At 70.0% G+C, this 56,860-nt stretch carries 47 protein-coding genes (1 of these 47 cut by a window edge); 23 read left to right on the forward strand and 24 right to left on the reverse strand.

The window, feature by feature from the left end:
- On the reverse strand, positions 1-2,451 hold a 2,451-nt coding region (locus AC07N1_RS14540), incomplete at its 3' end, for a polar localization protein TipN (protein WP_494672460.1).
- 197 nt (positions 2,452-2,648) lie between these two features.
- Positions 2,649-2,855: a hypothetical protein gene (locus AC07N1_RS14545; protein ID WP_494672461.1), complete on the reverse strand. Its 207-nt coding sequence runs from the start codon at positions 2,853-2,855 to the stop codon at positions 2,649-2,651.
- 226 nt (positions 2,856-3,081) lie between these two features.
- Here AC07N1_RS14545 and cysD point away from each other — a divergent pair, with 226 nt between their 5' ends.
- Entirely contained in the window at positions 3,082-4,053 is a 972-nt protein-coding gene (gene cysD, locus AC07N1_RS14550) for a sulfate adenylyltransferase subunit CysD (RefSeq protein WP_494672462.1), read from the forward strand.
- The gene (gene cysN / locus AC07N1_RS14555) at positions 4,053-5,960 is read left to right on the forward strand and encodes a sulfate adenylyltransferase subunit CysN (protein WP_494672463.1); all 1,908 of its coding nucleotides are present in this window, start codon (positions 4,053-4,055) and stop codon (positions 5,958-5,960) included. Before cysD ends, cysN begins: the two co-directional genes overlap by 1 nt.
- Positions 5,961-6,133: 173 nt before the next feature.
- Here cysN and AC07N1_RS14560 read toward each other — a convergent pair whose 3' ends face one another.
- The gene (locus AC07N1_RS14560) at positions 6,134-7,300 is read right to left on the reverse strand and encodes an MFS transporter (protein WP_494672464.1); all 1,167 of its coding nucleotides are present in this window, start codon (positions 7,298-7,300) and stop codon (positions 6,134-6,136) included.
- Between the two features lie 228 nt (positions 7,301-7,528).
- Entirely contained in the window at positions 7,529-9,238 is a 1,710-nt protein-coding gene (metG, locus tag AC07N1_RS14565) for a methionine--tRNA ligase (protein WP_494672465.1), read from the reverse strand.
- 183 nt (positions 9,239-9,421) lie between these two features.
- On the opposite strand from metG, the gene AC07N1_RS14570 reads away from it, so the two are divergent.
- The gene (locus AC07N1_RS14570) at positions 9,422-11,218 is read left to right on the forward strand and encodes a polysaccharide deacetylase family protein (RefSeq protein WP_494672466.1); all 1,797 of its coding nucleotides are present in this window, start codon (positions 9,422-9,424) and stop codon (positions 11,216-11,218) included.
- Entirely contained in the window at positions 11,215-12,048 is an 834-nt protein-coding gene (locus AC07N1_RS14575) for a glycoside hydrolase family 16 protein (RefSeq protein WP_494672467.1), read from the forward strand. The genes AC07N1_RS14570 and AC07N1_RS14575 overlap by 4 nt, the downstream gene beginning before the upstream one ends.
- Here the strand turns inward: AC07N1_RS14575 and AC07N1_RS14580 are convergent.
- Positions 12,006-12,518, reverse strand: coding sequence for a hypothetical protein (locus AC07N1_RS14580; protein WP_494672468.1), 513 nt, complete (start codon positions 12,516-12,518; stop codon positions 12,006-12,008). The genes AC07N1_RS14575 and AC07N1_RS14580 overlap by 43 nt on opposite strands.
- 147 nt (positions 12,519-12,665) lie before the next feature.
- On the opposite strand from AC07N1_RS14580, the gene AC07N1_RS14585 reads away from it, so the two are divergent.
- The 3 genes from AC07N1_RS14585 to AC07N1_RS14595 are packed head-to-tail and all read left to right on the forward strand — an operon-like array spanning position 12,666 to position 14,394.
- On the forward strand, positions 12,666-13,262 hold the full coding sequence (locus tag AC07N1_RS14585) for a DUF2975 domain-containing protein (RefSeq protein WP_494672469.1): 597 nt from the start codon (positions 12,666-12,668) through the stop codon (positions 13,260-13,262).
- Positions 13,262-13,510 carry a helix-turn-helix domain-containing protein gene (locus AC07N1_RS14590; protein WP_494672470.1) on the forward strand — a complete coding sequence of 83 codons (249 nt, stop codon included), beginning with the start codon at positions 13,262-13,264 and terminating at the stop codon, positions 13,508-13,510. The genes AC07N1_RS14585 and AC07N1_RS14590 overlap by 1 nt, the downstream gene beginning before the upstream one ends.
- A gap of 32 nt (positions 13,511-13,542) precedes the next feature.
- On the forward strand, positions 13,543-14,394 hold the full coding sequence (locus AC07N1_RS14595; protein WP_494672471.1) for an alpha/beta fold hydrolase: 852 nt from the start codon (positions 13,543-13,545) through the stop codon (positions 14,392-14,394).
- A 183-nt stretch (positions 14,395-14,577) separates the two neighbouring features.
- On the opposite strand, the gene AC07N1_RS14600 is transcribed toward AC07N1_RS14595, so the two are convergent.
- Positions 14,578-15,039, reverse strand: a complete 462-nt coding sequence (locus AC07N1_RS14600; RefSeq protein ID WP_494672472.1) for an EF-hand domain-containing protein — start codon at positions 15,037-15,039, stop codon at positions 14,578-14,580.
- 8 nt (positions 15,040-15,047) lie between these two features.
- The gene (locus tag AC07N1_RS14605) at positions 15,048-15,830 is read right to left on the reverse strand and encodes a DUF4198 domain-containing protein (protein WP_494672473.1); all 783 of its coding nucleotides are present in this window, start codon (positions 15,828-15,830) and stop codon (positions 15,048-15,050) included.
- Positions 15,831-15,992: 162 nt separating this feature from the next.
- On the opposite strand from AC07N1_RS14605, the gene AC07N1_RS14610 reads away from it, so the two are divergent.
- The 6 genes from AC07N1_RS14610 (at position 15,993) to AC07N1_RS14635 (ending at position 22,810) form a co-directional block, all read left to right on the forward strand.
- Positions 15,993-18,218: a TonB-dependent hemoglobin/transferrin/lactoferrin family receptor gene (locus AC07N1_RS14610; protein ID WP_494672474.1), complete on the forward strand. Its 2,226-nt coding sequence runs from the start codon at positions 15,993-15,995 to the stop codon at positions 18,216-18,218.
- Positions 18,219-18,459: 241 nt separating this feature from the next.
- A complete protein-coding gene (locus AC07N1_RS14615) occupies positions 18,460-19,065 on the forward strand; it encodes a YqaA family protein (RefSeq protein WP_494672475.1) in 606 nt (201 codons plus the stop codon).
- Positions 19,062-19,622: a disulfide bond formation protein B gene (locus AC07N1_RS14620; RefSeq protein ID WP_494672476.1), complete on the forward strand. Its 561-nt coding sequence runs from the start codon at positions 19,062-19,064 to the stop codon at positions 19,620-19,622. Before AC07N1_RS14615 ends, AC07N1_RS14620 begins: the two co-directional genes overlap by 4 nt.
- A complete protein-coding gene (locus AC07N1_RS14625) occupies positions 19,619-20,191 on the forward strand; it encodes a demethoxyubiquinone hydroxylase family protein (RefSeq protein ID WP_494672477.1) in 573 nt (190 codons plus the stop codon). Before AC07N1_RS14620 ends, AC07N1_RS14625 begins: the two co-directional genes overlap by 4 nt.
- Before the next feature lie 246 nt (positions 20,192-20,437).
- Positions 20,438-22,210, forward strand: a complete 1,773-nt coding sequence (locus AC07N1_RS14630) for a M1 family metallopeptidase (protein WP_494672478.1) — start codon at positions 20,438-20,440, stop codon at positions 22,208-22,210.
- 81 nt (positions 22,211-22,291) lie between these two features.
- Positions 22,292-22,810, forward strand: a complete 519-nt coding sequence (locus AC07N1_RS14635) for a VanZ family protein (protein WP_494672479.1) — start codon at positions 22,292-22,294, stop codon at positions 22,808-22,810.
- A 135-nt stretch (positions 22,811-22,945) separates the two neighbouring features.
- On the opposite strand, the gene AC07N1_RS14640 is transcribed toward AC07N1_RS14635, so the two are convergent.
- Positions 22,946-23,230, reverse strand: a complete 285-nt coding sequence (locus AC07N1_RS14640) for a hypothetical protein (RefSeq protein ID WP_110119337.1) — start codon at positions 23,228-23,230, stop codon at positions 22,946-22,948.
- A gap of 139 nt (positions 23,231-23,369) precedes the next feature.
- Between AC07N1_RS14640 and AC07N1_RS14645 the strand changes: the two genes are divergently transcribed.
- Entirely contained in the window at positions 23,370-24,212 is an 843-nt protein-coding gene (locus AC07N1_RS14645) for a carboxylesterase family protein (RefSeq protein WP_494672480.1), read from the forward strand.
- A gap of 191 nt (positions 24,213-24,403) precedes the next feature.
- Here the strand turns inward: AC07N1_RS14645 and AC07N1_RS14650 are convergent, their stop codons facing one another.
- From AC07N1_RS14650 to AC07N1_RS14660, 3 genes are all read right to left on the reverse strand, one after another.
- Entirely contained in the window at positions 24,404-24,670 is a 267-nt protein-coding gene (locus AC07N1_RS14650; RefSeq protein WP_487290974.1) for a helix-turn-helix domain-containing protein, read from the reverse strand.
- Positions 24,671-24,787: 117 nt separating this feature from the next.
- Positions 24,788-25,255 carry a hypothetical protein gene (locus AC07N1_RS14655; protein WP_494672481.1) on the reverse strand — a complete coding sequence of 156 codons (468 nt, stop codon included), beginning with the start codon at positions 25,253-25,255 and terminating at the stop codon, positions 24,788-24,790.
- 42 nt (positions 25,256-25,297) lie between these two features.
- Positions 25,298-28,186, reverse strand: coding sequence for an ATP-dependent DNA helicase (locus AC07N1_RS14660; protein WP_494672482.1), 2,889 nt, complete (start codon positions 28,184-28,186; stop codon positions 25,298-25,300).
- An 82-nt stretch (positions 28,187-28,268) separates the two neighbouring features.
- Between AC07N1_RS14660 and AC07N1_RS14665 the strand changes: the two genes are divergently transcribed.
- Entirely contained in the window at positions 28,269-28,610 is a 342-nt protein-coding gene (locus tag AC07N1_RS14665) for a hypothetical protein (RefSeq protein WP_494672483.1), read from the forward strand.
- Here AC07N1_RS14665 and AC07N1_RS14670 read toward each other — a convergent pair.
- Together AC07N1_RS14670 and AC07N1_RS14675 are read right to left on the reverse strand one after the other, a co-directional pair.
- Positions 28,607-29,068: a DUF3429 domain-containing protein gene (locus tag AC07N1_RS14670; RefSeq protein ID WP_494672484.1), complete on the reverse strand. Its 462-nt coding sequence runs from the start codon at positions 29,066-29,068 to the stop codon at positions 28,607-28,609. The two genes, AC07N1_RS14665 and AC07N1_RS14670, sit on opposite strands and share 4 nt — an antisense overlap.
- Positions 29,069-29,323: 255 nt before the next feature.
- The gene (locus tag AC07N1_RS14675; protein WP_494672485.1) at positions 29,324-32,323 is read right to left on the reverse strand and encodes an SEL1-like repeat protein; all 3,000 of its coding nucleotides are present in this window, start codon (positions 32,321-32,323) and stop codon (positions 29,324-29,326) included.
- Positions 32,324-32,524: 201 nt separating this feature from the next.
- On the opposite strand from AC07N1_RS14675, the gene AC07N1_RS14680 reads away from it, so the two are divergent.
- Positions 32,525-32,737 (forward strand): hypothetical protein, encoded by a 213-nt coding sequence (locus tag AC07N1_RS14680; protein ID WP_110119342.1) that lies wholly within the window; start codon positions 32,525-32,527, stop codon positions 32,735-32,737.
- On the opposite strand, the gene AC07N1_RS14685 is transcribed toward AC07N1_RS14680, so the two are convergent.
- Entirely contained in the window at positions 32,712-34,370 is a 1,659-nt protein-coding gene (locus AC07N1_RS14685; protein WP_494672486.1) for a phosphatidylglycerol lysyltransferase domain-containing protein, read from the reverse strand. The genes AC07N1_RS14680 and AC07N1_RS14685 overlap by 26 nt on opposite strands.
- Before the next feature lie 190 nt (positions 34,371-34,560).
- On the opposite strand from AC07N1_RS14685, the gene AC07N1_RS14690 reads away from it, so the two are divergent.
- The 3 genes from AC07N1_RS14690 to AC07N1_RS14700 all read left to right on the forward strand — a co-directional run bounded on the left by AC07N1_RS14690 (position 34,561) and on the right by AC07N1_RS14700 (position 37,688).
- Positions 34,561-35,769, forward strand: a complete 1,209-nt coding sequence (locus AC07N1_RS14690) for an acyl-CoA dehydrogenase family protein (RefSeq protein ID WP_494672487.1) — start codon at positions 34,561-34,563, stop codon at positions 35,767-35,769.
- A gap of 175 nt (positions 35,770-35,944) precedes the next feature.
- On the forward strand, positions 35,945-36,556 hold the full coding sequence (locus tag AC07N1_RS14695) for a 2-hydroxychromene-2-carboxylate isomerase (RefSeq protein WP_494672488.1): 612 nt from the start codon (positions 35,945-35,947) through the stop codon (positions 36,554-36,556).
- Between the two features lies 1 nt (position 36,557).
- Positions 36,558-37,688: an acyl-CoA dehydrogenase family protein gene (locus tag AC07N1_RS14700; protein ID WP_494672489.1), complete on the forward strand. Its 1,131-nt coding sequence runs from the start codon at positions 36,558-36,560 to the stop codon at positions 37,686-37,688.
- Here the strand turns inward: AC07N1_RS14700 and AC07N1_RS14705 are convergent.
- Entirely contained in the window at positions 37,685-38,347 is a 663-nt protein-coding gene (locus AC07N1_RS14705) for an O-methyltransferase (RefSeq protein WP_494672490.1), read from the reverse strand. The two genes, AC07N1_RS14700 and AC07N1_RS14705, sit on opposite strands and share 4 nt — an antisense overlap.
- A 92-nt stretch (positions 38,348-38,439) precedes the next feature.
- On the opposite strand from AC07N1_RS14705, the gene AC07N1_RS14710 reads away from it, so the two are divergent.
- The 3 genes from AC07N1_RS14710 to AC07N1_RS14720 all read left to right on the forward strand — a co-directional run bounded on the left by AC07N1_RS14710 (position 38,440) and on the right by AC07N1_RS14720 (position 40,671).
- Complete coding sequence (locus tag AC07N1_RS14710) at positions 38,440-39,078, forward strand: TetR/AcrR family transcriptional regulator (RefSeq protein WP_494672491.1); 639 nt, start codon at positions 38,440-38,442, stop codon at positions 39,076-39,078.
- Between the two features lie 57 nt (positions 39,079-39,135).
- On the forward strand, positions 39,136-39,639 hold the full coding sequence (locus tag AC07N1_RS14715) for a pyridoxamine 5'-phosphate oxidase family protein (protein ID WP_494672492.1): 504 nt from the start codon (positions 39,136-39,138) through the stop codon (positions 39,637-39,639).
- Between the two features lie 333 nt (positions 39,640-39,972).
- Complete coding sequence (locus AC07N1_RS14720; RefSeq protein ID WP_494672493.1) at positions 39,973-40,671, forward strand: Crp/Fnr family transcriptional regulator; 699 nt, start codon at positions 39,973-39,975, stop codon at positions 40,669-40,671.
- Between the two features lie 172 nt (positions 40,672-40,843).
- Here the strand turns inward: AC07N1_RS14720 and pyk are convergent, their stop codons facing one another.
- From pyk to AC07N1_RS14740, 4 genes are all read right to left on the reverse strand, one after another.
- On the reverse strand, positions 40,844-42,274 hold the full coding sequence (gene pyk / locus AC07N1_RS14725) for a pyruvate kinase (protein WP_494672494.1): 1,431 nt from the start codon (positions 42,272-42,274) through the stop codon (positions 40,844-40,846).
- A 28-nt stretch (positions 42,275-42,302) separates the two neighbouring features.
- Entirely contained in the window at positions 42,303-44,780 is a 2,478-nt protein-coding gene (locus AC07N1_RS14730; RefSeq protein ID WP_494672495.1) for a glycoside hydrolase family 3 protein, read from the reverse strand.
- 394 nt (positions 44,781-45,174) lie between these two features.
- Positions 45,175-46,683, reverse strand: a complete 1,509-nt coding sequence (locus AC07N1_RS14735) for a tryptophan halogenase family protein (protein WP_494672496.1) — start codon at positions 46,681-46,683, stop codon at positions 45,175-45,177.
- An 80-nt stretch (positions 46,684-46,763) separates the two neighbouring features.
- Positions 46,764-49,730, reverse strand: coding sequence for a TonB-dependent receptor (locus tag AC07N1_RS14740; protein WP_494672497.1), 2,967 nt, complete (start codon positions 49,728-49,730; stop codon positions 46,764-46,766).
- Between the two features lie 338 nt (positions 49,731-50,068).
- Here AC07N1_RS14740 and AC07N1_RS14745 point away from each other — a divergent pair, with 338 nt between their 5' ends.
- A complete protein-coding gene (locus tag AC07N1_RS14745) occupies positions 50,069-51,271 on the forward strand; it encodes a TolB-like translocation protein (RefSeq protein WP_494672498.1) in 1,203 nt (400 codons plus the stop codon).
- Between the two features lie 3 nt (positions 51,272-51,274).
- Here the strand turns inward: AC07N1_RS14745 and AC07N1_RS14750 are convergent, their stop codons facing one another.
- The 5 genes from AC07N1_RS14750 to zwf form a co-directional block, all read right to left on the reverse strand.
- Positions 51,275-52,297: a LacI family DNA-binding transcriptional regulator gene (locus AC07N1_RS14750; RefSeq protein ID WP_494672499.1), complete on the reverse strand. Its 1,023-nt coding sequence runs from the start codon at positions 52,295-52,297 to the stop codon at positions 51,275-51,277.
- A gap of 490 nt (positions 52,298-52,787) precedes the next feature.
- Positions 52,788-53,777: a glucokinase gene (gene glk, locus AC07N1_RS14755; protein WP_494672500.1), complete on the reverse strand. Its 990-nt coding sequence runs from the start codon at positions 53,775-53,777 to the stop codon at positions 52,788-52,790.
- A 16-nt stretch (positions 53,778-53,793) separates the two neighbouring features.
- Positions 53,794-55,605 (reverse strand): phosphogluconate dehydratase, encoded by a 1,812-nt coding sequence (gene edd / locus AC07N1_RS14760; protein WP_494672501.1) that lies wholly within the window; start codon positions 55,603-55,605, stop codon positions 53,794-53,796.
- Positions 55,606-55,609: 4 nt separating this feature from the next.
- Positions 55,610-56,311: a 6-phosphogluconolactonase gene (gene pgl, locus AC07N1_RS14765; RefSeq protein ID WP_494672502.1), complete on the reverse strand. Its 702-nt coding sequence runs from the start codon at positions 56,309-56,311 to the stop codon at positions 55,610-55,612.
- Positions 56,311-56,860, reverse strand: partial view of a glucose-6-phosphate dehydrogenase gene (gene zwf / locus AC07N1_RS14770; protein ID WP_494672503.1) — the 3' portion only. Its footprint extends 917 nt past the window's final position; the window shows 550 of its 1,467 coding nt (coding positions 918-1,467); its start codon lies beyond the right edge, outside the window; the stop codon is at positions 56,311-56,313. Before zwf ends, pgl begins: the two co-directional genes overlap by 1 nt.

The raw sequence follows: 56,860 nt of genomic DNA on the forward strand, positions 1-56,860 counted from the left end.
CTGCGGGGCCGGTTGCGGGGCCTGGGGCGGACGCGCCAGGGCGGCCGCGCCGCGGCTCGACGGCGCGGCGAAGGTCGGCGTCGCGGCGGCGGCGGCGTTCATCGTGCTGACCGCCTCGCTCAGCATCTCGTAGTTGCGGCGCACGCGGTCCTGGAAGGCCTGGTCGATCGCCGCCGTCTCCTCGGCGGTCTTGCGGGCGGCGGCGCGCAGATCGTCGATGCCCTTCTCGATCTGGGCGCGGACCTCGGCGGCGCGGGCCAGCGCCTCGCCCGGCAGGGCGGCGCTGCGCTGGCCGGCCTCGGCCAGGATGCGCTCCATCTCGGCGATCGAGCCACGGGCGGTCTCGACGGTCTCGGCCAGCTTCTGGGCGGTGCGGGCGCCGGCCTGCTCGACCACCTGGGCCGAGCTCTCGATCAGGTCGCGGGCTTCCTGCATGCGCGATTCGAACACCGCGTCGGCCTTCTGGCCGGCCGAGAAGGCGATCTCGTTCAGCTGGTCGACGCGGCCGCGCGCGGTCTCGACGCGCAGCTCGACGCCCTCCCCGGCCCGCTGGGCGGCGTCGGTGATGGCGTTCATGGCGCGGGTCAGTTCGCCCTCGAGGTCGCCGCGGCGATCGGCGGCGGCGGCTTCCAGGCGGGCCAGTGCGGCTTGCGTCTCGGCGGCCAGGGCCTCGCGCTCGGCGCGGGCGGCCTCGGCCATCTCGCGCAGCTGGTCGCCGGACGAGACGATCAGGCCGCGCAGCACCTCGGCGCCCATGGCGGCGATGTCGCCCAGTTCCGACGCGCCGACGCGGGTGTAGGCCACGAACTCGGTGAGCTGGGCGGTGCGGGTCTCGGTCTCGGAGGAGAAGTCCTCCTGGTCGGCGCGCAGGGCCTGGGCGGCGGTCACCAGGGCGGCGCGCTGCGAGGCGAGGCTGCGTTCGACGCTGCCGATCTGGTCGCCGACGCCCTGGCCGGCGGTTTCCAGGCGGGCGATCTGGCGCGACAGGTCCTCGGCCCCGATGCGGGCGGCGTCGGACGCCTCGGCGGCGGCGGCGGCCAGATCGGCGGCGCGGGCGGCGAGCGCGGCTTCGGCCTCGCGCAGCTGGGTTTCGGCGAGGTCGGAGGCCTCGGCGACCATGCGGGCCTGGCTGCCGATGGCGTCGACCACCGAGGTCGACTGGGCGTCCAGCGTGGTCGACAGCGCCTGCATGGCGCTGCGCTCGTGGCCCAGGCCCTCGGCCAGTTGCTTGGCCATGCGGCTGGAGGTGTCGGCGGCCTCGACCAGGCGGGCGGTCTCTTCGGCTAGCGCCTGGCGCAGGGTGACGATGCGCTCGCGGGCGGCGTCGGCGGCGCTGGTGGCCGCGTCGATCTGGCCGCTGAGGGCGTCGACCACGCCGGTGGCGCCGGCGGCGGCCAGGGTGGCGGGGGTCAGCAGCTGGTCGGTCAGCTGGCGGGTGCGGCGCAGCTCGGCCGACACGCCCAGCGCCTGGCGCAGCATGTAGGCGGCCAGCAGGATGAAGGCGGCCGGACCGGCGGCCAGGGCCGAGAACACCGCCATGGTGATCGGCAGCGGCAGGCTGGGCCCGTAGCCGAGGGCGAACATCACCGGGGCCACGGCCCACAGGGCGGCGACGCAGACGGCCAGGCTCCAATAGACGCCGCCGGGCATCGGCTTGTGCTCGGTCGTCTCCGACAGGGCGTGCACTCGGCGTTCGGGCGTCTGGGCCGAAGACTGGGCGACCGACTGCTTGGCCGGCTCCGGCTTGGCGGGCGGTTCGGGCTCGACGCGCGGAGCCGGCGGCTGGGCGGCGGCGGGCGCGGTCAGGAAGGTGGGCAACGGCGACAGGTCGTCGGCCGGCGAGCGCTCTCGCTCGCGTTCGGCCTTCAGGCGCGCGCGCATCGAACCATACTGCGGGACGGGCTCGGGTCCGGGAGCCGGCGCGGCTTCAGGCTCCGGCGCGGGGGCCTCGGCGACCGGTTCCGGGGCGACCGGTTCCGGGGCGACCGGCTCTGGGGCGATGGGTTCCGGCTCGGGCTCGGGCGTCTTGTTCGAGCGGAAGAACGAGCGGCGGGCCGTGGTGCGGTCCTCGCGCAGCACCGGCTCGAACGGATCGGGCGTGGGGGCCTGGGGTTCCGGTTCAGGCGCGGGTTCGGGCGCGACCGACGAGGTCAGCGGCTCGGGGACCGGTTCGGCGGAAGGCTCGGACTGAGGCTCGGGGGCCAGGTACGACGGCGGACGCGCGCCGCGCGGCGGCGCGGCCAGGAACCCGGTTTCGGGATCAGCGATGTCGAGGTCGTTGTCGGGCTCGGTGACCGGCGCGTCGGGGTCCGGCTCCTGGGAGGCGAAGGCGAGCGAGTCGGCCCCATCCTGACTGGAGAGCGGCACACCAGAAGCGGGCGCCGCATCCTCGCGGGGCGTCTCCACCGGCAGGGTGGAAAAGTCGAGCGGTCGGCGCTTCTTAGGCTTCATACGCAGCCACTGTCCCAAGGCGAACGATGAGGGGGCCTCTCACAGCGACACAGCGCGCAAGCCCCTTCTTCGCGCAGGCGAATAAACCTAGCCGCGAAAGACGCCTGCGCATAGCCGCTTGCAACGGTTTTCCCCAGAGCCGGCCAAGCCTTACGGGCGCCGAAGGGACTTTTCGAGGCGCTCCCGAGGCGGACGGATCAGACGCGGACGACGCCCGCGGCGCGCTCGGGGCAGACGATCGGCGGCGGCGAATCGATGCGCGCGGCTGTGCGCGGCGTACGCGCCACGGTGCGTTCGGCCTTGGACTTGGGCATCTTGTTCTCGATGACCACGCCGAATTGGCAAAGGGCCATGGCCGAGAGCCACAGCACGATCGCCGCGAAGATTTCAGTCAGGAATGACATCGGTTCACCCGTCGGTCCGATATCGTCGTTATGCCGCAACCTACGGCCAGGCTCGAATGAACTTTTGGTCATGTTGCCGCAACCCGGCGCCCACACAAGCTTACAGCGACCCTAGATTTCTGCGCCTTGCCCGCAAGGCCCCGGAGACCTAGGTCGCAGGCTCCCCCGGTTCTTCGTCGAACGCCGCCTGGCGCCGATGAAGTTTTTCTGTTTGCGGACGACTGTCTTGCCCCTTACCCAGCTTGCACCCCAGGCGTCCGCCGTCGCTTTCGAGCCGCCTATGCCCGCGATCACGCCCGCTCGCCTCACCCACCTGCAGCGCCTGGAAGCCGAGAGCATCCACATCATGCGCGAGGTCGCGGCCGAGTGCGAAAACCCGGTGATGCTGTATTCGATCGGCAAGGACAGCGCGGTGATGCTGCACCTGGCCGCCAAGGCGTTCTATCCCAGCAAGCCGCCCTTCCCGCTGCTGCACGTCGACACGACCTGGAAGTTCAAGGCGATGTACGAGCTGCGCGACAAGATCGCCGAGCAGCTGGGCTTCGACCTCCTGGTCCACAAAAACCCCGAGGCCGAGGCGCGCGGCATCAACCCGTTCGACCACGGCAGCGCCCTGCACACCGACCTCTGGAAGACCGAAGGCCTCAAGCAGGCCCTGGCCAAGTACGGCTTCGACGCGGCCTTCGGCGGCGCCCGCCGCGACGAGGAGAAGAGCCGCGCCAAGGAGCGGGTGTTCAGCTTCCGCTCGGCCGAGCAGCGCTGGGACCCGAAGAACCAGCGCCCCGAGCTGTGGAAGCTCTACAACACCCGCAAGCATCCCGGTGAGTCCTTGCGCGTCTTCCCGATCTCCAACTGGACCGAGCTGGACGTCTGGCAATACATCCACCTGGAGAACATCCCGATCGTGCCGCTCTACTTCTCGGCCCCGCGGCCGGTGGTCGAGCGCGACGGCGCGCTGATCATGGTCGACGACGAGCGCTTCCGCCTGCGCGAGGGTGAAGAGCCGCAGATCAAGAGCGTCCGCTTCCGCACCCTCGGCTGCTATCCGCTGACCGGCGCCGTCGAGAGCACCGCCTCGACCCTGCCCGAGATCATCCAGGAGATGCTCCTGACCACCACCAGCGAGCGCCAGGGGCGGGTCATCGACCACGACCAGTCCGCCTCGATGGAGAAGAAGAAGCAGGAGGGCTACTTCTGATGGCTCACCAATCCGCCCTCATCGCCGAAGACATCGAGGCCTATCTCGAGGCCCACCAGAACAAGTCGCTGCTGCGCTTCATCACCTGCGGCAGCGTCGATGACGGCAAGTCCACCCTGATCGGTCGGCTGCTCTACGACAGCAAGATGATCTTCGAGGACCAGATGGCCGCCCTCGAGGCCGACTCCAAGCGCGTCGGCACGCAAGGCGGGGCGATCGACTTCGCCCTGCTGGTCGACGGCCTGGCCGCCGAGCGCGAGCAAGGCATCACCATCGACGTCGCCTACCGGTTCTTCTCGACCGACAAGCGCAAGTTCATCGTCGCCGACACCCCCGGCCACGAGCAGTACACCCGCAACATGGTCACCGGCGCCTCGACCGCCGACGCGGCCGTGATCCTGATCGACGCGCGCAAGGGCGTGCTGACCCAGACCCGCCGCCACTCCTACCTCGTGTCCTTGCTCGGCATCCGCAACGTGGTGCTGGCGGTCAACAAGATGGACCTGGTCGACTGGGACCAGGCGGTGTTCGACGCCATCGTCGCCGACTACCGCGCCTTCGCCGAAAAGATCGGCCTGAACGTCTTCACCCCGATCCCGATCTCGGGCCTGGGCGGCGACAACATCGCCGTGAAGAGCGAGCACACGCCGTGGTTCGACGGCCCGATCCTGATGGACTGGCTGGAGAGCGTCGAGGTCGAGGACAGCCTGCAGGCCCAGCCGTTCCGCATGCCGGTGCAGTGGGTCAACCGCCCCAATCTCGACTTCCGCGGCTTCTCGGGCCAGCTGGCCTCGGGCGTGGTCAAGCCGGGCGACCGGGTCAAGGTGCTGCCGTCTGGCCGTGAAAGCCGGGTGTCGCGGATCGTGACCCTGCCTGGCGACCTGGATCAGGCCGTGGCCGGCCAGTCGGTGACCATCACCCTGGCCGACGAAGTCGACGTCTCCCGCGGCGACGTGCTGGTCGCCGCCGACAGCCCCTCGGCCGTCGCCGGCCAGTTCGAGGCCACCCTGGTGTGGATGGACGACGAGCCCCTGCCCCCGGGCCGCTCCTACCTGCTGAAGATCGGCGCGCGCCTCGTGGGCGCCAGCGTCACCGAGATCAAGCACCGGGTGAACGTCAACACGCTGGAGCACACGGCCGCCAAGCGGCTGGAACTCAACGAGATCGCCCACGTCAACATCTCGCTCGACCAGGCCATCCCGTTCGAGGCCTATGCCGACAACCGGGATCTGGGCGGCTTCATCCTGATCGACCGGATCAGCAACCGCACCGTCGGCGCGGGCCTGCTGAACTTCGCCCTGCGCCGGGCCGACAACATCCACTGGCAGCACACCGACGTCTCCAAGGCCTCGCGCGCGGCCCTCAAGAGCCAGCGCGGCCGCGTCGTGTGGCTGACGGGCCTGTCGGGCGCGGGCAAGTCGACCATCGCCAACCTGGTGGAAAAGCGCCTGCACGCCCTGGGCCGTCACACCTACCTGCTGGACGGCGACAACGTTCGCCACGGCCTCAACAAGGACCTCGGCTTCACCGAGGAAGACCGCGTCGAGAACATCCGCCGGGTGGCCGAGGTCGCCAAGCTGATGGTCGACGCCGGCCTGATCGTGCTGACCGCCTTCATCTCGCCCTACCGGGCAGAGCGTCGCCTGGCGCGCGAGATCCTCAACGAGGGCGAGTTCGTCGAGGTGTTCGTCGACACTCCGCTGGCCGTGGCCGAGAGCCGCGACGTCAAGGGCCTCTACAAGAAGGCGCGCGCGGGCCAGCTGAAGAACTTCACCGGCATCGACAGCCCCTACGAGGCGCCCGAGGCGGCCGAACTGGTCATCGATACGACCAAGGTCGATCCGGTGGCCGCCGCCGAGCAGATCGTCGAATGGCTGGAAGGCCAGGAGATCGCCTACGACATCTAGGGAAAGGGTCCTTCCCCTTTCCTCCCGTCATTCCCGCCCTTGTGGCGGGACCCCTTCTGTCAGCCACAGGTGCGGACGGGGCGGCGTGCTCAGCACGCCGCTTGCACTTCACGTGTCAGCGGACCCAGGGTTTCCCGCCACAAGGGCGGGAATGACGGGAGTTTGGTGAAAGCTCAGGCCGCCGCCTTCACCCGCGCGCTGCGGCCCAGCACCAGCGCGCCGACCAGGCCCGCCGCGCCCAGCGCCGCCATCGCCCAGTAGCCCTTCACGCCCAGGGCGTCGAACAGCGGCCCCGAGGCCAGGGTCGCCGCGCCCAGGGTGAAGCCCTGCGACACCGCCGAGTTCAGGGCCTGGGCGGCCGAGGCGCTGCGGGGCGGGGTCAGGCGCTCGATCAGCTGCAGCGAGGCCAGGAAACTCGCTGCAAAGGTAAAGGCGTGCAGGGCCTGCAGCGGGAACAGCGCCCACAGCGGCGGGGCGAAGGCGTAGGCCGTCCAGCGGATCACCGCCGCGCCGGCGCCCATGGCCAGCAGCTTGCCCGGCCCCACCCGTCGCCGCCACGGTTCCAGGAACCACATGAACCCGACCTCGGCCGCGACGCCGACGCCCCACAGCACGCCGATCACCGGCTCGGGGATTTCCTGCCGCCGCCAGAGGATGGTCGAGAAGCTGTAATAGAAGCCGTGCGCGCCCTGGATCAGGCCGGCCGTGACCACCGCCAGCACGAACACCCGGTCGGTCAGCAGCTGGCCCAGGCCCTTCCAGCGCTCGCGCTTGGGCGGGGCCTCGCCCTCCTCGTGCACCTGTTCGGCCGGCACCAGGACGAAGGCGGCGGCCGCCGCCAGCAGGGCCGCCACGGTGATCCAGACGACGATGATGTCGGCCCCGGCGATCGTCAGCACCACGCCCATGACGAGGTTGGCGGCGATGAAGGCGCTGGAGCCGCTGCCGCGCGGCAGGCCGTAGTTGAAGCCCTCCAGCCGCGCCCGGCGCAGAGTGACCACGTCGATCAGCGGCGAGATGGTCGACAGCAGGGTGGCGCCCAGCAGCCAGCAGATCAGCAGGCCCCAGAAGCCCGGCGCTATGAGCATCGCGAGATAGGCGACGGCGGCGGCCACCGCCAGCAGCACCATCGGCGAGCGGCGCAGCCGGAACCCGTCGGCCCACACGGCCAGCACCGGTCCCGTGAAGGGCTTGAGCAGCAGCGGCGCGGCCAGCACGGCGCCGATCTCGGCTCCCGACAGCCCCTTGGCCCGCAGGAAGGTGGCGACGTAGGGCAGGCTCACGCCCGTGCCCAGATAGATGGCCACGTAGAACAGGCAGAGGCGGACGACGAGCGGCATGGCCGTCCCGTAGATCGGCGTTGGGCGAAGGGGAAGACGTTTCGCGCGGAAAGCCCCCTCAGTCGCTCCGCGACAGCTCCCTACTCCTCCCCCGTGAAACGGGGGAGGTGGCGCGGCGCTATCAGCGCCGTGACGGAGGGGGCGACCGCCGCTGCCCCGCCCGTCTCGCCCCCTTCCACCACTTCGTGGTCCCCCTCCCCCGTTTCACGGGGGAGGAGTTAGGGATCGCTACTCCGCCCCGCCGAAGCGCGCGGCCCATTCGGCGATCATGTCGTCGTCGATCTTCTTGAACAGCACTTCGGGCGCGCGCACCGCCTGGCCGGCGGGCACGGTCGAGAGCTCGGCGGCGACGTCGGCGGTCGGCCAGGCCGGCGGCCAGGGCTGGGCGAAGGCCTCGCCGATCTTCTCGGCGGCGAACGGGATGAACGGCGCGGAGATGCGGGCGTAGAGCGCGGCCAGGTTCAGGGCCGTGCGCACGATCACGGCGGCGCGGTCGCGGTCGGTCTTGATCGCCGTCCACGGAGCGGCTTCCTGCAGGTACTCGTTGCCGACCACCCACAGGGCGCGCAGCGCCTGGGCGCTCTTGCGGATCTCGATGGCGTCCATCTGCTCGGAGAGGTCGGCCAGGCGCGCGGCGACGTCGGCGTAGAGCTTCTCCTCCAGCGGACCGATCTCGCCGCCCTCCGGAACGAGGCCGTCGAACTTGCTCTCGTTGAACTTCAGGATGCGGTTGACGAAGTTGCCCAGCACGTCGGCCAGGTCGCGGTTCACGGCGCTGGCGAACTGCTCCCAGGTGAAGGCCGTGTCGCTGCCTTCCGGCGAGTTCGAGGTCAGGTACCAGCGCCACAGATCCGGCGGCAGGATGTCGAGCGCCGCGTCCATGAACACGCCGCGCTTGTTGCTGGTCGAGAACTTGCCGCCGTACCAGTTCAGCCAGTTGAAGGCCTTGAGCATGTCGACGCTCTTCCACGGCTCTTCCGAGCCGAGGATGGTGGCCGGGAAGCTGACCGTGTGGAACGCCACGTTGTCCTTGCCCATGAACTGGACGTAGCGGACGTCGTCGGCGCCGGCGTCGGTGCGCCACCACGAGCGCCAGTCGCGATCCGACCCGGCCTCGGCCCACTCCTGGGTGGCGGCGATGTATTCGATCGGCGCGTCGAACCAGACGTAGAAGACCTTCTCCTCCATGCCCGGACGCGGCAGGCCATCCTTGGTCACCGGCACGCCCCAGGCGAGATCCCGGGTGATGCCGCGATCGATCAGGCCTTCGTCCAGGTGCTTGTAGGCGATCGACTTGGCCAGGGTCGGCCAGTCGGGATGGCTGTCGACCCAGGCGCGGATGCGCTCGGCCATCTTGGTCTGGAGGAGATAGAGGTGCTTGGTGTCGCGCACCTCCAGGTTCCGCGAGCCCGAGATCACCGAGTAGGGATCCTTCAGGTCGGTCGGGTCCAGCAGGTTGCCGCAGTTGTCGCACTGGTCGCCGCGGGCCTTTTCGAAGCCGCAGTGCGGGCAGGTGCCCTCGATGTAGCGGTCGGGCAGGAAGCGGCGGTCGTCGATCGAGTAGACCATCTGGTCGACCCGCTCCTCGATCAGGCCCTGGGCCTCCAGAACCTCGGCGAAGTGCTGGGTCAGGCGATGGTTCTGCGGCGAGGACGAGCGGCCGAAGTGGTCCCACGACAAGCCGAAGGCGCGGCCCACGTCGTGCTGCAGCACGTGCTGCTCCTCGCAATAGGTCGCCACGTCCTGGTCGGCGGCGGCGGCGGCCAGTTCGGCCGGGGTGCCGTGCTCGTCGGTGGCGCAGATGTAGAGGGTGTCGTGGCCCCGGGCCCGCTGGAAGCGCGCATAGACGTCGGCCGGCAGCATCGACCCCGCGAGGTTCCCCAGGTGCTTGATGCCGTTGATGTACGGCAGGGCCGAGGTGATCAGGATGCGGGCCATGGGACGGGGCGTCTTTCCGGGGGCGAACAACGAACAGGAAGCGTCCGCATATAGAAGCCCCCGCGCCGAAGGGAAAGCTTCGCCGGACGACCGCAACCCCGCCGCGCGGCGAAATCACGGGCTCGCGCGTTTGGCGTTTTCGGGTTTGGATGGGCGCGCCCCTCTCCCCCGACCGGAGGACGCATGTTCCGACGCCGCCTGCCGCTGCTGCTGCTCGTCCTCGCCGTGCTGCTGGCCGGCGGCTGGTGGTGGTGGCGCGAGAGACCCGATCCCTCGGTCATGCACGTCTTCCCCGGCGTGCGCGGCCCGGCCAAGGCCTCGAAGATCGTCGAACCGCCCCGCACCCGCATCGCCCAGTTCGACAGGGGCGGCCCGCACCGCCTAGCCATACTGGTCACCGACCCGCAGTCGGGATGGCTGGGCCTGGTGCGCGGCTTCCGCGCCCACGGCGTGCCGATCACGGTCACGCAGGATCCCGCCAAGGCCCTGACCCACAGGGTGGTGCTGGTCTATCCGATCGTCTCGGGCCGGGTGCTGACCGCCGACCAGCTGCGCGCCCTGGCCCAGCACGTTCGCGACGGCGGCACGGTGCTGGCCTTCAACCTGGCGGGCGGGGGCCTGGGCGAGCTGTTCGGCGTCGGGCCGGGAACCGAGGCCTCGTCCCGCCTGCGCCTGCGCTGGAGCCAGACCACCGGCGAGCCGGAGGCCGACGAGATCGTCGTCTCCTCGGCCGGCGAGGCCAAGGTCGCCAGCGTCGGCTACGCGCCGGGGACGGCGCAGGTCGCCGCCCGCTTCGACGACGGCTCGGTGGCCGCCGCCTGCCGCCAGGTGGGCGGCCAGGCCTGCGTGCTGGGCGTCGATCTCGGCTCGCTGGCCCAGCGGTCGATGAACGGCCGCGCCGAGGCCTTGGCCCGGCGCTACGTCAACGGCTACGAGCCCTCGCTCGACAGCCTGTTCCGCTGGGTGCGCGACCTCTACGTGGCCGGCGAGCCGATGCCCTGGCTGGTCTCCACCGCCCCGGCCGGCAAGCAGGTGTCGATCCTGTTCACCCACGACGTCGACTACGGCCCGTCGGTGCATAACGCCCTGGCCTATGCCGACGCCCTGAAGGCGCGCGACATTCGCGGGACCTTCTACGTCCAGACCAAGTACATGAAGGACTACAACGACAAGGTGTTCTTCGACGACGCGGCGGTGACCGACGTCAAGGGCCTGCTGGCGCGCGGCCAGGAGGTGGGCAGCCACACCGTCGCCCACTCCGGGGCCTTCGAGCACACCATGCCGCTGGGAAACGGCCGCGAGCACTATCCCCGCTATCGGCCGTTCGTCGAGACGGTCGACACCGTCCGGGGCGCGTCGATCCTCGGCGAGCTGCGGGTCTCGAAGTTCCTGCTGGAGCGGCTGGCGGGCGCGACCGTCGTCTCGTTCCGGCCCGGGCGCCTGGCCTATCCCTTCACCCTGCCCCAGGCGCTCGACGCCAGCGGTTACCGCTATTCCTCTTCGATCACCGCCAACACGGTGCTGACCCACCTGCCCTTCCAGCTGACCGACGGACGGGCGGACGGCGCGCTGCAGCCGGTGTTCGAGTTCCCGGTCGCCATCGAGGACGAGGCGCCGCCGCCCCTGCTGCAGCGGCTCGACGCCGCCGACGCCCTGGTGGCCAGGGTGGCCCGCGACCGGGGCGTGGTCACCGTGCTGATCCACCCCAACACGGTCGGCGACAAGCTGGCCTTCGAGGCGGCCCTGGCCGACCGCTGGAAGGGCCGGGCCTGGATGGGCGCCACCGACCGCTTCGGCGACTGGTGGTCGGCCCGCGACGCCCTCGAACTCGATGTCGAGCCGCGCGGCGCCGGCTGGACCCTGACCGCCGCCGCGCCCCGGGCCGTGTCGGGCGTGGAGGTGCTTCTGCCCAAGGCGAACAAGAAGACCGTGACCCTGGCCCTGCCGGAGGGCGGCCGCTCGACGACGGCGATCCCGTGATCCGCCTCGCCCTGCTGCTGGCCATGTTCGCCGCTCCGGCCTCTGCGGCCCCGCGCCTGATCTGGTCCGACGAGTTCGACGGCGAGCGGCTGGATCCGGCCAGGTGGGCGGCGTCGAACGACTGCTGGGGCGGCGGCAACGAGGAGCGCCAGTGCTACACGCCCGCCGCCGTCTCGGTGTCGGGAGGGGTGCTGCGCCTGACCGCCCGGCGGGCCAAGACCACCGGCCCGGCCGTTCGCGACGCCGCCCCCGGCGCGGCGCGCGTCGTCCGCGACTACGCCTCGGGCCGGATCCACACCAAGGGCCTGGCCTCGTTCCGCTACGGCCGCATCGAGGTGCGCGCCAAGCTGCCGCTGGGCCAGGGCCTGTGGCCGGCGATCTGGATGCTGCCAGAGCACGACAACTACGGCCCCTATCCGTCGTCAGGCGAGCTCGACATCGCCGAGGCGGTGAACCTGGGCGTCCGCTGCCTGTCCTGCCGCGACGTCGTACGGGCGGCGGCGCACCACGGCCCGAGCCTGGCCGCCAACCGCAGCGACAGCGCCGAGACCCGGCTCGACGACGTGACGACCTTCCACGTCTTCGCCCTGGACTGGACGCCGCGCCGGCTGACCTGGTCGATCGACGGCAAGCCCTATTTCAGCCGCCCGGGCGGGCGGCCCTTCGACGAGCGCTTCCACTTGATCCTGAACCTGGCGGTCGGCGGTCGCTGGGCCGAGACGACCGGCCGCAAGGGCGTCGACGACGCCGCCCTGCCCGAGAGCCTGCTGGTCGACTGGGTGCGGGTCTACGGCGGCGGCGACGAGGCCGGCGCGACATCGATCCGATAGCCCGCCCCCGCTGGGGTGTAGCGGAACATCAGGCCGCCCAGGGCCGCGTCAGCGGGCTCCGAGGCGTCCGAGAAGATCTGCAGCCGCTTGGCGACGGCTTCGGCGTCAGAGACCAGATGCGGCGGGGCGACGGCGACCACGAAATCGCGGATCGGCGAGCCCTTCTCCGCCGAAGCCGGCCGCTCGGCGGCGACGAGCGTGTAGCCGACCGCCTCGCCGTTGGCCGCGTCCCGCGCGGTCAGGACGATCCCCTCGCCCGCCGTCGCCGTCCAGACTGCCGGGCCGGCCCCCGACCACTCGGCCTTGGGTCCGAACAAGCCCTTGGGCGCCATGCGGTTCAGCAGGGTGGCCTTGGCGGGCAAGCCGTTGGCCTGCCAGATCGCCAGCTTCGAGGCGTCCTTGACGCCGTTGGGCAAGCAGGCCGCCAGGGGCGAAAGTCCCAGGGCCAGAACCATCAACCGTCGCCGCATGCCGCGCTCTCCCCGCTTGCTCCGACTTCAATGGTCCAGCCCCGTCCGCGTTCCTCGACCCGTCTCGGCCGATGAGCGATTCATATCGTTTGACAGAAATTATTTTCTGTAAGAACGATGATCCATCGAAGCCTAGGGGAGGTTTCCGTGTCCACCATCGTCTCGCTGCGACCACCGCCGCTCACACCGCCGCCGCCCTCGGCCAGCCATCGACGGCTGCGGCTGGGCAGCCGCGCCCTGGCCTGGCTGCTGACCGCCCTGCTGGCGCTCACCGGCCTGATCGCCGGCGTGCTGATCATGGCGGTGCTGGCCTGGCCGGGCGAGAATTTCCGCATCGGCCCGACGGCGGTCTGGATCGGCAGGGGACCGCCCGACTCCGTGGCCTTCGCCTCGCTGTCGATCCCCCACCGCGCCGCCTACGCCCTGGTCGGCACGTTCCGCATCGCGCCGGTGCTGGCGATCCTGGCCCACCTGCGGGCGCTCTTCTTGCTCTATGCCGGGGGCGAGGTGTTCGGCGCGGCCAACGCCCGCCACATCGGACGGGTCGGCGCCTGGCTGTGCGCCTACGCCGTCTCGCCGTTCCTCTGCCATCTCTTCCTGTCGGCCACCGGCTGGGAGATCGACAGGAACTGGTTCCACCTCTCGAGCATCCAGGGCCTGATCCTGGGCCTGCTGGTCTTCGTCATCGCCCAGGTAATGCAGGTCGGCCGCGAGATCGAGGAAGACCGGGACGCGTTCGTCTGATGCCGATCCTGGTCCGCCTCGACGTCATGCTGGCCCGCCGCAAGATGCGCTCCAACGTGCTCGCCCGCGCCGTCGGCATCACCGACGCCAATCTCTCGTTGCTCAAGTCGGGGAAGGTGAAGGGCCTGCGCCTGTCCACCCTCGACGCCATCTGCCGCTACCTCGACTGCCAGCCGGGCGACATCCTCGAATACCTGCCCGACGACGGCGCCCAAGACGGGACCGAAGAGATCCGCGACGCGGGCTGAGCCCCGCCCTTCCCTCACACCGGAGACGAAAGATGCGCCTTCTGTCCACGCCCGCTCGGGCGATCGCGGCCGCATGCCTGCTGCTCGCCGCGCCGGCCGCCGCACAGCCGCCCGCCGAGACCTTCGTCGAGGTCGAGAACGCCCGCCTGGCCTACGAGACCTGCGGCCGGGGCGAGACCACCCTGGTGCTGCTGCACGACGGCATACTGCACAAGGCCGCCTTCGACGCGGCATGGCCGGCCCTTTGCGAGCGCTACAGGGTCATACGCTACGACCGGCGCGGCTTCGGCGCCTCGACGCCGGCCGCCGCGCCCTATCAGACAGTCAAGGACCTGGAGGCGGTGATCGCCGCCCTGAAGATCGAGCGGCCGGTGCTGGTGGGATCCTCGGCGGGCGGCGGCCTGGCCGTCGACTACGCCCTGGCCCATCCGGACCGCGTCTCGCGCCTGGTGCTGGTCGGCCCCTTCGTCGCGGGCTTCAAGCCCTCGGCCGGCTTCATCGCGCGGGGGCTGAAGCTGATGGCCCTGTTCAAGCTGGGCGACATCGAGGGCGCGGCGCGCGATCCCTACATCCTGACCAAGGACGCGGACGCCCAGCGCCAGTGGGTGGTGGATCAGCTGAAGGCCCATCCGGGCAATGTCGGCGCGAACCAGAAGGAGCGCTTCGCCGTCGACGCCAAGCCGCGTCTGGCCGAGATCAAGGCGCCGACCCTGATCTTGGTCGGCGAGGTCGACATCGACGACGTACAGGACCAGGCCAAGGCCCTGGAGGCCGCCCTGCCCGACGCCAAGCGCGTCGTGGTCCCAGGCAGCGGCCACTTCCTCTATCTCGAGCGCCCCGAGGCCTTCGTGCGGGCGATCGAGGATTTCGTCCCGCCGCGCTGACGCCAGGCGGCCGGACGAAAGGGGTATCGCCCCCGGCCCCTCAAGGGGATGAACGGAGCCGGGGGCGGCGGCGGCCCGCAGCCCCCCAGGCTTTCGCGGAGCGGTCGCGAGGACCGCCCACGCGTCAGGCCGCCAATCTCAGTTGGTGTTGGCTCAGTTGGTGTTGGCTCAGTTGGTGTCGGCTCAGTTGGTGTCGGCGGGGATCGGGTCGGCCGCCGAGACGGTCCCGTCCTTGTTGGTGTCGTGGGTCACGAACATCCGCCAGCCCGAATAGGCGAACTCGGCGGCGGTGATCGCGCCGCTCTTGTCGCTGTCGAGCACGCCGAAGCGCACGTCGGCCTGGCGCATCTGGCGAACGCGCTCCTCTTCCTTCTTCTCGGCCGTGTCGGGCGAGGCGGCGAGGCGCTTTTCGAGACGGGCCTTGAACTCGCCGACGTACTCTTCCTTGGACAGCGAGCCGTTCTTGTCGGCGTCGATGGCCTTGAACAGCTGGTCGCGGGTGATGACGAACTCCTCCTTGGAGACCACGCCGTCGCCGTTGACGTCCTGTTCCTTGATGAAGGTGTCGCGGGCGTGCGAGGCGGCCAGGGCCGGGGCGGAGATGGCGGCCAGGGCGGCGGCCAGGATCAGGCTCTTGCGGATCATGTCGGTTCTCAACGCAGGGATTCGAAGGTCAGGGAGTAGGTGTGGCTCTGGCCGGGCTGGCCTTCGGCGGCCGGGGCCACGCGGTAGCGAGCCTGGATCTGGTAGACGCCCGAGTGGTCCGGCTTGATCTCGAAGCGGCCCTGGGCGTCGCTCTTGACGGTGACCGGAGCGGTCTTCGCGTCGGCGTAGCGGTCGTTGCCGCCGGTCAGCACCACTTCCTGGCCGGCCACCGGCTTGCCGTCGTACAGGACCACGAACTTGGCCGCCTGGCCGGTGGTGATGTCGCTGGGATGGGTGACCGCCTGGAACTCCAGGCCCTTGCCGGCCGGGGCCAGGGCGGCCGTGCTCGGCGCGCCGCGGGTCACGTAGACGTCGGCGGTGGTGATGCTCTGCATGTCGACCACCTGGACGCCGGCAGGCGCCTTGCCCGGCTCCATGAACTCCCACTCGCCGTTGACCAGGGCGGCCTTGCCGACCCGGCCGACGCGCTGGCCGGTGGTGATGCGGTAGGTGCCGGCGGCTTCGACCGGAGCCTCGACCAGCGCCATCTCGCGCAGGTAGGTCGGGGTCAACGGCTTGCGCTGGCCGTCCGGGCCGACCACGGCGTAGGCGTCGGACTTCATCGCCACTTCCGGCGTGAAGAAGGTTTCGGTGAACGAGCCCTGCACCGTGACGATCTTCCGGTCGGAGACGTCGAAGGTGCTGGGCAGCATGTAGGGCGAGTGGGCGTGCGCCAGGCCGGCTAGGCCCAGGCCCGCCAGCAGCGCCGCCGAAGCGAGCATGGTCTTCATCGGAATCCCCCTTCCAGGACGATCGGTCGTTGAAGAGGCTCCTATTGCGGATGAATCTAAGAATCAATTGCAAATAACTTGACCAGGCCGCCAGACGGTTTTAGCACGCTCCCAACGAATGCGAACAATTCGCATCAAGGCCGACTACCTGGGGGTTCTTCCTTGTCTCGCAACACGCTCTTCTTCGCCGCCGCATCCGCCGCCGCCCTGCTCTGCTCGGCCGCCGCCCACGCCGCCGACGCGCCTGACGCCCCCGGCGGCGACGTGGCCGAACTCGACAAGGTGACCGTCACCGCCACCCGCGGCGAGAAGTCGGTGCTCGACGTCCCGGCCACCGTCACCGTGACCACCGCCCAGGAAATCGAGGACGCTCTGGTCGACGACGTGAAGGACCTGGTGCGCTTCGAGCCGGGCGTCTCGGTGCGCAGCGCCCCCTCGCGCTTCACCGCCGCCGGCGCCTCGACGGGCCGCGACGGCAACGCCGGCTTCGCCATCCGGGGCCTCGAAGGCAACCGCGTGCTGATCATGGTCGACGGCGTCCGCATCCCCGACAGCTACGCCTTCGGCGCCCAGTCGGCGGGTCGCGGCGACTATGTCGACGTCGACGTGCTGAAGTCGGTCGAGATCGTCCGCGGACCGGCCTCGGCCCTCTATGGCAGCGACGGCCTGGCCGGCTCGGTCAGCTTCTTCACCAAGGATCCGGCCGACATCCTGCAGGGCAAGGACTTCGCCGCCCGCGGCCGCGTCGGCTATTCGTCGGCCGACGAAAGCTGGAGCGAAAGCGCCCTGGTCGCCGGTTCGACCGGCCGCTGGGAAGGCCTGCTGGCCTACACCCGCCGCGACGGCCACGAGACCGAGACCCAAGGCACGAACGCCTCGCGCACCGTCGCCCGCACGGTCGCCAACCCCGAGGACAACCAGTCCAACGCCGTGCTCGGCAAGCTGGTCTTCAACCTCGACGACCGCAACAAGTTCACCCTGACGCTCGACCACCTGGACCGCGACATCGACTGGAACGTGCTGTCGGCGATCGCGATCAGCCCGACCGCCTCAACCTCGGTCATCGGCCTGACGGCCTTCGACAAGATGAAGCGCGACCGCGTCAGCCTGGCCCACGTGTTCACCGGCGGCGACGGCTTCATCGAGAGCGCCCGCACCACCGCCTACTACCAGAACAGCACGACCCGGCAGTATTCGGCCGAAGACCGCAACACCGCCGCCGACCGCACCCGCGACGCCAAGTTCGACAACGAAGTGTTCGGCGGCGCGCTGGAACTGGTCAGCAAGGCCCAGCTGGGCGGCGCCGAGCACCGCATCGTCTGGGGCGCCGACGCCTCGCTGACCCAGCAGCAGAGCCTGCGCACGGGCACCGTGCCGCCGGCCGGCGAGACCTTCCCCAGCCGCGCCTTCCCGACCACCGACTACACCCTGGTCGGCGCCTATGTGCAGGACGAGTTCGCGGCCGGTCCGGTGACCTTCTACCCTGCCCTGCGCTACGACTATTACAAGCTCGACCCGAAGAACGACCCGCTGTTCACGGCCAACACGCCGGTGGGCCAGAGCGACTCGCACGTCTCGCCCAAGCTGTCGGCGGTCTGGAAGGTCGACGACCTGATCAGCGTGTTCGCTAACGCCGCCAGCGGCTTCAAGGCCCCCGCCCCGTCGCAGGTCAACAACGGCTTCTCGAACCCGACCAGCTTCTACACGGCGATCTCGAACCCCGACCTGAAGCCCGAGACCAGCCGCAGCTTCGAACTGGGCGTCCGTCTGCGCCGCCCGACCTGGAACCTCGGCGTCACCGGCTTCACCGGCAAGTACGACGACTTCATCGAACAGGTGCAGGTCAGCGGCGCGTTCACCGCCGCCAACCCGGCCGTCTATCAGTACGTCAACCTGGCCGAGGCCGAGATCAGCGGCGCCGAGGCCCGCGGCGAGGTCCTGATCGGCGACAGCTGGCACCTGATCGGCACGGCCGCCTACGCCCGCGGCTTCTCGACCAACACCGCCGGCGTCAGCACGCCGCTGCAGTCGGTCGATCCGGCCAAGTTCACGGCCGGCCTGTCCTACCGTGACCCGGCCGGTCGCTTCGGCGGCCAGTTCAACGTCATGCACGTGCAGAAGAAGTCGTTCGACAGCCTGGGCGTCACCTGCTCGGGGACCTGCTTCGCCCCGCCGGCGTTCAGCACCGCCGACATCACCGGCTACTGGAACGTCACTCAGGCGCTCACCGTGCGCGGCGGCGTCTTCAACCTGACCGACGAAAAGTACTGGTGGTGGAGCGACGTGCGCGGCGCGACCACCACCCCGACCGCCGCCCAGCCGGTGGTCGTCGACGGCTACACCGCTCCTGGCCGCAACTACAGCGTCTCGCTGGCGGTCAAGTTCTAGAGGTCGCTCCCCCGACCTCTTTCGAGACGCGCGGTCGTAATGTTGCGGCGACCGCGTGGCCCCGTCCTCCTCCGCGCCATGTCGGCCCGGCGCCTGGAGGACGGGGCGTTTTCGTATCTGGAGGGCGCCCTTGCGCCCGCCTTCGCATCGCAGCGAAAAGATCCACGCCGCGGCGGCGCATCTGCCGGGACAAGCGCGCCGGCCCCTGCTAGCAACGGCGCGTTCCGCAAACGGAGTCCGCATGCTGCGCCGCCTTTACGACTGGGTCATGGGGCTCGCCGCCTCGCGCCACGCCCCCACCAGCCTGTTCGCCGTCTCCTTCGCCGAGAGCTCGTTCTTCCCGGTGCCGCCGGACGTCATGCTGGCCCCGATGGTGCTGGCCCGGCCCGACCGCGCCTGGCGCTACGCCTTCATCTGCACCCTGGCCTCGGTGCTGGGCGGCATCCTCGGCTACGCCATCGGCTATTTCCTGACGCCGGTCGGCCAGTGGATGATGGCCGTCACCGGCCACGCCGGCGGCCTGGTCGAGTTCAAGTGCTGGTACGACAAGTACGGGGTCTGGGTGATCCTGGCCAAGGGCCTGACCCCCATCCCCTACAAGCTGGTGACCATTGCCTCGGGCCTGGCCCAGTTCAGCTTCCCGATGTTCATCTTCGCCTCGGTCGTCACCCGCGCCGCGCGCTTCTTCCTGGTGGCCTTCGTGGTCAAGACCTTCGGCCCGACCCTGCTGCCGGTGATCGAGCGTCGCCTGGCCCTCGTGGCCGGCGGTTTGATCCTGCTCCTTGTCATCGGTCTCGGCGCGAGCCATTTCCTTGGGGGAAGCAGCGGAGGCGCGTGCGCCGTATGACCACCGACACCCCGATGACCCAGGCCGGCCCGCTGGTTCCCAGGCGTCCGCCTCTGGACTGGGTCGCCAGGCATTGGCCGGTCCTGGCCCTGGCCGCCAGCGCCATCATGCTGGGCGCGGCCCACGCCTTCGAGACCTTCGGGGGCCTGGCGCCCTGCCACCTCTGCCTGAAGCAGCGCGAGGTCTACTGGGTCGCCGGGACCGTCGGCCTGGTCGCCGCGATCCTGCAGCGCACCGCCCTTTGGCCGCGCCTGCGCGCGCCGGCCTTGTGGCTGCTGGGCGCGATCTTCCTCTACGGCGCGGGCCTGGCGGCCTTCCACGCCGGGGTCGAATGGAAGTGGTGGCCCGGTCCCAGCACCTGCACCGGCGGGGGCCTGGCCACCTCCGACGACCTGGTGGCCATGCTGAAGGGCGCCAAGATCGCCGCCCCGATGTGCGACAAGGCCGCCTGGGTGTTTCTGGGCCTGTCGATGGCCGGCTGGAACGCCCTCGTCTCGCTGGGCCTGGCCGTCGTCTCGGCCTTCTCGGCGCTTCGTCCCAGAGAGGCCGTGCAATGACCACCGCCCAGCAGAAAGCCGTCCCGCCCCGTCCCGGCCGCGGCGCCCAGGCCGCCCGCCTGGCCGAGATCCTGCGCGTCGATCAGGCCGGCGAACTGGCCGCCGTGCACATCTATCGCGGCCAGCAGGCCGTCATGAAGCACGCCCGCGGCCGCGAGCGCATCGCCGAGCAGTTGAAGGAGATGGAGGGCCACGAGCAGGTCCACCTGTCGCGCTTCGACGAGCTGCTGGCCGAGCGCAAGGTGCGCCCCACCCTGATGTCGCCCCTGTGGCGCCTGGCGGCCTTCACGCTTGGCGCCGGCACCGCCCTGATCGGCGACAAGGCCGCCCACGCCTGCACCGAGGCCGTCGAGTCGGTGATCGAGAAGCACTACGCCGGCCAGATCGAGGAGCTGAAGGACCGCGACCCGGTCCTGGCCGCCGAGCTCTCCAAGTTCCGCGACGATGAACTGATGCACCGCGACCTCGCCATCGAGGAAGGCGCCCACGAGGCCACGGCCTACCCCCTGCTGAGCGCCGTCATCCAGACCGGCTGCAAGGTGGCGATCAAGCTCAGCGAGAAGCTGTAGACTTTCCCCTTATCGGGAGCGCTTTCCTCTCCCCCTAACTCCCGTCATTCCCGCCCTTGTGGCGGGAACCCCTCTGTCAGCCGCGAGGGCAGTAGGGGCGGATCGCCGGCGATCCGCTTGCATCTCACGTGGAAGCGGAACCAGGGTTTCCCGCCACAAGGGCGGGAATGACGGGATTAAGGGCAGCTCTTGGCCTTCGCGCCCGCCTCCCCTACCGATGGGTCCTGTCCATCGCGGGGAGTCGCCTTGCCCATCACGTCTGTCCGGGCCGCCGCCCTCGTCGCCGCCCTGCCGCTGCTGATCGCCGCCGCGCCCGCCGCCAGGTCGTCCAAGGCCGTGAAGCCGCTGCGCGCGCCGCCGACCGCCCAGACCCTGGCCACCGGCGGGGCGCTGAAGCCCGACCAGGCCGGCGTTCGCATCGAGCACGTCGATCTCTCCATCGAGGTCTTCCCCGAGCGCAAGGCCATCGCCGGCGAGGCCGTTCTGGCCCTGCGCGCCGACCGCGACCTGCCCGCCATCGTGCTCGACCTCGACCGCGAGCTGCCGGTCTCGGCGGTGTCGCTGGACGGCCGCGCCCTGCCGGCCTCGGCCTGGCGCAATCCGGACGGCCGCCTGACCATCACGCCGCCCGCGCCGATCATCGCCGGCCATCCGGTCGCCGTGCGCATCCGCTACGGCGGCGTGCCCGTCGAGGCCAAGCGCGCGCCGTGGGACGGCGGCTTCGTCTGGACCAGGACCCCGGACGGCCGCCCGTGGATCGCCACCGCCGTGCAGGGCGAGGGCTGCGACCTCTTCTGGCCCTGCATCGACCACCCGACCGGCGAGCCCGACCTCGTCGACCTGCGCGTCACCGTGCCCGCCCCGCTGTCGGCGCCGTCGGGCGGAGTGCTGGTCGATATCAAGGAGGAGGCCGGCAAGCGCACCTTCCACTGGCGGATCAAGACGCCCAACACCTACGCCGTCGCCCTCAACATCGGCCCCTACGTCCAGCTGAAGGACACGTACAGGAGCCGCTTCGGCGACAGCTTCCCGATCGAGTTCTGGACGATCGAGGGCAACGAGGCCAAGGCCCGGGGCCTCTTCGCCCAGTTCGCCCCGATGCTCGACTTCTACGAAGGGATGATCGGCCCCTACCCGTTCCGCGGCGAGAAGATGGGCGCGGTCGAAACCCCGCACCTGGGCATGGAGCACCAGACGCTGAACGCCTACGGCGCCGGCTACGCCCAGGAGATCTACGGCTTCGACTGGCTGTTGCACCACGAGTTGTCGCACGAGTGGTTCGGCAACCAGATGACCAATGTCGACTGGGACGACATGTGGCTGCATGAGGCCTTCGGCACGTACATGCAGCCGCTCTATTCGCAGTGGCTGCACGGCGACATGGAATACATGGTCCGCCTGAACGAGATGCGGGTGAAGACCTTCAACAAGTTCCCGATCGTCTCGGGCAAGCCGATGGAGGAAGAGGCCGTCTACGACGCCAAGGTCGGGCCGGGGACGGACATCTACTACAAGGGCGCCAACATGCTGCACAGCTTGCGCGCCCTGATCGGCGACAAGGCCTTCTTCCAGGCCACCCGGGTGCTGGTCTACGGCCGCCCGGACCCGAAGCCCGGCAACTTCGCGCCGCGCTATGCGGTGACCGGCGACTTCGTCAAGGCGGTGAACGAGGCGACCGGCGCCGACTACGGCTGGTTCTTCGACGCCTATCTGCGTCATGCGCAGCTGCCGGACCTGCTCGAGACCCACGAGGGCGACGACCTGGTGCTGGCCTGGAAGACGCCCGCCGGGCGCTTCCCGATGCCGGTGGAGGTCAAGGTCGGCGACAAGGTCGTCACCCTGCCGATGGCCGACGGGACGGGCCGGGTTCGCGTCGCCGGCGCCGTTCCGGTGATCGTCGATCCGGGCTCGAAGATCCTGCGCCGCCAGCCCTATCTGGAGGCCTATCACGCCTGGAAGACGGCCAAGGACACGTCAGACGCCGCCAAGGCGAAAGCCAGGCCGGGCAAGCAGAAATAGTCATCTTCCGTTGACCGTGTTCCTTCACGGTTTGCGAGGCATGCGGCCTTAGGACTCAGGGCTCCACCGCGAGCCGAGCCCATGCTGACGCCCAACCATGTCGTGACCGCCGCCAAGGCCGTTCTGTTCGTCGGCGCGGGGACCGCCGTGACCCTGATGCTGGGCCCGTATCAGGGCCTGGAGCAGGTGTTCGGCCTCAGCGACAAGGTCGCCCACGCCCTGGCCTTCGGCGGGCTGACGGCGGTGTCGTTCCTGGCCTTCCCCCGCATGCGCCGCAACGACCTGGCGGTCGCCGCGATCCTGCTGGGCGCCAGCATCGAGGTCGCCCAGTTCTTCGCCCACCGCAGCGCCAGCGTCACCGACCTGGCGGCCGACGCGGTCGGCGTGGCGGCGATCTATCTGGCCAGCCACATCGAAGCGGTTCGCCGCGACGCCCGCGAGCGTGGGGCCATGGATTTCGCCGACATCTCGGCCCAGAAGAACCGTCGCCGTCGTCGCCGCAGCAGCGTGGTCATGCCCGCCGGGGAATCGGCCGAGGCCGAAAACGCCCGCAACGGCTTCGCCGCCCGCGCCGCCGCGCGGTTCCCTCGCGGGGCGTGAGGGGGGAGAAAACCCCGCCCTTCGACAAGCTCAGGGTGAGGTTTTCAATCGATCTTCAGCGCCCGCATTCGTCCTCATCCTGAGCTTGTCGAAGGACGAGGACGTCACACCGGCCCACAACCTGGTGATGCGGGATCAGGTGATGCGCTTGACGCTGACCGGGTCGCTGCCCGGGAAGCTCTCTTCCAGGCCCTCGTCGAGCAGGGCTTCCTGACGGCTTTCCGAGCATTCGACCTTCTCGGCCAGCTGGTCGTGCTTCTCGCCCTCGGCCAGCGGCTTTTCGGCCAGCTTGGCGTGGGGCGCCTCGATATGACGGTCCTCGGGCTTCAGCTTGGCCTCCGAAGCCGCGTCGGCGGTGCTGGACGCCGTGCCGTGCGTGAAGTGGCGGCCGTCTTCCTGATGATGCTTGTGACCGATCATGACCGGTTTCTCCCGTTCTTCGCCCGAAGGGGCGTCGGGAAGTAAACCCGCCGACCACGGTGAGGGTTGCTCCCCGATCTAGAAACAGCCCGGACGTCGACCACCAGACAATCGGCGCGAAGCGGGTTATGCAAACCGGATGCAAAAGCCGCTCCTGCTGCTCGCCTGCCTGCTGCTCGGCGCCTGCGCCTCCACGCCGACGCGCGCGCCCGCTCCGGCGCCGCGCCTGTCGGTCGAGACCCGCAGCTATGCGGCCACGCCCTTGCCCGCGCCGGTCGACCTGCCGCCGCTCGAGGCCTTCGCGGCCGCCGACTTCACCGCGCCCGACGGCGGGCGCCTGCCCTATCGCCTGCTGGCGCCGGCCGCCAAGGAGCGCCTGCCGCTGGTCGTCGTGCTGCACGGTTCGGGCGCGTTGGGCGGCGACAACAAGGCCCAGATGGGCGCCTTCGCCCGCAGCTGGGCCCGGCCCGAGACGGCCAAGACCTTCCCGGCCTATGTGCTCGTCCCCCAGGCCCCGACCCGCACGGCCGACTACGCCAAGGGCGCCGACCATCTGCTGGCCTCGCGTCCGGGGGCCAGCCTGCCGGCCATCCTGTCCCTGATCGACGACCTCTCCGCCCGCCTGCCGATCGACACCGACCGCATCTATCTGGTCGGCTTCTCTATGGGCGGCTCGGCGGCGATGAACGCCGCCGTGGCCCAGCCGGGCAGGTTCGCCGCCGTGGTCGCCTTCTCCGGCGTGCCGCCCGAGCGCGCCTTGGCCGCCAAGGTCGCCCCGACCCCGGTGCTGATCGTCCATGGCGACAAGGACCGCGAGAACCCCTACGCCCCCGACCTGGCCTGGGCCGGCGCCCTGGCCGACGCCGGCGGCACGGTGCGGTTCGTGTCCTACAAGGGCATGGCCCACCTGGTGCCGCCAGACATGATGCACGACGCGACCTGGCGCGAGTGGCTGTTTTCGCAGAAGCGCAAAGGCAACTAGGCTCCACGCGCTCCCAAACTCCCGTCATTCCCGCCCTTGTGGCGGGAAACCCTGGTTCCGCCCGCAGGTGAAGCGCCAGCGACGTGCTGAGCACGTCGCCCCTCCTGCCCTTGCGGCTGACAGAGGGGTTCCCGCCACAAGGGCGGGAATGACGGGATGGATTTGTGAGGACGGCGAGTAGGCCTGCCCCCCTACAGCCCCGCCCGCGTCAGCGCCTCGCGGACCACCTCGGGCGCGTGGTCGATGACCCGCAGGTAGGCCAGCATGGCCGCGTCGGGGCGGGCCTCGCCGTGCTCAAGCTCGCTCAGGGTCGGCAGGGGGATGGCGAAGGCGCGGGAGAATTCGGCCTGGGAGAGGCCGCTTCGCCAGCGCACCGCCTGCACCAGAGCCCGGGAGGACCGGACCTCGCTGGGCGCGGCCTTGTCGTCGATGGCGAGATCGGTGGTGGTGACGGCCATAGGATCGCTCCCTTCGCGGATCTTCTCCCCACGGCCTCTCTATACCTGCTCGATTGCACAAATTCGACGGTCGGGCGTCGCCAATACGACGGTTCGGAGGCTAGAGCCGCCGCGAGCTCAGCCCTGCGGCTTGGCCAGCAGGGCGCGCGCCTTCAGCTCGACCGCCTCGACGCCTTTCAGCGGGTCGCCGGCGTCGTCGAGGATGTTGGAGAAGCGCTTGAGGTCCTGGGTGCTGATCCGCTTGATCCTGCGGTCGCGGGCCCATTCCATGCCGATCATCTGGCCCAGCTTGCAGGCCTTGGGCAGCAGGGCCGGCTTCTCGGACGCGCCGCCCTTGTTGATCAGCTTGGTGACGATGTCATTCCAGTTGGGCGAGCCGGGGAAGCACAGCGACAGGTCCTGGCAGTTGCCCGTCCAGAAGCGCTTGTACCAGCGGGCGTGCTCGTCGTTCTCGAAGCGCAGGCTCCGGGTGGACTGGACCACGTTCAGGCAATCGCCGCGCACGAACTCCTGCGCGGACGCGGAGCCGGCCATCACGCCGGCGAGCAACAGGGCCGTCGCCCCGATCGGAAACCGCAACTTCATCCTCCTGATATCCTCCCCCCACGGAGGATGATCACGCCGCCTTTAATCCCGCGCTTCGGACAGAAATGCGGCCGTCGCTTCAATGACTTCGACGAGCGTGAGTCTCTCTATCGTCACCCCTTCGGGCAGGCTTGAAAAGAGCCTGGTGGGGGCGGCCGCATCCAGCATGACGAACACCCCGCGATCGTCGGCCCGGCGGATCAGGCGGCCGAAGGCCTGGCTGATGCGGGCGCGGGCGATGGAGTCGTCATAGCCCTTGCCGCCGAACTTGGTGCGCCGGGCCTTGTGCAGGATGTCGGGACGCGGCCACGGCACGCGGTCGAAGACCAGCAGGCGCAGGGAGCGGCCCGGCACGTCCACGCCATCCCTGATCGCGTCGGTGCCCAGGAGACAAGCGTCCTCCTCGGCCCGGAAGATGTCGACCAGGGCCCCGGCTTCCAGCGGATCGACGTGCTGGGCGTAGAGCGGCAGGCCCTTGTCGGCCAGCGGGGCGGCGATGCGCTCGTGCACGGCTTTGAGCCGGCGGATGGCGGTGAACAGCCCCAGCGCCCCGCCGTTGGCGGCCAGGAACAGCTCGCGCATGGCCGCCGAGACCTGGCGCGCGTCCTCCTTGTTGACGTCGGTGACGACGAAGGCGCGGGCGTTCTTCTCGTAGTCGAAGGGCGAGACCAGACGCAGCACCTTGGGCGGCTGCGGCAGGCGGGCCGCGCCCGTGCGCATCTCGGCCAGGGCGAAGGGATCCTCCAGGGCCGGATCGACCAGGGTGGCGCTGGTCACCAGCACCCCGTGGGCGGGGCTCAGCACCGCCGCGCGCAGCGGCTCGGTCGGATCCACCCAGTGGCGGCGGCAGGCGGCGTCGACGACGCGGCCGTAGAGGAAGGTCGCCTCGAACCAGTCGACGAAATCGGGATCGTCTTCGGCGTCCTCGTCGATGGCCTTCAGGATCGAGCGCCAGGCCGGAAGGGTCATGCGCGCCCGGCGGTCCAGGCCCCGCAGCGCGCCTTCGATGCGAGCGCGTTCGGACGGCCCCAGGTGCTCGGCGTCCTCGTCGAGCACGTCCTCCAGCTGGCGGGCCAGGGCCAGCAGCGGGGCCTCGATCCCGGCCAGGGCGCGGGCGGCCTCGCCGGCCCGCTCGCGCACCAGCTCCACGGCGGGGCGGGCGGCGCACTGCATGCCCTGCTCGGGCGCGCCCCGCTCGCTGGAGCGAGCGCGCAGTTGCTCGATGACGGCGACGAGGTAATTCTCGATCGGCCCGATCGGATTGACCTGGCCGTCCGGCGGCGCGATCCGCCCCGACCAGCCCTCGCCCGGCAGGGCGGTGGCGGCCTGGATCACGGCGCTCAGGGCCTGGCGGGCGCTTTCCTTGTCGCCCAGGATGTCGAGCAGCCGGGCCTCCAGCCCCCTGCCCCGCCGGCCGCGCCCTTCCGGACCGCGGATCCAGCGGCGCAGCTCAGCGGCCTCGGCTCCGGAAAGCGCGGCGGAAAAGGCGCTGTCGGCGGCGTCGAACAGGTGGTGACCCTCGTCGAACACCACCCGCTTGACCGCCGTGGTCTCGTTGTCGCCCTTCAGGCCCCGGGCCGCCCGGGCGCCGTCGAAGGCCGCCTGGGTCATGACCAGGGCGTGGTTGGCGATGACGAGGTCGGCGCGCTTGGAGGCCCGCACGGCCTTTTCGATGAAGCACACCCGATAGTGCTGGCAGCCGGCGTGGATGCACTCGCCCCGGCGGTCGACCAGGTTGGCGGCGCTGGCCTGAGCGGACGGCGGCACGGAAAACAGGGTCGGCAGCCAGGCCGGATAGTCGCCGCCGGTCATGTCGCCATCGCGGCTGACCCGCGACCAGCGCGCGGCCAGGGCCAGGCCCACCAGGTCGCCGTTGCCCAGCTGGGCGCTGTTGACCTGCTCCTGCAGGTTCAGCAGGCAGAGATAGTTCTCACGCCCCTTGCGCACCACGGCCTTGCGGGCGCGCACCAGGGCGTCGGGATAGATGGCGGCGCTCTCGCGCTCGATCTGGCGCTGCAGGGCGCGGGTATAGGTGCTGATCCACACCGACGGGCCGTTGGCCTCCGCCCAGACGCTGGCGGGCGCCAGGTAGCCCAGCGTCTTGCCGACGCCGGTGCCGGCCTCGGCCAGCATCATCCGCGGCTCGCCCTCGCGCTCCCTCGGCTGGAAGGCGTAGGACGTCTCGCGGGCATAGGTGTCCTGGGCCTCGCGCACCTCGTCCAGGCCCGCGCGGGCCAGCAGCGACTTCAGGCGTTCGGACGCGGCCTCGGGATCGATCGGACGCGACAGGGGCTCGCCGGCCGGCGCCTGGTCCTCCCACTCCACCAGCCGCGACCAGACGTCGAGGCCCGAACTGCGGAACTGGTTCCCGACCGGAACCGAGCGCAGGGCGCCGACCACCGCCGGTCCCCAGGCCCAGCCGGCCCGGGCCAGGGTCTCGGCCACGGCCAGGGCCTCTTCCCGCGACGGGCGGGGCGTCAGGGCCAGCTCGCGCAGAAGGGCGTCGGCGGCCTCGCGCAGCGTCTGGGCCTGGGCGGCCGCGCCGCGCGGCTCGGGCAGGCCCAGGGCCATGGCCAGGCCCACGGACGACGGCGCGCAGAAGGTCGCCGGCCGAGTGAAGGCGTAGAGCTCCAGCACGTCGAAGATGGCCGGGCTGCGGAACGGCGCGTGCAGGTTCAGGCGCTTGGCGGTCATGGCCGCGTGGGCCACCAGCACCGGTCCGTGCTCGAAGAGATCGCGTGCGTCCGGCGGCCGGATCACGCGGCCGCCCGTCTCGCCCGGACGCACGCCGCCATCGGCCACGCCGGCGCGCGGGCCCGGCAGCACCACCAAGGCCGGGGCAAGGTCGAGACTCGAAGGAAGGGCGCTCACGGCCCGCTGATTAACACTTCGCGGCGGGGAAACGAACGGGGAACTGCGCCCTGCCTTCATCGACCGGCCCTAGCTGAGCCTTTGGATCGTCCGCGCCTCATGCGGCGTTAGCGCGGAGAATTCATTTGGGAGACCCCGCCCGATGCGCCTGCTGATCCCGAGCCTCGCTGCCCTTCTGGCGCTGTCGGCCTGCGCCAGCAATCCGGCCCCGCGCGACACCGTCGCCAAGCTGGACCCCAGCCAGCCGCGCTATGACAGCCCCAAGTGTCGCAAGGCCCGGGCCGAGGCCGAGCAGTACAACGACCACCGCATCGTCCGCGCCGTGATCGGGGTCGGCGGCAACGTCGTCATGCCCTTCGCCGGCGCGGCGGCGGGCACGGCGCTGAGCCACCGGCTGGAGAAGAAGAAGGCCAAGCTGAACCACGCCGTGGCCAAGGCCTGCCTGGACGATCCCCTGGCCCAGAAGGCGGTCGCGGTGCGCTAGAGCGCCAGGGCCTGTTCCAGGGCGAAGGCCAGCGACAGGGCCGCGCCGGTGGTCAGCAGGGTGCGCAGGCGCGGACGCCAGGCGGGGCCCTCGTGGGCCGTGACGTCCCACAGCCATTGCAACAGGAACACGAACAGGAAGCCGGAAAGCTGCCAGGCGGCGCCGAAGCGCTCGGCCCCCAGCATCAGCGCCACCCCCGCCAGCGGCGGCAGCAGCGACAGCGCCAGCGTCACCCAGCGCGGCCGGATATGGTCGATCTCCAATCCGCAACGCACGCCGCCCAGATAGGACAGCATGGCCGTCGAATAGGCCAGCAGCGCCACCAGGGCCGGGCCGCGCTGCGAGATGGGGCCGTAGCAGAACAGGCCGGAGGCGGCGACGAAGGGAACCAGGGTCGCCAGGCCGAACACCCATACGGTGCGCGGAACCGGCACGCGCTCGCTCACGTGATCCGTCATCAAGATCAGCACTCCTCCGGAAGGCCCAAGAGCCATCCCCCCGCCCTGTTCGCGGCCATCGGCGTCCCGCCGGCCGCGTTATTCACACCAACGATAGCCCAGGGCGCGCGTCGAATTGTTTCACCCGCCGCGGGTTTGCGTCGAAACGATGACTATTACCGAGGTCTGCGCGCAGGTCCACGCGGGATATGCATACGAAGACGCCCCCGGAACTTGCGTCCCGGGGGCGTCGTTGAGATCGGCTGCTGATCGGGCCTAGTAGGCCGAGAGCCGCTTCAGGGTCTCGCCGTCCAGGCCGCCGGAGGTCGGCAGGCTCTGGTCGCGCTGGAAGGCCTGGATGGCCATGCGCAGGGCCGGCGACGACGCGCCGTCCTGCGGCCCCTGATAGTAGCCGAGACGCGACAGGGCGCGTTGGGCGGTGGCCAGGCCGGCCGACGGCGCGACGGCGGCGGCGGTCGCCACCTGGGTCGTGCGCGGCGCGGCGGCCAGACGCGAGCGGAACGATTCCGCCGAACGCTCGGCGATGCGCTGGCTTTCCGGGGTCAGCTGGCCGCGCAGGCGCGTGGCCTGGGCGCGGGATTCGGCGTCGCCGGCGCGGGCGGCGATCAGGTACCAGCGATAGGCCTCGGCGGGGTTCTGGGCGACGCCCGTCCCCTTCTCGTACAGCCGGCCCATGTTGAACTGGCTGTCGACCAGGCCGGCCTCGGCCGCCTTGCGGAACCAGTTGGCGGCCGTCGTCCAGTTCTGCTGGCCGCCCTGGCCGCGCGAGGCGAACAGGCCGACATTGTGCATGGCGCTGGCGTCGCCGCCCTGGGCCGCGCGCTCGTACCAGCGGCGGGCCTCGGTCGGATCCTTCTTCAGGCCGCCCTCGCCCATCTCGTACATCTTGGCCAGCACGAACTGGGCCTTGGGCAGGCCGAGGTTGGCGGCCTTACGCAGCGGAGCGATGCCGGCGCGGTCCTTGGCTTCCAGCAGGCTGACGGCGTCGGCGAACAGGGCCTCGCCGGTGTCGACGGCCGGCTCGGCGGCCGGAGCCGGCGTCGGCGCCGTGACGGTCGTGGCCGAGGCCTGGGCGACCGGGGCCACCACCGCCATGGCCACGCGGGGCTGGGCCGGGGTGGTGTCGGCTTCCGCCGACTTGATCTCGACGTCGGAGGCGCGGCCGGCGATGGCCTTGGCCACGCGGTCGTTGACGCCGCCGCCATCGCGATCGGTCTTCAGGGTGGCGGCGGCCATGCCCACGCCCAGCACGGCGGCGCCGCCCGAGACCAGCAGGGCCGCGACCAGGGTCGAGGAGACGCCGCGCTTGCCCTTCTTGGGCAGGGCCTTGCCGAAGCCGGCGAACAGAGACTTGGCCGGAGCCTTCTCGGCCTTCTGGGCCTTGGCGGGCTTGAGCTTGGCCTTGCTCTCGGCGCCGGCGGCCGCAGCGCGGGCGGCGGCGCGGGCCTGCTCGATGACCTCGCGGGTCGACATCGGGCGGGTCGAGACCGGGGCGGTCTGCGGCTCGGGATCGAAGGCGTCGGCCTCGAAGGCCGGTTCGCGGACAGGCGGGGTCACGGCGAAGCCGTCGGCGGCCTCGAAGTCCTCGTCGGCGAAGCCGGGAGCCTCGGGCTCCTCGATCGGGAAGTCGGGCTCGAACGCGGCGGGGCCGCTGAAGGCCGGCGCCGAGGGCGCGACCGGAGCGGCGGCCGGCGGGAAGCTGGGCTGCGGGAAGGTCGGCTGCTCGAACACGTCCTCGCTGACGGCCTCGCCGCCGAACGAGAAGCGGTCCTCGCCGAAGGGCGAGTGCGACGCGGGGGCCTGGCGGGCCGGAGCCGCGACCGGCGCGGGGGCCGGGGTCTCGGCCAGGCGACGCTGGGCGTCGGCCAGGCGAGTGTCGATCTTCTCGCGGGCCTCGTCGAGCAGGCGCGCGGTGCGCTCCTCCGACTGGCGGATGCGGTCGATCAGTTCCTGCGAGCTGCGTTCGGCGCGCTGGTTCAGGCGGTCGGTAACCCTAACCACCTGGTCGCCGACATCGTCGATGGCCAGGGCGTTGCGGCGCTCCGAGGCGCTGATGCGCTCGGCCAGCTTCTCGGTGATGCGGGCGATCTCGACGCCCAGCTTCTCCAGAGCCTGGGCCTGGACGCTGTCATTGCGATTGAGCTTGTGCTCGACGCTGGCGGCGATGCGCGCCACCTCGCCGCCGACCTGCTCGATGGCGTTGGCCTGGCGGGCTTCCGAGGTCTGGATGCGGCGGTTGAAGGCGTCGGCCAGGCCGACGACCTCGCGGCCCATGCGCTCGATGGCCTGGGCCGAGCGCTGCTCGGCGGCCTGGATGTGGGCGGTCATCTCGCCCAGCTTGCGCTCCATGCGGTCGAAGCGGCCGTCGGCCGTCTCGCGAAGCTTGGCGGCCATCTCGACGCGGGCGGCCTCCATCTTGGCCGACAGGCTGCCCGCCAGTTCCTCGAGGCGCTTCTGAGCGCTGCCGCCGTCGCCTTCGACGGCCGACAGGCGGTTGTCGAGGGCCGAGAACGAACCGCCCAGCGCCTGCAGCGCCTCGGCGGTGCGGGCCTCGGCGGCTTCCAGGCGCTCCTGAAGACGGGCGACGACTTCTTCCACCACGGCCGAAGCCGGGGCGGCGCCCTTGGCCTCGACCTTGGCTTCCAGGGCGGCCAGGGTCTCGCGGGTGCGGCTTTCGCCTTCATAGAGGTGGTTGGCCACGCGGCCGACGGCGCTTTCCAGCGCGCGCAGGGCCTCGGCCGAACGCGGGCCGGCGGCTTCGTTCTCGACGCGGCGCAGGCGCTCGGCGTTACGGGTCTGCTCGCTCTTGATCTCGTCGGCCAGGCCCTCGAAGCGGGCGGCGACGGCGATCTGCTCGCGCTCGGAGCTGGACAGGCGTTGCAGCGCGCCGCGCACCGACTGGTCGATGCCGGTGATAGCCTGGGCCGAACGGGCCTCGGCGGCCTCGATGCGCTGGGTCAGGCGGTCAAGCGCCGTGGCCATCCGGCCCACCTCGTCGGCGGGATGCTCGGGGGCCTCGATGCGCGGCGGCGCCTCGACGCGGTCGGCTTCAAGGTAAATGGCGCGGCCGTTCGAACGGCCAGTATCGTTAACGGGATCGGCGGGCGGAGCATCGAAACCGGCGGAATCGCCTTCGATGATCATCCGGTTCAGCCACTCACCGAGGGTCATGCCCGAGCGACGGGCGAGGTCCTTGGCGACCTCCCGTGCTTTCGGGTCAATTCCCTTTACGCTCCATGGAGCCGCGGCAGTCATGCGAATCGTTCTCCCCGCACCTGGGGACCCACGCTAGTCACCGATTCCTAGCGTGTAAACGCGACCAAAACGCTAGATGTAGCGTTCCTGTGGACAGGTTAACAGACACAGTTACCAAGGTATGTACAGAGGATTCGGTTCCCGTGTGTTAACGCACATTAACCTATTGCCAGGCCGATTGTCGCAGGCCATTTCGCGGCCATGGACATGATCCCGACCCTGATCGCGGGCGCGACGACGATCGCCCTGACCGTGCTGTTCGGCTGGCTGGGCGCGCGTCCTTCCAACCCCGCAAGGGGTCCGCGCATGGCGCCGTGGCGTCCACTGATGATGGTGACGGCGGTGGCGACCCTGCTTCTGGCCGCTCACGCGCTCAATCTGCTGGGCTTTAAGACGGGCGACCCGCGCTATTAGGTCGCGGCCGCTTGGTCAGTCCAGAGACGCCGCCGGACGACATCAGGCCGATATCAGCGAGCAGAAAAGGGATCGCCCAGCGACGAGGCGCCGCAATGTAGCGCGGCTGCCAGACCGGATCGTACTTGTCCTTGTAGCGCCGAACGCCCTGGAAATTGTAGATTCCCTCGCCGCGCTCGTAGAGCAGGCGGCCCACGCGCGACATGATCGGGGCCAGCGGCCGGTCGTCCAGGCCCGCCAGCGGGGCCATGCCGAACTCGAACGCCGTATAGCCCTCCGCCTTGCCCCACTGCAGGAGCTCGACGAACAGGTAGTCCATGATGTTCTTGGGCGCCTCGTCGGAGTAGCGCATCAGGTCCATCGAGAACGAGGCCTTGTGGGCCGTGGTCCACAGGGTGGCGAAGGCGACGATGCGGCCTTCCGAGCGCACAAGGGCGACCGGGAACTCGGCGACGTAGCGCGGATCGAAGCCGCCCATCGAGAACTGCTTCTCGCCGCCGGCGTGGTGGGCCAGCCAGGAGTCGGAGATCACCCGCAGTTCGGCCATCACCGTCATGGCGGCGCCGGCCGGGATCATTTCGAACGCCGCCCCGCCCTCGCCGGCCTTGCGCCAGTTGCGGCGCAGGACCTCGCGACGGCGGCCGGCCAGGGAGAAGCTCTCCAGCGGCACCACCGCGCTCTCGCCGGTCTTCTGGATGGCCAGGCCCAGGTCGACGGTGTCGGGCAGGTCCTCGGGGCCGAGCGCATAGAAGCCGGCCCGCGCCGCATGGGCGTCTGCCAGCTCGCGGAAGCGCCAGAACAGCTCCATGCGCTCGTCGTCGCGGCCGACCGGCGGCCCCATGGCGATCCACGAGCGGCGGCGCACGCCGAACATCAGGAAGCTCTCGCCCGAGGCCGAGAACAGGAAGCGCTTGTCGCCCAGCAGGGCCAGGTTCGAGGCCGGCTCGGCGGCTTCCGCCTTGGCCAGGATCGCCCGCACGCGGTCGAAGTCGGGATCGGTGTCGTCGACGACCGGCGGCGTCGCCGGGGTGGCGATCAGCCGCCACAGGCCGATGCCCATCAGCACCACCGCCGCGGCGATCGACGAGCGGATGGCCCGGGCGGCGTCCTGGTCGCCCATGATCCGCATCCACGAGCGGTCGGCGTATTCGGTGTGGTGGAACATCCACCAGCCAAGGAAGGCCGCCCCGCCGATGGCCGCGGCCGCCGACAGCAGCCAGCCGGGCGTGATTTCCATGCGCGACAGGGCCGCCTTGCGCGGGAAAGCCTCGTGGAACGGCACGATGGCCAGGAAGAAGGCGCTGAGAGTGGCCGTCTCTTCCCAGTTCAGGCCCTTGAAGATGGCCAGCACCGCGCCGGCGGCCAGCATCACCAGGGTCGCCCACCAGGCCGCGTCCAGCCGCGAGCGCAGGCCGAAGGCCAGCAGCACCAGAACCAGGCCCAGGATCGACGAGAAGAAGTGGCTGATCTCGATCAGCGCCGATGGAGCGAAGGCCAGCAGGATCGCGAAACGCGTCGGCTCCGACGGGGTCGCGCCCGAGGCCAGCAGCAGCACGCCGGCCGAGGCGGCCAGGATCGCCGCCAGCGTCGGCGCGATCGCCAGGGCGGCGGGTCTCAGTTCTGGCGCGGACATCAAGACCCCTGATCGGCGAATCCCGGACCGGGAAACGTCATCGGCGCTTCTATAACGCCTTCGCGGCCTTCCCGTCGCGCATCGCGATGCGAACGATTGTTTGAATCGACTTGCCCCCAGCGTTCCGTGGCGTAGTCTGCCGTCCGAAGCGGGCCGGCAAGCGCCCGAGACGAACCAGGGAGCCCCCGCCATGGCCGACTTCGGCGCCACCGAACTCGACACCTTCCGCGCCGAAACGCGCGCCTGGCTGGAGGCCAACTGCCCGCCCTCCATGCGCACCCCGATCGCAGACGAGAAGGAAGCCCCCTGGGGCGGCGCCAAGGCCCAGTGGAAGACCCCCGACGCCAAGCTCTGGCTCGACCGCATGGCCGACAAGGGCTGGACCGCGCCGATGTGGCCAAAGCAGTACGGCGGCGGCGGCCTCTCTAAGGCCGAGAACAAGGTGCTGGAGCAGGAGCTGCGCCGCATCAAGGCCCGCCCGGCCCTGATGAGCTTCGGCGTCTGGATGCTGGGTCCCGTCCTGCTGGAATACGCCACCGAGGAGCAGAAGCAGCGGTTCCTCCCTTCGATCGTCCGCGGCGAGACCCGCTGGTGCCAGGGCTATAGCGAGCCCGGCGCCGGCTCCGACCTCGCCGCCCTGCAAACGAAATGCGAGGACAAGGGCGACCACTGGCTGATCAACGGCCAGAAGGTGTGGACCAGCTACGCCGACCAGGCCGACTGGATCTTCTGCCTGGTGCGCACCGACACCTCCAAGAAGCACGAAGGCATCTCGTTCGTGCTGTTCGACATGACCTCGCCCGGCGTCGAGGCCCGGCCGATCAAGCTGATCAGCGGCTCTTCGCCGTTCTGCGAGACCTTCTTCGACAATGTGAAGGTCCCCAAGGAACAGCTTGTCGGCAAGGTCAACGGCGGCTGGGAGATCGCCAAGCGCCTGCTCCAGTACGAACGCCAGAACATCTCGGCCTCGGGTTTCGGCGGCAACGCCGGGCTCGACGTGGCCGAGGCGGCCAAGACCCATGTCGGCGTCGACGCCGAGGGCCGCATCGCCGACGGCGACCTGCGCACCCGCATCGCCGCTCACAAGATGGACGCCCACGCCTTCCTGCTCACCGTCCGCCGGGCGGAAGCGGAGTCCAAGACCGGCTCTGGCCCCAGCGCCGCCGTCTCGATCATCAAGTACGCCGCCGCCAAGATGAACCAGGAGCGCACCGAACTGCTGGTCGAGGCTCTGGGCCTGCAGGGCCTGGGCTGGGAAGGCGAAGGCTTCACCCCCGACGAGATCGCCGCCCTGCGCGCCATGCTGCGCGCCAAGGGCAACTCGATCGAGGGCGGCACCAGCGAGGTGAATCTCAACGTCGTCGCCAAGCGCGTGCTTGGCCTGCTCGATCACCAATAATGATCAACCTCTCCCAGAGGGAGAGGGAGGGGCCCGCCGCGAAGCGGTGGGAGGGTGAGGGGTTACACCTCATGCCGCCTTCCCCCTCATCCTCCCACGCCTGCGGCGCGGGCCCCTCCTTCTCCCCATGGGAGAAGTGTAAAATGGGCTACGCCGCTGCGATCAGGATCGAACCATGATCGAGTTCTGGTACGAGTTCGCCTCCACCTACTCCTACCCCGCCGCCATGCGGGTGGAGGCCCTGGCCGAGCAGGCCGGGGTGGCGGTGCTGTGGCGGCCGTTCCTGGTCGGGCCGCTGTTCCACGAGCAGCAGGGCCTGACCGACAGCCCGTTCAACGCTTTTCCGGTCAAGGGCGACTACATGTGGCGCGACCTGGCGCGGGTCTGCGACCGCGAGGGCCTGCCGCTGCACCATCCCAGCCAGTTCCCGCGCAACGGGCTCCTCGCGGCCCGCATAGCGATCTGCGGGCTGGAGGACGGCTGGACGCCGGCCTTCAGCCGCGCCGTCTACCAGGCCAACTTCGTCGATGACCTCGACATCTCCGATCCAGAGGTCCTGGCGCCGCTGATCGCCGGCGTCGGGGCGGGACCTGAGCACGTCCTGGCCGCCGCCGGCTCGGCGCCGGTCAAGGACCGCCTGAAAGACCACGTCCGCCAGGCCCGAGAGCGCGGCCTGTTCGGCGCCCCTTCCTTCGTCACCGCTGACGGCGAGCTCTTCTGGGGCAACGACCGTCTCGAACAGGCCCTCGAATGGGCCGTCCGCCATCAAGACCCGGAGCAAGCCTGACATGGCCGTCCTGACCGAAGAACAGACGATGCTGCGCGACGCGGCCCGCAGCTGGGCCCAGGAAAGCGCCCCGGTCTCGGCCCTGCGCAAACTGCGCAACGAGGGCTCCAAGCAGAGCTTCGACCCGGCCGCCTGGGGCGAGATGGGACAGATGGGCTGGGCCGGCGTCGTCGTGCCCGAGGCCCATGAGGGCTCCGGCTTCGGCTATCTCGGTTTGGGCCTTATCCTGGAGGAGACCGGCAAGACCCTGGCCGCCTCCCCGCTCCTCTCCACCGCCCTGATCGCCGCCTCGGCGCTCGAACTCGGCGGCTCCGACGCCCAGAAGGCCGCCTGGCTGCCGAAGATCGCCGCCGGCGAGCTCGTCGCGTCCCTGGCCGTCGACGAGCACGCCCACCACAACCCGACGCGGATCGCCATGCTCGCCAGCGAAAAGGGCAATGGCTACAAGCTGAACGGAACGAAGACCTTCGTCCTCGACGGCGACGCCGCCGACCTGCTGATCGTCGCCGCCCGCGCCGAGGGAACCAGCGGCACGGACGGCGTCACCCTGTTCCTCGTGCCCGGCGACGCCAAGGGCGTCACCCGCACTCACCTGTCGCTGGCCGACAGCCGAGGCGCGGCCAGGATCACCTTCGACAATGTCGAAGTCGGCGCCGACGCCGTCCTCGGCCAGGAAGGCCACGGCTGGGCGATCCTCGAACCCGTGCTCGACCGCGCCTATGCGGGCCTGGCCGCCGAGATGCTCGGCACGGCCACGGCCGCCTTCGAGATCACCCTCGACTACCTGAAGACCCGCACCCAGTTCGGCCAGGTGATCGGGACCTTCCAGGCCCTGCAGCACCGCGCCGCCAAGTGGTTCACCGACCTGGAGACCACCCGCTCCTGCGTCGAGGCCGCGCTGGAGGCCTTCGACGCCGGCGCCGACAGCCGGGCTCTGGCCTCCCTCGCCAAGGCCAAGGCCAGCGAAGTGCTGCACCTGGCCTCTAACGAGATGGTCCAGATGCACGGCGGCATCGGCATGACCGACGAGCACGACGCAGGCCTCTACATCAAGCGCGCCCGCGTGGCCGAGGCCCTGTTCGGCGGGGCCGCGTTCCATCGCGACCGCTACGCCCGGCTGATGGGGTTCTAGAGCTTCATCGACAGCTCCACGTCCTCGGCGAACGGAACCGACAGGTAGCCCGACGCCGGGGCGCGGACCCGCACCAGGTAGTCCGGACTGTGGTCGGCGTTGTCGGCCACGACCAGGGCGCCCGGCCGCAGGCGGCTTTCGAGCAGGGCAAGGATCTCCGGATAGAGCGCCTTGGCGCCGTCCAGCAAAACCAGATCGATGGTTTCGGGCAGGTCGGAGGCCAGGGTCGTCAGCGCGTCCCCGGCGCGGATCTCTACCAGGTCGGCGAGGCCGCCGGCTTCCAGGTTGGCCTTCGCCCGCGCCACCTTGGACGGCTCGAACTCGCTAGTGATCAGGCGGCCGCCGCCGTTGTCGCGCAGGGCCGCGGCCAGATGCAGGGTCGAGATCCCGAACGAGGTTCCGAACTCGACGATCGCCGTCGCCCGCGCGCCGCGCGCCAGCATGTAGAGCAAAAGGCCCGTCTCGCGCGACACCGGCAGGGCGACGTCCTTCAGGCGGCCGTAAAGATCCAGATAGTCGCTCTTGCTGCGCATCAGGCGCTGGCGCTCGTCGGCCGACAGCGCGGCCACGGCGGGAATGCTCATCGGCGCCTCCTCGTCGGTCTCGGCGAACAGCCGCTCCAGCAGGGGCGCGATCGGGGCTTGGGTCAGGGTGGTCATTGGTGTTTCCGGCGTCTTGCGGCGCGTCGTTGCGCCGGCCCCGAAAATGCGAATAATCCGTCAGGTTTCCTATTCGCATTGCCCGGCCGCCGATGACCGCTCCGCCAAGCCCCCGGATTTCCTCGCGAAAACAGCCCCAGCAGGCCCGTTCGGCCGAGCTGGTCGCCGCCATTCTGGAGGCGGCGGTTCAGGTTCTGGCGAGGGAAGGCGCGGCGCGGTTCACGACCGCGCGGGTCGCGGAGAAGGCCGGGGTCAGCGTCGGCTCGGTCTATCAGTACTTCCCCAACAAGGCCGCGATCCTGTTTCGCCTGCAGAGCGACGAGTGGCGCGCGACGACGGCCATGCTGCGCGACATCCTGCAGGACCAGGCCCGTCCGCCGGCTCAGCGCCTGCGCGCCCTGGTCCACGCCTTCGTCCGTTCCGAGTGCGAGGAGGCGGCGATGCGCACCGCCCTGGCCGACGCCGCCCCGCTCTATCGCGACGCCCCCGAGGCGCGGGCCGCCAAGGAGGCCGGCGTGGGCATCGTCCACGGCTTCATGCGCGAGGCCCTGCCCGACGCCGCCGAGGCGACGCGCACCCTGGCCGGCGACCTCGTCACCACGACCCTGGCTCAGGTCGGCAAGAGCGTCTCCGAGGAACGCCGCACCGAAACCGAGATCACCGCCTGGGCCGACGCCATGGCCGACATGTTCGAGGCCTATCTCGCCCGGCTGAACCAGGCTTCACCCTAGGAACCGCCCTCCCCGCGACCGGTTCTCCTGCCCTACCCACAACGGCAGGAGCACGCCATGAGCACCGACCCCAACGACAAGGCCGCCGTCGAAAAGCGCCTCTGGAAGGAAATCGAGGACGCCCGCTTCGGCATGCTGGGCCTCGTCCACAGCCACCAGCACTTCCAGCCGATGACCGCCTTCGCCGAGCCGGAGGACGGCGCGATCTGGTTCTTCACCCGCGACGACACCGACCTGGCGCAAGCGGTCGTGGCCGACGGCGGCGACGCCATGTTCGTGGTCCAGGCCAAGGACGGCGACTTCCAGGCCTGCATCGGCGGCCGCCTGACCCGCCAGCACGACACGGCCCGCATCCAGCGCTGGTGGTCGCCCGTGGTCGCCGCCTGGTATCCCGACGGCAAGGACGACCCGCACCTGACCCTGCTGCGCCTCGACGCCCGCGACGCCGAGCTGTGGATATCCAAGGGCGGCGCCGTGCGCTTCGCCTGGGAGATCGCCAAGGCCAATCTCACCAACCAAACGCCCAACCTGGGCGATCGCGCCCATATCGGCATCGCCTGACGTCAGACGACGGACGATCCCAAAGAACAGGCCACGAAGCCAGGCCGCGCCGCCCGACGGCGCGGCCTTTTCGTTACGTCACCTTCCAGGCGTCCTTTGATTTCTCTGTAGTTTCAGGCTCGACCAACACACTCCGTCGGGAACCCGACATAGGCCATATAGTCGGAGCTATTGTAGGTCATACGGCCACAATATAGCCCCATCTCGATTTACTTCCGGCGGCGCCTGCATTGCGTCGGCTACCTGACAGCGCAGCACCCCAGTCCTGCCTATAGCTTGCAACCCTTGCCGCAAGCCGGCGTTCGATTCGCCATGACAGGGCCTCTACACCCCTTGAAGAACCGTCTGCTCGCTTCCCTGCCCCCCGAGGACTTCGGCTATATCGCCGTCCAGCTGTCCCATCAGGACCTGGAGAAGGGGAAGCTACTGTACGATCCCGGCGATCCGATCGACACGGTCTACTTCCCGCACGACTGCGTCATCTCGCTGATGACGCTGATGGACAACGGCGCGGCCATCGAGTCGGCCACCATCGGCCGCGAGGGCGGCCTCGGCCTGATGGCCGCGATCTCGCCGCGCCAGTCGTTGTCGCGCGCCATCGTCCAGGCGCCGGGCGGCGTCTCGCGGATCAGCGCCGCGGCCCTGCGCGAGGGCGTCGAGCGCAGCCCGGTGCTGCGCGATCTGATCGAGCGCCACAACGAGGCGCTGTTCGGCCACGCCATCCAGTCGGTGGCCTGCAACGCCCTGCACGCGGTGGAGGCGCGCTTCTGCCGCTGGCTGCTGGGCTTCCGCGACCGCATAGACGTCGACACCATAAGCCTGACCCAGGAATTCCTGGCCGACATGCTGGGCGTCCAGCGCACCACGGTCACCGCCGTGGCCGGCGCCCTGCAGGCCAAGGGCCTGATCCGCTACCGCCGCGGCGTCGTCGACATCCTCGACCGCCCGGGCCTCGAGGCCATCGCCTGCGAGTGCTACGGCGCGGTGCGGAAGGGCTATGAGCGGCTGCTGCCGGAACCGTTCGGCTCCTGATCCTTCTCCCCTTGCGGGAGAAGGTGTCGGCGCCAGCCGACGGATGAGGGGTCTCTCAAACGCAAAACGCCGCGACAGCCGATCAGCTGTCGCGGCGTTTCTGTACGTGCAACCCCTCACACGACCTCGCTCCGCGAGGCCACCCTCTCCCGCAAGGGGAGAGGGATCGGGATCAGCGCTTGCGCACCGGGAACGGCGCGTGGGTCAGGCGCAGCAGGTTGGCCGCGCCGGGGGCGCCGAAGGGCGTGCCGGCGACGATCAGGATGCGCTCTCCGGGCTTGGCCAGCCCCAGCTCCAGGGCCCGGGCGGCGGCGTCGGTGGTGACGACCTCCAGGCTGTCGGGCTGGGCGCTGACGCGCGGCTCGACGCCCCAAACCAGGGCCATGCGACGCACGGCCTCGATCTTCGGCGACAGGGCCAGCACCGGCTGCAAGGGCCGCTCGCGGGCCAGGCGCCGGGCCGTCGCGCCCGTGGTGGTGAAGGCCACCAGGCACTTGGTCGAGCCCGACTTGGCCGCGCCGGCGGCCGCGACCACCAGCACGTCGGCGTCCTCGTCGACGTGCGGCTGCTCGGCCTGCATCAGCTCGGGCCAGCGCGGGTCGCGTTCGACGCGCTCGATGATGCGGTTCATCATCGCCACCGACTCTTCGGGATAGTCGCCGGCCGCGCTCTCGGCCGACAGCATCACCGCGTCCGCGCCCTCGTAGACGGCGTTGGCGACGTCCGAGGCCTCGGCCCTGGTCGGGGTCGGCGAGCTGGTCATCGACTCCAGCATCTGGGTGGCGACGATCACCGGGATGCCGCGCTCACGCGCCGCCCGCAGGATTTCCTTCTGCGCCACCGGCACCTCTTCGGGGGCCATTTCGACACCGAGGTCGCCACGGGCCACCATCACGCCGTCGCAGAGGTCGAGGATCGGACCCAGGGTCTGGAGCGCCTGGGGCTTTTCGATCTTGGCCAGCACCGCGGCGCGGCCTTCGACGATGCGGCGCAGCTCGGCCATGTCTTCCGGCGCCTGCACGAACGACAGGGCGATCCAGTCGACGCCCAGACGCAGGGCGAAGGCCAGGTCCTCGCGGTCCTTCGGCGTCAGGGGCGACATCGGGATGATGACGTCCGGCACCGCCACGCCCTTGCGCTCCGACAGCTTGCCGCCGTTGACGACCGTGGTGTTGGCGAAGCCGGGGCCGGCCTCGTTCACGGTCATCCGCAGCTTGCCGTCGTCGAGCAGCAGGGTCGCGCCCGGCTTCATCGCCGTCAGGATCTCGGGGTGGGGAAGATGAACCCGCGTCTCGTCGCCCGGGGTCGGGTCGGAATCGAACCGGAAGGCCTGGCCGGGCTTCAGCTGAACCGGACCGTCGGCGAACTTGCCGACGCGCAGCTTGGGCCCTTGCAGGTCGGCCAGGATGCCCAAGGGACGACCGACCTCCGCCTCCGCCGCGCGGATGGCGGCGTAGACGGCGGCGTGGGTCTCGTGGGCGCCGTGGCTGAAGTTCAGCCGGAACACGTCGGCGCCGGCCTTGGCCAGCTTGACGATCATTTCCGGTGAGGCCGAGGCCGGACCGATGGTGGCGACGATGCGGGAACGACGCGCGCGGATCATGCGGCCGCTCCTTTGTTATTTTTGGGGGTTATTTGGGACAGAAAGCGTCGCCCTCGTTGGACGCCAACTGGATTTCGGTGAGCGAAATCGTCAGCGGCCCCGAGGTGCTCAGGCCGAACGGAGAGGAAACGTGCGCCATTTGGGCGCCCGCCGCCTGGAAACAGGAAAGTTTGATCTTGGCTGTACGCCATTCGCTGTTTTTCAAACCTGACAACGTTGACGTTACGTCTAGCCGTCCACCGCAGGATTCGCCACAACCGACAGTCAGATAAACCGGCGCCGTCGGCGCCTTGTCGACCCGCCAGCGCACCATCACCGCCATGTCGCCGGTTGTCTGGCGCGACAGGTCCACGGGCGGCCCCTGCACGGCCAGCAGGCCTTCGCCCTCGCCGGTCCAGGTCGCCTGGCGGCCGTTCTCCTGGGCGTCGGCGTCGATTGTCTTGACCGCCCCCGCGCCCGAGAAGCTCAGCATCCACGGCGCCGGAACGCGGCCGGCCACGAAATAGCGGTCGACGCTGGCGGCGGTTCCCAGGTCTCCGGCGCTCTCCGACAGCTCCCCCACCTTGGCCGGCTTGGCGTAGGATAGGCCATAGCCGTAGGCGAACTGCGGGTCGTAGCCGCTCTGGCCGCGGTTCAGCGGACCCTGGTCGGCGCGCTTGGGCCAGCTGAACGACAGCTTGCCGGTGAAGTCGCGTTTGGACTTGCCGTCCTTGCCCGCCACCAGCACGTCGGCGACGCCGCCGCCTTCCGAGCCCGGCAGCCAGGCCGCCACGAAGGCGTCCGAAGCGTTGATCTCCGGGTTGGTCCACAGCGGACGGCCCGACAGGAACACGGCCACGACCGGGATCCCCTGCGCCTTCAACTTCTTCAGCAGCTCCAGGTCGGTCTTGCCGTTGGGCTGATAGGCGAGGTTGGCCACGTCGCCCTGGAACTCGGCGTAGGGGTCCTCGCCGAACACCACGATGGCCACGTCCGGCTTGGCTCCGGCGAACTTGCCGTCCTTGGCCAGGGTCGCCTTGCCGCCGGCGGCCTCGACCGCCTCCTTCAGCCCGCCCCAGATCGACTGGCCGTGCGGGAAGTCGGCATTGGTGTTGCCTGTGCCCTGCCAGGTCAGGGTCCAGCCGCCCGAGGCCTTGCCGATGTCGTCGGCGGCGCCGGCCACCAGCACGTTCGCTCCTGATTTGATCGGCAGCACGCCGTCGTTCTTCAACAGCACCAGCGACTTGGCCACCGCCTCGCGGGCCACCGCGCGGTGATCGGCCGAGCCCAGCCGGTCGAACTTGCCCTGAACCTGCGGCGCGACGCGGTCGAACAGGCCCGCCTTGACCTTCACCCGCAGGATGCGGCGAACGGCGTCGTCCAGCCGCGCCATCGGGATCTCGCCCGACTTCACCTGCTTCAGCGTGTTCTCGTAGAGGCCCTTCCAGCTGTCGGGGGCCATGTACATGTCCAGGCCCGCGTTCATCGCCTGCGGGCACGAGACGTTCGAGCAGCCCTCGAGCTGGCCGTGGGCGTTCCAGTCGCTGACCACGAAGCCCTCGAAGCCCAGCCGGCCCTTCAGCACGTCGGTGATCAGGGTCTTGTTGCCGGTGATCTTCTGGCTGTTCCAGCTGGAGAACGAGGCCATCACCGTCAGGATGCCGGCGTCGATGCTGGGCGGATAGCCCTGGGCGTGAATGGCCACCAGCTCCTGCTCGGAGATCAGGGCGTCGCCCTGGTCGCGGCCGTCATGCGTGCCGCCGTCGGCGAGGAAGTGCTTGGCGCTGCCGGCGATGCGGCCCGGCGCGATCGGTTTGCCGGCCACGAGCCTGCCCTGCAGGCCCAGCGTCATCGGACCCGAATAGCTGGCGACAATCTCCGGATCCTCGCCATATCCCTCGTAGCTGCGGCCCCAGCGGTCGTCGCGGGGCACGGCCACCGTCGGGCCGAAGGTCCAGTCGCCGCCGGCCACGGCCACCTCTTCGGCGGTCGCCTGGCCGATGCGCTCGATCAGGGCCGGGTCGCGCATCGCGCCCAGGCCCACATTGTGCGGGAAGATCGTCGCGCCGACGATGTTGTTATGGCCGTGCACGGCGTCGATGCCGAACAGCAGCGGGATCGGTGTACGGCCCGGACGCTTGGCCAGGGCTTCCTTGCGGTAGGCGTCGATCAGGTCGGTCCAGGCCTTGGGCGTGGCGCGGTCGTTGCCGTCGGGCGCCGAGTTGCCGCCGGCCAGGATCGAGCCCAGCGGATAGGTCGCCAGGTCGGCCGGGGTCATCGAGGCGATGTCGCCCTGGATCGTCTGGCCGACCTTCTCCTCGACGCTCATCTTCTTCATCAGGTCGGTGATGAAGGCTTCCGTCTTGGCGTCGGTGATGCTGGCCGGGCTCTTGGCCGCCGGCCAGGCCTCGGGGTGGGCGGTCGTCTGCGGGGTGGTCGCGATCAGGGGCTGGGCCAGCACGGGCGCGGCGAGGCCCACGGCCAGGGCCGGCAACGAGACGCGAAGAAGCAGGCGACGAAGGTTCATGACGGGGCCCCTGGAGGAGAAGAACTGAAAGCGGAAAAGAACGGCGCGGCGGATCCGCCGCGCCGTAGTGGGAGCAACCCCTTGCAGGAGGGGTCTCCAGAGGTTCGCCCGACGACCGGGGGGGACCGGCGGCCGTCGGGCGTCATCCCCGCCGACGCAGGACGCCGACGCTGGAGCGGGATGAAAACGATGCACTCAGGAGGGTCGGGCGCGGTTTCGCGCCGCACGGCCCCAACGGTTTCCTTCCCTTGTTTCTTTTCGATCCGCCGCGCCGAGGGCCTGTCGAGACACTCGGCGATAGCGGTCACATTCGTCAGACACCATGAATTGACAGCGCTGTCCATCCTCTTTCGGCGTCCACGAAAACCTCCGCGCCGGATCGCCTTTTCGCTGTTCAAGCCGCCGGCCGGGCCCGCGCGGCGATGGCGTCGAGCACCGCGTCGTGGGTCGCCGCCTCTGCCACGCCCTGCGCCACCCTGCCCCGCCAGCCGGCCAGCCCGGCCCGCGTTTCGGAGAGGCTGGAGAAGTTCACCAGCGGGTCATGAGCCGCCGGCCGCACGCCCATCCCCTCCAGCACGTAGAACCAGGAGAGATCGGTGAAGAGCTCGCCCGGCCGGAACGGGATGCGCCCCGTGCCGCGATAGAGCTCCAGCCGCTCGGCGAGGCTGTCGGGGATCGCCGCCGTCCGCTCGCGCCAGAACGGCTCGTCGCGGCGGGTCGGCTGGTAGTGCAGCACGATGAAGTCGCGCGCGGCCTCGTATTCGGCGATCAGCCCGGTGTTGTAGGCGGCGATGTTGGCCGGGTCGAAATCCTTGTCGGGGAAGTGGTCCAGCAGCTTCATCAGGCCGCTGGTCACGAAGTGGATGCTGGTCGACTCCAGCGGCTCGATGAAGCCCGACGCCAGGCCCAGGGCCACGACGTTGCGGCTCCAGAACGCCTTGCGGCGGCCGCCGGTGAACCGCAGGAAGCGAGGCTCCGACAGCAGGGGTCCGGCCTCGCGGGTAAGATCGGCCAGGGCCTCGTCGTCGCCGACATGGGCGCTGGAATAGACATAGCCGTTGCCGGTGCGGTGGCGCAGCGGGATCCGCCAGCGCCAGCCGGCCGGCCGCGCGGCGGCCTGGGTGAAGGGCGGCGGGTTCGGGTCGCGCGCCGTCAGGCCAGCCACCGCCCGGTCGCAGGGCAGCCAGCGGCTCCAGTCCTCGTAGCCGGTCTTCAGCGCCTCCTCGATCAGCACGCCGCGAAAACCGCTGCAGTCGATGAAGAGGTCGGCCGACAGATGGCCGCCGCCCTTCAGCGCCAGGGCCTCGACGAAGCCGTCGTCGCGCAGCACCGCGCCCTCGACCTTGCGTTCCAGCCGCTTTACGCCGCGCCGCTCCGACCAGGTCCGCAGGAAGCGCGCCACCAGGCCGGCGTCGAAATGCAGGGCGTGGCGCAGGCCGCCGCTCGGCCCCACGCCTCCGGCGCGAGGATCGGCGAAGGCCATCCTGCCGGCGTCGCCCAGGGCGGCCGACAGGTTGTAGGCCTCGACGCGGGGATCATCGCCCGCCGCCCGCAGCCGGTGCCACATGTTGTGGAAGGGCCGCCGGTCGATCGTGGGGCCGAAGGTCCCGAACGGATGCCAGTAGCGCTCGCCGGGCGTGGTCCAGTCGTCGAAGCGGATGCCCAGCTTGAAGGTCGCCTCGGTGGCGACCATGAACTCGGCCTGGTCGATCTCCAGCAGCCGCAGGAAATCGACGATCGGCGGAATGGTGGCTTCGCCAACCCCCACGGTCGGGATGTCAGCGCTTTCTACCAAGGTGATCGAGGTTCCCGTCCCGCGCAGCACCTGGGCCAGCACCGCCGCGGCCATCCAGCCCGCCGTGCCGCCGCCCAGAATGGCGATGGAGCCGATCGCGCGATCCATGCCGCCCTCCTCCGCTTGCTCTCAGGAAGACAGAAAAGAACGCCGGCGGCGGCTTGCAGCCCGCCGCCGGCGCAGGGTGGTTAGAGGCCGAGCTTGAACCGCGCGCCCAGCACGATCCGGCGGTCGCCGGTGGCGTAGCGGAACGGCAGGTTCTCCCACTGCAGGTAACGGCCGGTGGGCTCCTCGGTCAGGTTGATGCCTTCCAGCACGATCTTGATCGCCGGGGTCACCGCATAGCCGACCTGGGCGTCGAGCTGGCCATAGGCCCGCTCCCAGGTGCCCAGGCTGTGACGGTCGGCGCCCGAGCCGAACGAGAAGTCGCCCTGGTAGCTCTTGTCGCGCCAGGCGTAGGACACCCGGGCCTCGAAGCCGTGGCCTTCGTAGTAGCCCTGCAGGTTGAAGGCGTGCTTGGCGACGCCCGGGATCGGCAGGTTGTCGTCGTAGTCGTTCGACTTCGAGGTCTCGGAGTCGGAGTAGGTGTAGTTGGCGTTGAAGCCGAACCCGTTGTCGAAGGCGTACTGGGCGGCCAGTTCGACGCCCTTGATGCTGCCGCCGTCGCCGTTCACCGGGGCGGTGTAGACGCCCAGGGTCGCGCCCTCGACCGAGCCGTCGGCCACGGTGCGCGGCACGGTGTCGGTCTGGATGAACGAGTCCACGCTCTTGTAGAAGAACGCCCCCGAGATGATGCCGCTGGCGCCGATGTAGCGCTCATAGGCGATGTCGAACTGCGAGGCGCGGTACGGGTCGAGGTCCGGGTTGCCGCCGCTGCCGTTGGTGTAGAGGAAGCGGTTGAGGTTCGGACCCGGCGTCGAGCTGCGGGTGAAGTTGAAGGCCGAGCCCTGGCCCAGCTGGAACAGGTCCTGGCGGGACACGACGCGGGCCGCCGAGACGCGCACCTTGTCGGTGTCGTTGATGTCGAACACCGCGCTCGCGCTGGGCAGGACGTCGGTATATTCGCGCGTCGTCTTGATGGCGTCCGGATTGGCGATGACGCCGTTCCAGCTGTCGGTGCCCCAGTACCAGGGCGAGGTCGGGGTGCCGCTGGAGTCAATGGTCAGCTCGGTGCGGACCACGCGGACGCCGGCGTTGACGTGATAGCTGTCGTCACGCCCGCCCAGGTCGACCATGCCGTAGCCGGTCGTCGTGCGCTCCTTGATCCGGAACGACTGGATCGGGTCGGCGAACTTCTTGAACGGCGTCGAGGGATAGAGGGCCGACAGCCAGGCCGTCGGGTTGCTCATCTGGCTGCGGTTCTGGAACAGCGCGGTGATGCCGCCCACGGTCAGGGTCTCGAACCTGCCAGGCGTGGTGGCCGCGGTCTGGTAGGGCGTGATCAGGGCCGGCGAAGCGCCGAAGCGGCCGTCGTCGGTGGCCGTCTGGCCGCAGTTGGGACGTCCCGCCGTGCCGGCCGGCAGGCCGCACGACTTGAAGCCGATGGCCCCGTCCTGGAAGTAGCCATAGGGGGTCCAGTCGCCCAGGCCCAGGGCATGGGCGTTCAGCTCGCCCTTGCCCGAATAGTCGGCCAGCAGCTGCCAGAACTCGGAGTCGATCTTGCGTTCGGCGTAGCGCACGCCGGCGCTCAGCACGAGGTCGCCGCTCTCGCCGAATTCAGGGCGGTACTTCAGGTCGCCGCGGATCGAGGTGTTGTCGATCTGGGTGTCTTCACCGAACACCCAGTGCGACTTGGCGAACACGCTCGACGGCGTGGTGAACTGCGCCGCGTTGGCCGGGGTGAACTTCGGATTGTCGCCGTTGGCGTAGCTGTAGGTGAAGGTCGCCGGGGCGGTGGCGTTGGGCACCAGGCCCGCCGCCGTGCCGTTGCGCACGGTGTATTGGGTGTAGCGCACGTCGGCGTTGGCGCTGGAGCTCTGGTAGTCGGCGGTCGAATAGGCACCGCGCACGCTGCCGGTCAGCCGCCCGCCGTTGTCCCAGTTCAGGGCGACCTGGAAGTTGTCGGTCTTGGCCTCGGCGTTCTGGAAGTACGAGGTGCCTTCGGCCGAGTTGGCGGTCACCGTGCCCGACTGCAGCACGCCGTTGCCGTCGACGCTGGCGCCGGCCGCATAGGTGGCGTTCTCGTTGGCGAACGGGAACTTGATCGAGGATTCGCTGGTCTTGATCTTCAGGTCCGAGTGGAACCAGTCGCCGGTCAGCTGCAGGGCGTCGGTCACCGCGAAGTCGAGGTTCAGCGAGGCGCCGAGGCGCTTGCGGTCCAGGTCGCGATAGGTGGCGTAGCGGTATTCCGGCGACCACACGTCAAGGGTCGCGCCGCCGGCCACGGGACGGTCGTTATAGGCCCAGCCGCCGCGGTTCTCGCCGCCCAGCACGTCGGTGTGGGTCTCGGTCTTGTCGTACGAGATCGTGCCCAGCACGGCGAAGCGGTCGCTGAACTTGTAGCCCAGCACCAGCGAGCCGGTCGGGTTCCAGTCGGTGTCGCCGGCCTTGTTGCCGCGCAGGTCGCCGGCGATGGTGATGTCGTCGCGCAGGGACCGGGCGTTGCGGGTCTTCAGGTTGATGATGCCGCCCAGGCCGCCTTCCAGCAGCGAGGCGTCGGGCGACTTGTAGACGTCGACCCCACCGATCAGCTCGGACGGAATGCCTTCCAGCGAGTTGGTCTGGTTGATCTTGCCTTCACCGAGACGGAAAAGCTCCAGGCCCGAGACGAAGATGTCGTTGTTGAGCACCGTGACGTTCTGGTCGAGGCCGCGGATGCGGACCTTCGTGCCCTGGCCGTTCTCGCGGTCGATCTGCACGCCGGGCAGGCGCTGCAGCGATTCGGCGATGTTCTGGTCGGGGAACTTGCCCATGTCCTCGGCGGTGACCGACTCGATGATCAGGTTCGAGTTCTTCTTGGCGTTCAGCGCGCTCTGCAGCGAGGCGCGGAAGCCGGTGACGATCACGGCCTCAACTTCTGATGGTTCCTGCGCCGCGGCCGGAGCCGCCGCATCGGTGGCCGCGGTCTGGGCCATGGCCTGGCCCGCGCCCAGCAGGACGACCGTGGAGGCCGCCGCCATCAGCGCGGCCCTGGTCGCGTAAGTCTTCGAAATCATGAGCATTCCCCTAGGTTACGGCCGCAGAGAGCCGATCTCCGCCGACAGCGTCGACGCAGTGAGTTCGCCAAGTTTTTCGGGATGCCTTGCGCATCCTCCCTTGTTCTCCGGCCCTTCTCGGGAGCCGGCGACTGCAACCTATGAGTAATGCGACAGCGCTGTCAATGGACAACGCTGTCAACCACGTAACAAAATTCGCTTTCCGTAATTGTGTGATTTATCGGCTGAAAGGGCGAAGCCTTACCCGCAAGGGCTTTCGGCGTTTTCGCGCGGGAGCGGTGACGCGCGCGCCGACTCCTCGTTAGGTTGGCGCCGATATCGACGGCGGGGTGAACAACATGCTGGCGCGACTGTGCATCGCGGCGCTCCTGGCGAGCGGCCTCTCCGCGCACGCCGAGATTCTGCGGCCGGCGGCCATCGTCAAACGCGACTTTTCACCCGACTGGGCGGCGATGTCGCCGAACGGCGACACCTACGCCGCCGCCTCCTACACCTCGGTGTTCTTCGCCCCGGCCGACGGCGCCGAGCCGCCCCGCCGCGTCGCCGGCGTGACCATCTTCGGCGATATCGGGTCCAACCGTTCGCTCAGTTTCGCCTGGGCGGACCCCGGTTCCGTCTGGGCGCCGGCCATCCAGGATCGGGAGCCGGGCGTCCGCCCGATCCGCGCCGGGACGGACGGCACGATCGCCGCGCCCGGCTGGACCGCTCCCGAAGACCTGGTCAGCCTGGCCCACATCGGCGGCGGCATGGCCGTCGGCGTCTTCCGGGCCGACGACCTGGGCGAGCGCCCGCCGCCGCGATTGGCCCTGCTGGACCTGCCGTCGGGCGAGATCCGGGGCGGGATCGACCTCGGCGCCCCCATGGCGAGGCCGGACGGCGCCGTCTCCCCGCCGGCCTCCCACTGGATCGAGGATCTGGCCGCGGCCCGGACGCCCGACGGCCCGCGTATCGTGGCGGCGGTCCATCCCTGGTCCAGCCACGCCCTCTTCATCGCCTGGCGCGCGCCGGGCGAGGCGCGCGCCCTGCCCTCGCCGTTGGCCCGCAGCGCCCGGATCGCCCTGACGCCGGACGGCAAGGCCATATTGGCCGCTCCCAAGCTGGCGTTCCGCCGCTTCTGCCCGGACGACCTCGCCTGCAGCGTCCCCGAGGAGCCGATCGACGCGGTCACCCTGGCCCTGATCGACTTCGACAGCGGCCGCGAGATCTGGCGTCGCTGGACCACGGGGGTCTACTGGCAGGAGGTGGTCCGCCCGGTGATCAGCCCCGACGGCCGCTTCGCCTTCGTCGAACTGCCCTCCCAGACCGCCGCCGGCCGCGAGCGCCAGACGCCCGGCGAGACCAGCAAGGGCTGGCTGGGCGTGATCTCGATGAAGGACGGCCGGCTGCTCGAACGCATCCGCACGCCCGGCTACCGGATGACGCTGCAGTACCTGCCGGCGACCAACACCCTGTTCGTGCAGGCGTTCGACACGTCGCTCTACTTCACCGTCGACTGGGCCGAGGCGGCGCGGCTGGAAGCGGCCGGCGGGCTCGAGCCCTGAGCCTCAGCCCGCCGCCGGACCGGTCGACTCCCGGACCACCAGCTCGAAGTCGAGCAGGCGCGAGGGCGGCGGAGCGCCCTCCTCGCCCTTCAGGTCGCCGCTGAGCAGCAGGTCGGCAGCCGCCGCCGCCATGGCCTGGATCGGCTGGCGCACAGTGGTCAGCTGCGGCCAGACGACCTTGGCGCCGGGCGTGTCGTCGAAGCCGGCCACCGACAGGGTCTCGGGCACGTTCAGGCGCAGGCGGTTGGCCACGGCCATCACGCCCAGGGCCATGTCGTCGTTGGAGGCGAAGATCGCCGTCGGCCGGTCGTCGCCCGCCAGCAGGGTCTCGGCCGCCTCGAAGCCCGAGCGGAACGAGAAATAGCCCTGGGCCACGCGGTCCTCGCGCACCGCCAGGCCGTGGTCGGCCATGGCCTTGGCGTAGCCGTCATAGCGCAGATGGGCCGCGCCGTGGTCGGGGTGGCCCTTGATGAAGGCGATGTCCTTGTGGCCCAGCTTGATCAGGTGGGCCGTCATGTCATAGGCGGCGGCCACGTCGTCCATGCGCACATAGGCCGAGCGGTCGAGATCCTTGTCCGGCGACAGCCGCACATACGGCACGCCCTCGGCGTCCAGCACGGCCAGAAGCCGGGCGTTGTCGCAGACCGGCGGCGTCAGGATCACCCCGTCCATGCGCAGGGTGGCCAGCATCGGCTCCACCTGCTCCTCGATGTCGCCCTCGGAGTCGAGCGGCTCGACGATCAGGTGATAACCCTCGGTCCGGCAGCGGCCGATGGCCCCCAACTGCACGTCGGTGACGTAGGCGGGGCTGGGGTTGTCGAAGAACACGCCGATCAGATAGGCCTTCGAACCCGCGAGACTCCGGGCCGAGATGTTGGGCCGGTAGTTCAGCGAGGCCACGGCCTCCTGCACCCGGTCGCGGGTGTCGGCCTTGACGTTGGGCTCGCGGTTGAGCACCCGCGACACGGTCTTGATCGATACGCCCGACAGGCGGGCGACGTCGTGGATCGTAACCTTGGCGTTCAAGTAAGGGCCTCGCGCGGCGTGATTCAGCCTTCAAGCGAGACAACAGGCCATGACAACCTTGTCAAGGCGACCCCTTTTTGGACGGGGCTGCTGAAAACGGCGGTTCGGGGCGTTCGCCAAGAGACCGCCCCTACCCCGAAAGTTCCCCGCGAAGGCGGGGATCCAAGCCGAGTCCGCGGGTCGATCCGCGGCCTCGCCATATGCTGAAAGCCGGCTCGCCCCCGCCTGCGCGCAGGGCTACCTGCATATGTGTCTGGACGACCTATCAGGTCCTAAAGACCTGCCTTCCTGGGCCTCGTGCCCAGGATCCATTGTTCAGCATCCGTTGAGTTGGGCGTGTGCTCTGGGACCTTCGGCTACCCGAAACGTCAAAATTACAGCCTGCCGCAGACATGGATCCTGGGCACAAGGCCCAGGAAGGCATCTTCAATTTGATCGCGCTTCTACGATAGGCCCCCGCCTGTGCGGGAGCGCCCGGAGAGAAGGAGCCCTAGGAAATCGAAGCCTGGCCGTCCGGCGTCATCGCCACCGCCGCGCCGATCAGGGCGGTATGGGGATGCAGGATCACGTGGGTCGGGATGGCCTTCACATAGTCCGAAAGACGGCCCTTGGCCTCGAAGCGCTCGCGGAAGGCGCTGGCTTCCAGCAGGTCGACGATCCGCGGGGCGATGCCGCCCGCGATGAACACCCCGCCCCGCGCGCCGAGCGCCAGGGCGAGATCCCCAGCCGTCGAGCCGAGGATGGCGCAGAACCGCTCGACCGTGGTCTTGCAGCATTCGCGGCCGGCCACGGCGCCTTCAGTGATGGCCTTGGCGGCCAGTTCCTCGACCGGACGGCCCTCGATCTGGGCCAGCAGGACGTGCAGGTCCTCCATGCCCTGTCCGGCCAGGATGCGCTCGACCGACACGCGGCCGTACTTGGCCTGCAGGCCGCGCAGGATCTCGATCTCGACGTCGTCGACCGGGGCGAACGAGATGTGGCCGCCCTCGGTGGTCAGCGGGGTGTCGCAGCCGTGGCGGCGCACCATGCCGGCGGCGCCGAAGCCGGTGCCCGGGCCGATGATGGCCAGATCGCCTTCGCCAGAGGTCGGCAGCGGGCCGAGCTGGCGCAGGTCCTTCGGCGACAGGCGCGGCGCGGCCAGGGCCTGGGCCGTGAAGTCGTTGATCAGCCGGGCGTTACGGAAACCGCCCGTGCGACGCAGGCTGTCTTCCGACAGTTTCCAGTCGATGTTGGTGAAATGAACGGCGCCGTGCTCGATCGGGCCGGCCACCGCGACCACGGCCTGGTCGGGGTGCTTGACCCCCACCTTGGCCAGATAGTCCTCGATGGCGTCCTCGGCCGTGTCGTAGTCCTCGCCCTTATAGGCAGTGGGCTCGATCAGCCGGGGATCGGGGCCGTCGAAGTCGACCAGGGCGAAGCGGGCGTTGGTGCCGCCGATATCCCCGACCAGACCCAGACCATGTGCGTTGGCGCCGTTCATGGGTTTCCCGTTCCCTTTAAGCAAACAGCACGGACGCGCCGGCGTCGGCGGCGCCGACCCCGTGTCGCATCCAGCTGAAAAGTTCGCGCCCGAAGCCCGGCTTGGACGCCGGGACTGGTGCAGGCGTGCGGGCGAGGAGTTGCGCCTCGTCCACATGGATGAAGAGTTCGCCGGTCTCGGCGTTCATGGTGATGACGTCGCCGTCCTGGACGTAGGCCAGAGGCCCGCCCTTGGCGGCTTCCGGCGTCACGTGGATGGCGGCCGGCGTCTTGCCCGAGGCGCCCGACATGCGGCCGTCGGTGACCAGGGCCACCTTGAAGCCGCGGTCCAGCAGCACCGAGATCGACGGCGACAGGTTGTGCAGCTCCGGCATGCCGTTGGCCGACGGGCCCTGGAAGCGCACCACGACCACGACGTCGCGGTTCAGCTCGCCACGCTTGAAGGCGGCGATGAAGTCTTCCTGCTCCTGGAACACGGCGGCCGGCGCGGTGATCACGTGGTGCTCGGGCTTCACAGCCGAGATCTTGATCACGCCGCGACCGAGGTTGCCGGCCAGCAGCTTGAGGCCGCCTTCCTTGCTGAAGGGGTTTTCGACCGGGCGCAGGATGGCCTCGTCCAGCGAGGTCTCCGGGCCTTCGCGCCACTTCAGCTCGTCGCCGTCCAGGTAAGGCTCCTGGTGGTAGTTCGACAGGCCCGGACCGGCGATGGTCAGCACGTCCTCGTGGGCCATGCCGGCCTTCAGCAGTTCGCGCACCACGAAGGCCATGCCGCCGGCGGCCTGGAAGTGGTTCACGTCGGCCGAGCCGTTCGGATAGACCTTGGCCAGCAGCGGCACGGCCTTGGAGATGTCGTCCAGGTCTTCTAGGGTCAGGATGATCCCGGCCGCCCGGGCCATGGCCACGATGTGCAGGGCCAGGTTGGTCGAGCCGCCGGTGGCCATCAGGCCGACGACGCCGTTGACCACGGCCTTCTCGTCGATCACCCGGCCGACCGGGATCCAGTCGTTGCCCTTGTGGGTGACGGCGGCGACGCGACGGGCCGATTCCTTGACCAGGGCGCTGCGCAGCGGGGTGTTGGGATGCACGAAGGCCGAGCCCGGCAGGTGCAGACCCATCAGCTCCATCAGCATCTGGTTGGTGTTGGCCGTGCCGTAGAAGGTGCAGGTGCCCGGGCCGTGATAGCTGGCGCTTTCGGCGGCCAGCAGTTCGTCGCGGCCGACCTTGCCCTCGGCGTAAAGGGCGCGGATGCGGGCCTTCTCGGAGTTGGGCAGGCCCGAGGTCATCGGGCCGGCCGGCACGAACACCGCCGGCAGGTGGCTGAACGCCAGGGCGCCGATCACCAGGCCCGGCACGATCTTGTCACAGACGCCCAGGTACATGGCCGCGTCGAAGGCGTCGTGGGTCAGGGCGACGGCCGTGGCCATGGCGATGACGTCGCGCGAGAACAGCGACAGCTCCATGCCCGGGCGGCCCTGAGTGACGCCGTCGCACATGGCCGGCACGCCGCCGGCGAACTGGGCCGTGGCGCCGACCTCGCGGGCGGCCTCCTTGATCAGCGCCGGATACTCTTCCAGCGGCTGGTGGGCCGACAGCATGTCGTTATAGGCCGAGACGATGCCCAGGTTCGGCGCGTTCGGATCCAGCGCCCGCACCTTGTCGGCGGCCGGCGAGGCGGCGAAGGCGTGGGCCCAGTTGGCGCAGGACAGCTTGGCGCGGCCCGGCTGGGCCAGGGCGGCGGCTTCCATCTGGGCGATGTAGGCCTCGCGGGTCGGGCGGCTGCGCTCGACGATCCGCTGGGTGATCTCGGCGATGACGGGATTGAGGGCCATCTGACTACTCCGCCCAGAGGATGCGGACCGGCACGCGGTCCTGATCGAGAATCTTGGCCACCGGCAGGCTCGGATCGACCGCGCCTTCCAGCAGTTCGCGCTTGGCCTGGCCGGTGATCAGCAGGACGATCAGCGACGTCTGAATCAACGCCTTGAAGGTCAAGCTGATCCGCGGAAGGTCGGGGGCCGGCTCACCTTTCGGCACGGCCAGCACCAGGCGCTCGGCGTCGAGGTCCAGGCCCTCTTCCAGCACCGGGTTGCCAGGGAACAGCGAGGCGAAGTGGCCATCGCCGCCCACGCCCAGCAGGGTCACGCCGAACGGCAGGGCCTCGGCCACGCCAGCCTCAGCCGCCTCGGCCGCCGCTTCCGGCGAAGCCGGGTCGGCGTAGAGCGGCGCGAAGCTCGCCTTGGCCGCCTCGCCCTGCAACAGCGAGCGGCGCACGAGGCCCTCGTTGCTGCTCGGGTCCGACGGCGGCACGAAGCGCTCGTCGGTCAGGGTCACGGTCACCTTGTCCCAGGGCAGGGTCAGGGTGGCCAGGCGCTGATAGACCGGCTCGGGCGTGCTGCCGCCGGTGGCGGCGAACCCGGCCTTGCCGTGCGTCGCCACCGTGGTGGTCAGGGCGTTGGCGAGGGTCGAGGCCGCGGCGTCGTACAGGGCGTCGCGGGTCGGGAAGACTTCGATCTTGGGCATGTTGCGCGTACCCATCACGACTTCCAGGCCCGGCCCTGCGGCGCGATCAGCGACGCGGCGCTGGCCGGACCCCAGGTGCCGGCGGCGTAGGGCGCCGGCTCGATGCCGGCTTCGGCCCAGGCCTTGGCCACGCCGTCGACGAACCGCCACGCGGCCTCGACCTCGTCGCGGCGCACGAACAGGGTGCGGTCGCCGCGGAAGGCGTCCAGCAGCAGCTTCTCATAGGCGATGCGGCGGCGACTGCCCGGGGCGGCCATGTTCAGCGACAGCGGCAGCGACTGCAGGCGCATGCCCTCTTCCGACAGGCCCGGACGCTTGGTCATCACGCTCAGCGAGATGTCTTCTTCCGGCTGCAGGTCGATGACCAGGCGGTTGGCCTGCATCTCGCCCTGGGTCACGGCGCCAAAGATGTTGTGCGGCACGGGCTTGAACTGCACCACGATCTGGGTGCGGCGGTCGGGCAGGTTCTTGCCGGTGCGCAGGAAGAACGGAACGCCCGCCCAGCGCCAGTTGTCGATGCCGACCTTCATGGCCACGAAGGTCTCGGTCTTGGAGCCCTTGCCC

This window comes from Caulobacter sp. GW821-FHT09B11, from assembly GCF_059418205.1.

Coding starts and splice junctions, on each gene's coding strand:
- AC07N1_RS14545 (WP_494672461.1), bottom strand. CDS start 2,855: ATGTCATTCCTGACTGAAATCTTCGCGGCGATCGTGCTGTGGCTCTCG.
- cysN (WP_494672463.1), top strand. CDS start 4,053: ATGGCTCACCAATCCGCCCTCATCGCCGAAGACATCGAGGCCTATCTC.
- AC07N1_RS14560 (WP_494672464.1), bottom strand. CDS start 7,300: ATGCCGCTCGTCGTCCGCCTCTGCCTGTTCTACGTGGCCATCTATCTG.
- metG (WP_494672465.1), bottom strand. CDS start 9,238: ATGGCCCGCATCCTGATCACCTCGGCCCTGCCGTACATCAACGGCATC.
- AC07N1_RS14570 (WP_494672466.1), top strand. CDS start 9,422: ATGTTCCGACGCCGCCTGCCGCTGCTGCTGCTCGTCCTCGCCGTGCTG.
- AC07N1_RS14580 (WP_494672468.1), bottom strand. CDS start 12,518: ATGCGGCGACGGTTGATGGTTCTGGCCCTGGGACTTTCGCCCCTGGCG.
- AC07N1_RS14590 (WP_494672470.1), top strand. CDS start 13,262: ATGCCGATCCTGGTCCGCCTCGACGTCATGCTGGCCCGCCGCAAGATG.
- AC07N1_RS14595 (WP_494672471.1), top strand. CDS start 13,543: ATGCGCCTTCTGTCCACGCCCGCTCGGGCGATCGCGGCCGCATGCCTG.
- AC07N1_RS14600 (WP_494672472.1), bottom strand. CDS start 15,039: ATGATCCGCAAGAGCCTGATCCTGGCCGCCGCCCTGGCCGCCATCTCC.
- AC07N1_RS14605 (WP_494672473.1), bottom strand. CDS start 15,830: ATGAAGACCATGCTCGCTTCGGCGGCGCTGCTGGCGGGCCTGGGCCTA.
- AC07N1_RS14615 (WP_494672475.1), top strand. CDS start 18,460: ATGCTGCGCCGCCTTTACGACTGGGTCATGGGGCTCGCCGCCTCGCGC.
- AC07N1_RS14620 (WP_494672476.1), top strand. CDS start 19,062: ATGACCACCGACACCCCGATGACCCAGGCCGGCCCGCTGGTTCCCAGG.
- AC07N1_RS14625 (WP_494672477.1), top strand. CDS start 19,619: ATGACCACCGCCCAGCAGAAAGCCGTCCCGCCCCGTCCCGGCCGCGGC.
- AC07N1_RS14635 (WP_494672479.1), top strand. CDS start 22,292: ATGCTGACGCCCAACCATGTCGTGACCGCCGCCAAGGCCGTTCTGTTC.
- AC07N1_RS14640 (WP_110119337.1), bottom strand. CDS start 23,230: ATGATCGGTCACAAGCATCATCAGGAAGACGGCCGCCACTTCACGCAC.
- AC07N1_RS14645 (WP_494672480.1), top strand. CDS start 23,370: ATGCAAAAGCCGCTCCTGCTGCTCGCCTGCCTGCTGCTCGGCGCCTGC.
- AC07N1_RS14650 (WP_487290974.1), bottom strand. CDS start 24,670: ATGGCCGTCACCACCACCGATCTCGCCATCGACGACAAGGCCGCGCCC.
- AC07N1_RS14655 (WP_494672481.1), bottom strand. CDS start 25,255: ATGAAGTTGCGGTTTCCGATCGGGGCGACGGCCCTGTTGCTCGCCGGC.
- AC07N1_RS14660 (WP_494672482.1), bottom strand. CDS start 28,186: ATGAAGGCAGGGCGCAGTTCCCCGTTCGTTTCCCCGCCGCGAAGTGTT.
- AC07N1_RS14665 (WP_494672483.1), top strand. CDS start 28,269: ATGCGCCTGCTGATCCCGAGCCTCGCTGCCCTTCTGGCGCTGTCGGCC.
- AC07N1_RS14670 (WP_494672484.1), bottom strand. CDS start 29,068: ATGACGGATCACGTGAGCGAGCGCGTGCCGGTTCCGCGCACCGTATGG.
- AC07N1_RS14675 (WP_494672485.1), bottom strand. CDS start 32,323: ATGACTGCCGCGGCTCCATGGAGCGTAAAGGGAATTGACCCGAAAGCA.
- AC07N1_RS14680 (WP_110119342.1), top strand. CDS start 32,525: ATGGACATGATCCCGACCCTGATCGCGGGCGCGACGACGATCGCCCTG.
- AC07N1_RS14685 (WP_494672486.1), bottom strand. CDS start 34,370: ATGTCCGCGCCAGAACTGAGACCCGCCGCCCTGGCGATCGCGCCGACG.
- AC07N1_RS14690 (WP_494672487.1), top strand. CDS start 34,561: ATGGCCGACTTCGGCGCCACCGAACTCGACACCTTCCGCGCCGAAACG.
- AC07N1_RS14695 (WP_494672488.1), top strand. CDS start 35,945: ATGATCGAGTTCTGGTACGAGTTCGCCTCCACCTACTCCTACCCCGCC.
- AC07N1_RS14700 (WP_494672489.1), top strand. CDS start 36,558: ATGGCCGTCCTGACCGAAGAACAGACGATGCTGCGCGACGCGGCCCGC.
- AC07N1_RS14705 (WP_494672490.1), bottom strand. CDS start 38,347: ATGACCACCCTGACCCAAGCCCCGATCGCGCCCCTGCTGGAGCGGCTG.
- AC07N1_RS14710 (WP_494672491.1), top strand. CDS start 38,440: ATGACCGCTCCGCCAAGCCCCCGGATTTCCTCGCGAAAACAGCCCCAG.
- AC07N1_RS14715 (WP_494672492.1), top strand. CDS start 39,136: ATGAGCACCGACCCCAACGACAAGGCCGCCGTCGAAAAGCGCCTCTGG.
- pyk (WP_494672494.1), bottom strand. CDS start 42,274: ATGATCCGCGCGCGTCGTTCCCGCATCGTCGCCACCATCGGTCCGGCC.
- AC07N1_RS14730 (WP_494672495.1), bottom strand. CDS start 44,780: ATGAACCTTCGTCGCCTGCTTCTTCGCGTCTCGTTGCCGGCCCTGGCC.
- AC07N1_RS14735 (WP_494672496.1), bottom strand. CDS start 46,683: ATGGATCGCGCGATCGGCTCCATCGCCATTCTGGGCGGCGGCACGGCG.
- AC07N1_RS14740 (WP_494672497.1), bottom strand. CDS start 49,730: ATGATTTCGAAGACTTACGCGACCAGGGCCGCGCTGATGGCGGCGGCC.
- AC07N1_RS14745 (WP_494672498.1), top strand. CDS start 50,069: ATGCTGGCGCGACTGTGCATCGCGGCGCTCCTGGCGAGCGGCCTCTCC.
- glk (WP_494672500.1), bottom strand. CDS start 53,777: ATGAACGGCGCCAACGCACATGGTCTGGGTCTGGTCGGGGATATCGGC.
- edd (WP_494672501.1), bottom strand. CDS start 55,605: ATGGCCCTCAATCCCGTCATCGCCGAGATCACCCAGCGGATCGTCGAG.
- pgl (WP_494672502.1), bottom strand. CDS start 56,311: ATGGGTACGCGCAACATGCCCAAGATCGAAGTCTTCCCGACCCGCGAC.